The 56,881-nt window shown below is 69.7% G+C and carries 48 protein-coding genes and 1 riboswitch (2 of these 49 only partly in view); of the genes, 26 read left to right on the forward strand and 22 right to left on the reverse strand.

All coding sequences use genetic code 11. The features are described from left to right. From ptsP to HUW10_RS12595, 6 genes are all read right to left on the reverse strand, one after another. A protein-coding gene (gene ptsP, locus HUW10_RS12570) for a phosphoenolpyruvate--protein phosphotransferase (RefSeq protein ID WP_217425398.1) crosses the window boundary here: on the reverse strand, window positions 1-33 show its start. 1,947 nt of this gene lie to the left of the window's left edge; 33 of the gene's 1,980 nt are visible here — the first part of the coding sequence; the start codon lies at window positions 31-33; its stop codon lies beyond the left edge, outside the window. Further along, complete coding sequence (locus tag HUW10_RS12575) at window positions 30-1,391, reverse strand: acetoin dehydrogenase dihydrolipoyllysine-residue acetyltransferase subunit (RefSeq protein WP_174503821.1); 1,362 nt, start codon at window positions 1,389-1,391, stop codon at window positions 30-32. Before HUW10_RS12575 ends, ptsP begins: the two co-directional genes overlap by 4 nt. Before the next feature lie 2 nt (window positions 1,392-1,393). Continuing rightward, a complete protein-coding gene (locus HUW10_RS12580; protein ID WP_174503822.1) occupies window positions 1,394-2,425 on the reverse strand; it encodes an alpha-ketoacid dehydrogenase subunit beta in 1,032 nt (343 codons plus the stop codon). Beyond that, the gene (locus HUW10_RS12585; RefSeq protein WP_174503823.1) at window positions 2,422-3,432 is read right to left on the reverse strand and encodes a thiamine pyrophosphate-dependent dehydrogenase E1 component subunit alpha; all 1,011 of its coding nucleotides are present in this window, start codon (window positions 3,430-3,432) and stop codon (window positions 2,422-2,424) included. Before HUW10_RS12585 ends, HUW10_RS12580 begins: the two co-directional genes overlap by 4 nt. A gap of 220 nt (window positions 3,433-3,652) precedes the next feature. Beyond that, window positions 3,653-4,633 carry a sugar-binding transcriptional regulator gene (locus tag HUW10_RS12590; RefSeq protein ID WP_174503824.1) on the reverse strand — a complete coding sequence of 327 codons (981 nt, stop codon included), beginning with the start codon at window positions 4,631-4,633 and terminating at the stop codon, window positions 3,653-3,655. Between the two features lie 103 nt (window positions 4,634-4,736). Then, window positions 4,737-6,062, reverse strand: coding sequence for an NAD(P)H-dependent oxidoreductase (locus HUW10_RS12595; RefSeq protein WP_174503825.1), 1,326 nt, complete (start codon window positions 6,060-6,062; stop codon window positions 4,737-4,739). Between HUW10_RS12595 and HUW10_RS12600 the strand changes: the two genes are divergently transcribed. The 8 genes from HUW10_RS12600 (at window position 6,033) to HUW10_RS12635 (ending at window position 12,212) form a co-directional block, all read left to right on the forward strand. Then, window positions 6,033-6,350, forward strand: coding sequence for a hypothetical protein (locus HUW10_RS12600; RefSeq protein WP_174503826.1), 318 nt, complete (start codon window positions 6,033-6,035; stop codon window positions 6,348-6,350). The genes HUW10_RS12595 and HUW10_RS12600 overlap by 30 nt on opposite strands. A gap of 140 nt (window positions 6,351-6,490) precedes the next feature. Next, window positions 6,491-6,952, forward strand: a complete 462-nt coding sequence (locus HUW10_RS12605; RefSeq protein ID WP_174503827.1) for a transcriptional regulator GutM — start codon at window positions 6,491-6,493, stop codon at window positions 6,950-6,952. Between the two features lie 56 nt (window positions 6,953-7,008). Next, window positions 7,009-7,548 (forward strand): PTS glucitol/sorbitol transporter subunit IIC, encoded by a 540-nt coding sequence (locus tag HUW10_RS12610; protein WP_174503828.1) that lies wholly within the window; start codon window positions 7,009-7,011, stop codon window positions 7,546-7,548. Between the two features lie 21 nt (window positions 7,549-7,569). Next, entirely contained in the window at window positions 7,570-8,586 is a 1,017-nt protein-coding gene (locus HUW10_RS12615) for a PTS glucitol/sorbitol transporter subunit IIB (protein ID WP_174503829.1), read from the forward strand. Between the two features lie 9 nt (window positions 8,587-8,595). Beyond that, window positions 8,596-8,979, forward strand: a complete 384-nt coding sequence (locus HUW10_RS12620) for a PTS glucitol/sorbitol transporter subunit IIA (protein ID WP_174503830.1) — start codon at window positions 8,596-8,598, stop codon at window positions 8,977-8,979. Between the two features lie 169 nt (window positions 8,980-9,148). Next, on the forward strand, window positions 9,149-10,303 hold the full coding sequence (locus HUW10_RS12625) for a DUF563 domain-containing protein (protein WP_174503831.1): 1,155 nt from the start codon (window positions 9,149-9,151) through the stop codon (window positions 10,301-10,303). Beyond that, window positions 10,300-11,109, forward strand: coding sequence for a hypothetical protein (locus tag HUW10_RS12630; RefSeq protein WP_174503832.1), 810 nt, complete (start codon window positions 10,300-10,302; stop codon window positions 11,107-11,109). The genes HUW10_RS12625 and HUW10_RS12630 overlap by 4 nt, the downstream gene beginning before the upstream one ends. Before the next feature lie 230 nt (window positions 11,110-11,339). Further along, window positions 11,340-12,212 carry a methyltransferase domain-containing protein gene (locus HUW10_RS12635; protein ID WP_236656375.1) on the forward strand — a complete coding sequence of 291 codons (873 nt, stop codon included), beginning with the start codon at window positions 11,340-11,342 and terminating at the stop codon, window positions 12,210-12,212. 32 nt (window positions 12,213-12,244) lie between these two features. Here the strand turns inward: HUW10_RS12635 and HUW10_RS12640 are convergent, their stop codons facing one another. From HUW10_RS12640 to metE, 3 genes are all read right to left on the reverse strand, one after another. After that, window positions 12,245-14,629, reverse strand: coding sequence for a xanthine dehydrogenase family protein molybdopterin-binding subunit (locus tag HUW10_RS12640; protein ID WP_174503833.1), 2,385 nt, complete (start codon window positions 14,627-14,629; stop codon window positions 12,245-12,247). A gap of 106 nt (window positions 14,630-14,735) precedes the next feature. Further along, window positions 14,736-16,466 carry an L-arabinonate dehydratase gene (gene araD / locus HUW10_RS12645; protein ID WP_174503834.1) on the reverse strand — a complete coding sequence of 577 codons (1,731 nt, stop codon included), beginning with the start codon at window positions 16,464-16,466 and terminating at the stop codon, window positions 14,736-14,738. Window positions 16,467-16,659: 193 nt separating this feature from the next. Beyond that, on the reverse strand, window positions 16,660-18,969 hold the full coding sequence (gene metE / locus HUW10_RS12650) for a 5-methyltetrahydropteroyltriglutamate--homocysteine S-methyltransferase (RefSeq protein ID WP_174503835.1): 2,310 nt from the start codon (window positions 18,967-18,969) through the stop codon (window positions 16,660-16,662). 112 nt (window positions 18,970-19,081) lie between these two features. Further along, a riboswitch (cobalamin riboswitch) is annotated at window positions 19,082-19,316 on the reverse strand. Window positions 19,317-19,427: 111 nt separating this feature from the next. Here metE and HUW10_RS12655 point away from each other — a divergent pair. Both HUW10_RS12655 and HUW10_RS12660 read left to right on the forward strand, forming a co-directional pair. Next, entirely contained in the window at window positions 19,428-19,874 is a 447-nt protein-coding gene (locus HUW10_RS12655) for an OsmC family protein (protein ID WP_174503836.1), read from the forward strand. 204 nt (window positions 19,875-20,078) lie between these two features. After that, on the forward strand, window positions 20,079-20,900 hold the full coding sequence (locus HUW10_RS12660; protein ID WP_174503837.1) for an IclR family transcriptional regulator C-terminal domain-containing protein: 822 nt from the start codon (window positions 20,079-20,081) through the stop codon (window positions 20,898-20,900). Between the two features lie 40 nt (window positions 20,901-20,940). Here the strand turns inward: HUW10_RS12660 and HUW10_RS12665 are convergent, their stop codons facing one another. From HUW10_RS12665 to HUW10_RS12680, 4 genes are all read right to left on the reverse strand, one after another. Next, window positions 20,941-21,543, reverse strand: coding sequence for a hypothetical protein (locus HUW10_RS12665; protein ID WP_174503838.1), 603 nt, complete (start codon window positions 21,541-21,543; stop codon window positions 20,941-20,943). A 313-nt stretch (window positions 21,544-21,856) separates the two neighbouring features. Then, the gene (thrS, locus tag HUW10_RS12670) at window positions 21,857-23,788 is read right to left on the reverse strand and encodes a threonine--tRNA ligase (protein WP_174503839.1); all 1,932 of its coding nucleotides are present in this window, start codon (window positions 23,786-23,788) and stop codon (window positions 21,857-21,859) included. 11 nt (window positions 23,789-23,799) lie between these two features. Next, window positions 23,800-24,732 (reverse strand): glycosyltransferase family 9 protein, encoded by a 933-nt coding sequence (locus HUW10_RS12675; protein WP_174503840.1) that lies wholly within the window; start codon window positions 24,730-24,732, stop codon window positions 23,800-23,802. After that, complete coding sequence (locus HUW10_RS12680; protein ID WP_174503841.1) at window positions 24,729-25,868, reverse strand: glycosyltransferase family 4 protein; 1,140 nt, start codon at window positions 25,866-25,868, stop codon at window positions 24,729-24,731. Before HUW10_RS12680 ends, HUW10_RS12675 begins: the two co-directional genes overlap by 4 nt. A 70-nt stretch (window positions 25,869-25,938) precedes the next feature. Between HUW10_RS12680 and HUW10_RS12685 the strand changes: the two genes are divergently transcribed. From HUW10_RS12685 to speE, 3 genes are all read left to right on the forward strand, one after another. After that, window positions 25,939-26,679 carry a carboxylesterase gene (locus tag HUW10_RS12685; RefSeq protein ID WP_236656518.1) on the forward strand — a complete coding sequence of 247 codons (741 nt, stop codon included), beginning with the start codon at window positions 25,939-25,941 and terminating at the stop codon, window positions 26,677-26,679. A 287-nt stretch (window positions 26,680-26,966) separates the two neighbouring features. Further along, a complete protein-coding gene (speD, locus tag HUW10_RS12690; protein WP_174503842.1) occupies window positions 26,967-27,431 on the forward strand; it encodes an adenosylmethionine decarboxylase in 465 nt (154 codons plus the stop codon). Window positions 27,432-27,500: 69 nt separating this feature from the next. Next, complete coding sequence (speE, locus tag HUW10_RS12695) at window positions 27,501-28,364, forward strand: polyamine aminopropyltransferase (protein WP_174503843.1); 864 nt, start codon at window positions 27,501-27,503, stop codon at window positions 28,362-28,364. Between the two features lie 121 nt (window positions 28,365-28,485). Here the strand turns inward: speE and HUW10_RS12700 are convergent, their stop codons facing one another. From HUW10_RS12700 to HUW10_RS12710, 3 genes are all read right to left on the reverse strand, one after another. Further along, the gene (locus HUW10_RS12700; protein ID WP_174503844.1) at window positions 28,486-29,442 is read right to left on the reverse strand and encodes an acetyl-CoA carboxylase carboxyltransferase subunit alpha; all 957 of its coding nucleotides are present in this window, start codon (window positions 29,440-29,442) and stop codon (window positions 28,486-28,488) included. A gap of 62 nt (window positions 29,443-29,504) precedes the next feature. Beyond that, the gene (locus HUW10_RS12705; protein WP_174503845.1) at window positions 29,505-30,677 is read right to left on the reverse strand and encodes an isovaleryl-CoA dehydrogenase; all 1,173 of its coding nucleotides are present in this window, start codon (window positions 30,675-30,677) and stop codon (window positions 29,505-29,507) included. Beyond that, a complete protein-coding gene (locus tag HUW10_RS12710; protein ID WP_174503846.1) occupies window positions 30,664-31,068 on the reverse strand; it encodes a hypothetical protein in 405 nt (134 codons plus the stop codon). Before HUW10_RS12710 ends, HUW10_RS12705 begins: the two co-directional genes overlap by 14 nt. A 67-nt stretch (window positions 31,069-31,135) precedes the next feature. Between HUW10_RS12710 and HUW10_RS12715 the strand changes: the two genes are divergently transcribed. The 3 genes from HUW10_RS12715 to ppdK are packed head-to-tail and all read left to right on the forward strand — an operon-like array spanning window position 31,136 to window position 36,864. Then, the gene (locus HUW10_RS12715; RefSeq protein WP_174503847.1) at window positions 31,136-32,023 is read left to right on the forward strand and encodes a glycine--tRNA ligase subunit alpha; all 888 of its coding nucleotides are present in this window, start codon (window positions 31,136-31,138) and stop codon (window positions 32,021-32,023) included. After that, window positions 32,016-34,187 carry a glycine--tRNA ligase subunit beta gene (glyS, locus tag HUW10_RS12720; RefSeq protein ID WP_174503848.1) on the forward strand — a complete coding sequence of 724 codons (2,172 nt, stop codon included), beginning with the start codon at window positions 32,016-32,018 and terminating at the stop codon, window positions 34,185-34,187. The genes HUW10_RS12715 and glyS overlap by 8 nt, the downstream gene beginning before the upstream one ends. Before the next feature lie 7 nt (window positions 34,188-34,194). After that, window positions 34,195-36,864, forward strand: coding sequence for a pyruvate, phosphate dikinase (gene ppdK / locus HUW10_RS12725; protein ID WP_174503849.1), 2,670 nt, complete (start codon window positions 34,195-34,197; stop codon window positions 36,862-36,864). Window positions 36,865-37,459: 595 nt separating this feature from the next. Here ppdK and HUW10_RS12730 read toward each other — a convergent pair. The 4 genes from HUW10_RS12730 to HUW10_RS12745 all read right to left on the reverse strand — a co-directional run bounded on the left by HUW10_RS12730 (window position 37,460) and on the right by HUW10_RS12745 (window position 43,767). Next, window positions 37,460-40,450: a glycosyltransferase gene (locus HUW10_RS12730; RefSeq protein WP_174503850.1), complete on the reverse strand. Its 2,991-nt coding sequence runs from the start codon at window positions 40,448-40,450 to the stop codon at window positions 37,460-37,462. A 165-nt stretch (window positions 40,451-40,615) separates the two neighbouring features. Further along, on the reverse strand, window positions 40,616-41,848 hold the full coding sequence (locus HUW10_RS12735) for a hypothetical protein (RefSeq protein WP_174503851.1): 1,233 nt from the start codon (window positions 41,846-41,848) through the stop codon (window positions 40,616-40,618). A gap of 2 nt (window positions 41,849-41,850) precedes the next feature. Continuing rightward, a complete protein-coding gene (locus HUW10_RS12740; protein WP_174503852.1) occupies window positions 41,851-42,573 on the reverse strand; it encodes a dienelactone hydrolase family protein in 723 nt (240 codons plus the stop codon). A gap of 63 nt (window positions 42,574-42,636) precedes the next feature. After that, window positions 42,637-43,767, reverse strand: coding sequence for a type III PLP-dependent enzyme (locus tag HUW10_RS12745; RefSeq protein ID WP_174503853.1), 1,131 nt, complete (start codon window positions 43,765-43,767; stop codon window positions 42,637-42,639). 301 nt (window positions 43,768-44,068) lie between these two features. Here HUW10_RS12745 and HUW10_RS12750 point away from each other — a divergent pair, with 301 nt between their 5' ends. From HUW10_RS12750 to HUW10_RS12775, 6 genes are all read left to right on the forward strand, one after another. Continuing rightward, window positions 44,069-44,788: a response regulator gene (locus tag HUW10_RS12750; protein ID WP_174503854.1), complete on the forward strand. Its 720-nt coding sequence runs from the start codon at window positions 44,069-44,071 to the stop codon at window positions 44,786-44,788. Then, window positions 44,785-46,149, forward strand: coding sequence for an ATP-binding protein (locus tag HUW10_RS12755; RefSeq protein ID WP_174503855.1), 1,365 nt, complete (start codon window positions 44,785-44,787; stop codon window positions 46,147-46,149). The genes HUW10_RS12750 and HUW10_RS12755 overlap by 4 nt, the downstream gene beginning before the upstream one ends. A 378-nt stretch (window positions 46,150-46,527) precedes the next feature. Further along, a complete protein-coding gene (locus HUW10_RS12760; protein WP_174503856.1) occupies window positions 46,528-47,847 on the forward strand; it encodes an MFS transporter in 1,320 nt (439 codons plus the stop codon). Between the two features lie 67 nt (window positions 47,848-47,914). After that, the gene (locus HUW10_RS12765) at window positions 47,915-48,742 is read left to right on the forward strand and encodes a xanthine dehydrogenase family protein subunit M (RefSeq protein ID WP_174503857.1); all 828 of its coding nucleotides are present in this window, start codon (window positions 47,915-47,917) and stop codon (window positions 48,740-48,742) included. Next, window positions 48,739-49,212 carry a (2Fe-2S)-binding protein gene (locus HUW10_RS12770; RefSeq protein WP_174503858.1) on the forward strand — a complete coding sequence of 158 codons (474 nt, stop codon included), beginning with the start codon at window positions 48,739-48,741 and terminating at the stop codon, window positions 49,210-49,212. Before HUW10_RS12765 ends, HUW10_RS12770 begins: the two co-directional genes overlap by 4 nt. Continuing rightward, window positions 49,209-51,563 (forward strand): xanthine dehydrogenase family protein molybdopterin-binding subunit, encoded by a 2,355-nt coding sequence (locus HUW10_RS12775; protein WP_174503859.1) that lies wholly within the window; start codon window positions 49,209-49,211, stop codon window positions 51,561-51,563. The genes HUW10_RS12770 and HUW10_RS12775 overlap by 4 nt, the downstream gene beginning before the upstream one ends. A 245-nt stretch (window positions 51,564-51,808) precedes the next feature. On the opposite strand, the gene HUW10_RS12780 is transcribed toward HUW10_RS12775, so the two are convergent. Together HUW10_RS12780 and queC are read right to left on the reverse strand one after the other, a co-directional pair. Continuing rightward, window positions 51,809-53,221, reverse strand: coding sequence for a nitronate monooxygenase family protein (locus HUW10_RS12780; protein ID WP_174503860.1), 1,413 nt, complete (start codon window positions 53,219-53,221; stop codon window positions 51,809-51,811). A gap of 267 nt (window positions 53,222-53,488) precedes the next feature. Then, window positions 53,489-54,232: a 7-cyano-7-deazaguanine synthase QueC gene (gene queC / locus HUW10_RS12785; RefSeq protein ID WP_174503861.1), complete on the reverse strand. Its 744-nt coding sequence runs from the start codon at window positions 54,230-54,232 to the stop codon at window positions 53,489-53,491. Window positions 54,233-54,499: 267 nt separating this feature from the next. Between queC and HUW10_RS12790 the strand changes: the two genes are divergently transcribed. The 4 genes from HUW10_RS12790 to HUW10_RS12805 form a co-directional block, all read left to right on the forward strand. Further along, window positions 54,500-55,267 carry a molybdopterin-synthase adenylyltransferase MoeB gene (locus tag HUW10_RS12790; protein ID WP_174503862.1) on the forward strand — a complete coding sequence of 256 codons (768 nt, stop codon included), beginning with the start codon at window positions 54,500-54,502 and terminating at the stop codon, window positions 55,265-55,267. Further along, window positions 55,254-55,802, forward strand: coding sequence for an SH3 domain-containing protein (locus HUW10_RS12795; protein ID WP_236656376.1), 549 nt, complete (start codon window positions 55,254-55,256; stop codon window positions 55,800-55,802). Before HUW10_RS12790 ends, HUW10_RS12795 begins: the two co-directional genes overlap by 14 nt. A 119-nt stretch (window positions 55,803-55,921) precedes the next feature. After that, window positions 55,922-56,572 carry a GcrA family cell cycle regulator gene (locus tag HUW10_RS12800; RefSeq protein WP_174503863.1) on the forward strand — a complete coding sequence of 217 codons (651 nt, stop codon included), beginning with the start codon at window positions 55,922-55,924 and terminating at the stop codon, window positions 56,570-56,572. 175 nt (window positions 56,573-56,747) lie between these two features. Beyond that, on the forward strand, window positions 56,748-56,881 hold the 5' portion of the coding sequence (locus HUW10_RS12805) for a class I SAM-dependent methyltransferase (RefSeq protein WP_174503864.1). 568 nt of this gene lie beyond the right edge of the window; the window shows 134 of its 702 coding nt (coding positions 1-134); it begins with the start codon at window positions 56,748-56,750; its stop codon lies beyond the right edge, outside the window.

Raw genomic sequence — 56,881 nt, forward strand, 5'->3', positions numbered from 1 at the left:
GCGGCGTTCGAGGGTCAGATGATCGTCGCTCAACATGCAACCTCCGCGCGGTCCGGGTGGCTCGGCAGCCGCCCCTGCGCGCCGCGCAGGGTCTCGGCCAGGATGTCGGCAACCGCGCCGGTCGCCTCAATCTGCGGCATGTGGCCGCAGTCATCAAGCAGGTGCAGGGCGAAGCGCCCCGGCGCCGCGAGCGCGTGCCGCCAGGGAATGATCCGGTCCTGCCGCCCCCAGACGATCCGCGCCGGGGTGGCGATGGCGCCGCCCTGCCAGCGCAGCCGGGCCGATTGCGTGCCGTCGGGAAAGCACGCCGCAGCGAGGCGCCGGCGGAAGTCGCAGCGCTCTGGCGCTTCGCCGCCCTCCAGCGTCGCGCGCAACAGCGCGGCATCGGCGCGGGCGGGGTCTGCGAACAGACGCTCCATCCAGGGACGCAGGCTGTCCGGCGCGCGGGCGCGCAGGATCCCGTCAAGTGCTGCGGTGTCGATCTCGGCGCCGAGCCCGGCCGGGGCCAGCAGCACCAGCGAGGCCGCGTCGATCCGCCCATCGAGGGCGATCCGCGCCGCCAGCGCGCCGCCGAGCGAATGGCCGACCAGATGCGCGGCGCCGATGCCCTCCGCTCGCAGCCCGGCGATCGCGGCCTCGGCCAGCGCCTCGAAGGATGCCTCCCCGCTGTCGGGTGCCGCGCCGTGGCCGGGCAGGTCGAGGGCCAGCAGCGGCGGACAGGCCGCGCCGGCGCGCTGGGCGAGGGCCGCGATCAGCCCGTTCCAGGCCAGCGCCTCGGAGGCGAAACCGTGCAGGAACACCACCGGCGTAACATCCCGTCCGCCATCCCGCCCGCCGGCCCGCCGCACCGGCAGCAGGCCCGCGCGCGCCGTTGCGGCCGGCCGCGCCGCCCGGGACGCTGCATCCCGCGTGTGGCGGGCGACATCGAGCCGGGTGATCCGTCCGCGCGGCCCGGAGCCGGCGATGGCGGCGAGGTCCATCCCCTCGCTGCGGGCGAGCCGCCGCGCCAGCGGCGTTGCCCGCAGCAGTGCCGCGTCATCTGCCGCAACGGGTGCGGATATCGGCGCTGGCAGGGGCGCGGCCGGCGGCACCGGTGCCGGCGCGGAATCCGGTCCCGCGCTTGCGGCAGGTGCCGCCGCGGGTGCCGCCTCGCCGGGGGCGAGCAGATAGGCGACCACGCTGCCCACCGCGATCTCCCCTCCCTCCGGCCCGGCGACGATGTGCAGGATTCCCCCGGCGGTTGCCTCGATTTCCATCGCCGCCTTGCTGGTCTCGATCTCGAACAGCGGCGCGCCGGGCGTCACCGCCTCGCCCTCCTGCACGAGCCAGCGGGCGATCCGCCCGGCCTGCATGTCCATGTCGACACGCGGCAGGATGATCTCGACGGCCATGGCTATTCTCCGCGCTCGATCAGCCGGGCGGCGGCTGCCTCGATGTCCTCGACCTGCGGCACCGCGGCGCGTTCGAGGCCGGGCGCGTAGGGGATCGGGCAATCGGCGCCGCCAAGCCGGCGGATCGGCGCGTCCAGCCGGTCGAACGCCGCGCTCTCGGCGATGGCAGCACTGATCTCGGCGCCGATCCCCAGCATCTTCACCGATTCATGGACGCAGAGCAGCCGCGTCGTCCGGGTCACGCTGTCGATCAGCGTCGCGGTGTCGAGCGGGCGGAGCGAGCGCAGGTCGATCACCTCGGCCTCATGCCCCCGCCCGGCGAGGCGTTCCGCCGCCTCCAGCGCGCGATGCACCATCAGCCCGGTGGCGACGATGGTCAGATCCCGCCCGGGACGGCGGATCACCGCCTTGCCGATCGGCACGCGATAGGCCTCGGAAGGGACCGGGCCGGCCATCTTGTAGAGCAGCTTGTGCTCGAAGATCACCACCGGATCGGGATCGTCGATCGCGGCGAGCAGCAGCCCCTTGGCGTCGTGCGGGGTGGCGGGCTGCACCACTTTCAGCCCCGGCACATGCGCGAACCAGGCTTCGAGGCTCTGGCTGTGCTGTGCGGCGGCGCCGGTTCCCGCGCCCGCCGGCATGCGGATGACCAGCGGAACCGAGGCATTGCCGCCGAGCATGTAGCGCAGCTTGGCGGCCTGGTTGACGATCTGCTCCATCGCCAGCGTGGCGAAATCCGAGAACTGGAATTCCAGCACCGGCCGGCTGCCGGCCAGGGCCGCGCCCACGGCGATGCCGGCGGCGCCAAGCTCGGCGATCGGCGTGTCGATCACCCGGTCCTCGCCAAAGAGATGCACAAGATCCCGCGTCACCTGGAACGCGCCGCCATACACGCCGATATCCTCGCCGAGCAGGAAGACGCGCGGATCGGCCTCCAGCGCGCTGCGCAGCGCCTCGTAGATCGCATCGGCATAGCTGATCTCGCGCCGCGCCGCCGCCTCCGGTGCGGCATCGAGGCTGACGATGGCGTTCATGCCGCGATCCCCCCGGCATAGACATCGCGCGTCACCTCGCGCGGGTCCGGCGCGGGACTGCCCTCGGCAAAGGCGATCGCGGCGGCGATCTCCGCCTCGACGCCCTCGCGCAACGCGGCGATGCCGGCCGCATCCAGCACACCGGCATCGAGCATCGCCCGCTCAAGCCGCTGGATCGGGTCGAGCCCGCGCCAGTGCTCGATCTCCTCCTTGGTGCGGTAGCGGTTGCGGTCGCTGCGCGAATGGCCGCGCAACCGATAGGTTTCCGACTCGATCAGGCTGGGCCCGTGGCCGTCCCGCGCGCGGGCGATCGCCGCTCCCGCCGCGCGGTGAACCGCGAACAGGTCGTTGCCGTCGACCCGTACGCCCGGCATCCCATAGGCCCGCGCCCGCTCGGCCACCTGCGGCACCGCCATCGAGCGTTTGGTCGAGACCGACATGCCATATTTGTTGTTTTCGCAAACAAATATCACGGGCAGCTTCCAGAGGCCGGCCATGTTCAGGGCCTCGTGGAAGGCGCCCTCGTTCACCGCGCCATCGCCGAAGAAGCACATCACTACAGCACCGCGACGCTGCTGGCGGATGGCGAGGGCCGCACCCGTCGCGATCGGCAGGCCGCCGCCGACGATGCCGTTGGCGCCGAGATTGCCGCCCTCGATATCGGCAATATGCATGGAGCCGCCGCGGCCGCGGCAATAGCCGGTCTCGCGGCCGAAGAATTCGGCAAACATCCTTGCGACGTCAGCGCCCTTGGCGATGCAGTGGCCGTGGCCGCGATGCGTCGAGGTGATGTAGTCGCGGGCGTCGAGATCGAGGCAGGCGCCGACCGCGCTGGCTTCCTGGCCGATCGAGAGATGCATCGTGCCGTGGATTGCGCCGCGCATATAGGCTTCCTCCGCCGCCTCCTCGAAGCGGCGGATCAGCAACATCCGCCGCAGCGCCTCGCGCTGGCGCGCCGCGTCGGGTGGCGCGGCTTGGGTCAGGGTGTCGGCGATCGGCTGATCCATGGGGGCTCCGTTTTCCTCTGCGCCTCGACGTTGTCGGCATTGGCTTGAAACAAATATCCAAGCAATATGATATTTGTCAATAAAAACCGTCTGTCACATTTATCTGATCGGGGAACGCGCGCGCCGCCCCGCGCGCCATCCCGCATGGCGGGTGCGGGGCGGGCGCGGGGTGGTCCTGCGGGAACGATGTCGTGCGGTGTGGCGGCGCGAAGCGCCGATGTCAGGCGGGGGCGCGGTCGTTCGCGGCGGCCGGGCTCATGAGCATGCCCTCGGCGGCGGTCTCGTCGGTGATCAGCACCGCCGGGTGCAGCAGCCGGACGGCGGCGAGCAGGGCCGGCACCTTCTGCCAGCCGCCGGAGACCAGGATGAGTTTCGGCGTCCGCGCGAGGCTCGCGGCATCGGCGGCCATGATCCGCCGGTTCAGCTCGTGGTCGAGCAATTGCCCGTTGGCGTCGATGAACTGGCAGAGCATGTCGGCCACGGCGCCGGCGCGGGTCACCTCGGTCAGCATGTCGCGATCGACCATGCCATAGCGGATCAGCGTCGAATTCGGCGCGACATCGCCGACGCTGACCAGCGCCATGTCCAGCATCCGCGTCCGCTCGAACACTTCCGCGATCCCGGGATGCCGGCGCAACGTCGCCGCCGTCTCGGCGTCCTGCAACACCGCCGGCGCGCTAAGCAGAAAGCTCTCCGCGCCGATCAGGTCGGCGAACCGCCAGGCGAATTCAGAAGGATTGACCCCGCTCGCCCGCGTCAGCCCGCCGAGCAGCGAGACCACCGTCACCCCGCGCAGGCCGCGCACGCTGATGCTGCTGAGGCTCGATTGCAGCGTCTGCCCCCAGCCGAGGCCGATCGTGGTGCCGTCGCGCAGCGCGTCGGACACATAGGCCCCGGCGCGGCTGCCCAGCAGCCCGGTCAGCTCCGCCTCCTCGCCCGGCGCAGGAATGACGATGCACTCGCCGATCCCGAACCGCGCCTCGATCTGCCGCTCGAGCGCGATGCACTTGGAAAGGTTGGTGGTGACGCGCACCTGCACCGTCCCGTCCTGCCGCGCCGTGGCGATGATCTTGAGCACCCGCTGGCGGGTCAGCCCGACGCGGGCGGCGACCGCATCCTGCGTCAGCCCCTCCATGAAATACAGCCAGGCGACGCGGGTCTTGAGGTCGAGCGGTTCCTGCTCAGCGCGGTGAACGGACAAATGCGCCTCCCTGCGCCGTTGAAACTCCGGAATAACAGTTTAGGGAGTCAACAAATGTCTGCAAGCCCGGCCGCCCTCGCTCCCGCTGCCGCTACTGCTCCGGTCAGGCTGGCGCGCCGGCGTGCGCCGCCACCGCGCCATGCTGCGCCGCGTCCTGCGCCGCGCGCAGCCGGACGATCGCCATGCCCTGGTCAGGACGGCAATTGGCATAGGTCAGCATCTCGCCCTTGCGCACCGGGCGGATGATCTCGGCGCGTTCCGCAAGCCCGATCGGCAGCGCGTCCGCCGCCCGCGCATCCGCCGCCGTCATCGCCCAGCCGCGATAATCGGCCTCGCCGATCTTGCCGAGCGTGGTGCCCGGCGCAAGGTCGCGCTTGGCCAGCGTCGCCACTTCGGCAACCGGCCGGGCGAGCGGCGTCATGTGCGATTCCCGGCGCAGCACCGCCGCCGCCGCGGTCAGCGGCACTTCGAGGCTGGTCAGGTGATAGGGGCGATAGAAGGTGAAATACGGACCCTCGCCCATCTTGAGATCGCGCAGCCGCTCATGGACGCGCGGATGCGGCGCGCGGATGACGACGAACACCCCCGGCGCCACTCCCTTCCCGATCGAATAGTCGACGACGCCCTCCCGGCTCAGCAGCCCGCCCTCGGCGCGCGGGCGGAAGGCGCGGTCAAGTTCGGCCAGCCCGGCGCGCGGCCCGTGCATCCCCGGCACGTCCGGCAGCAGGCCGGTGGCGTTGGCCACCGCCACCATCTCGATCATCGTCTTCGAGCCATCGACGAACTCGACCAGCATGCGCGGGTTCATGTGCCGCAGCACCGCCTCCTCCGCGTAGTCCTCCGGCACGGCGTCGAAATTCAGCGGGTTGTTCTTGCCCTTGCCGGCAGCGACGATCGGATAGCCGAGGCTGCGGGCGAAGCGGATGATCTCCATCAGCGCCGTCGGCTCGTCGCCGGCGCCGAGCGAATAGACCACGCCGCGCTGGGCCGCGTGCGCGGCGAGGCTGGCGCCCACCGTGATGTCCGCCTCGACATTCATCATCACGACATGCTTGCCGTGATCCATCGCCCGCATCGACAGTTCTGCGCCGTAGCCCGGATTACCGGTGGCATCGATGATGACATCGACCTGCCCGGCGGTGCAGGCGATATCCGCCTGCTCGGTCAGTGCGATCATGCCGGCATCGATGGCGGCCTCGGCGGCGGCGACGCTGTCGACCGTGCGGACGCGCTCGGCCGGCACGCCGGCGATCTCGAGTGCCGCCCGCGCGCCATCGATGCGCAGTTCGGCCAGCACGGCAAGTTCGAGTCCGGGCATCAGCCGGACCTGGGTGACAATGTCGGTGCCCATCTCGCCGCAGCCGATGAGCCCGATGCGGACCGGCCGGCCGGAATCGGCATGGGCGGCAAGCTCCTGGACAAGTGTCATTGTGATCCTCCTTTTGCGCCGGCGCATGCATCGGCATTGCCGGGACGGCGATCCGCTTCACGCGGATCATGGCCCCGCACCCAAACTTTTATCCAACGCCGCGGACAGAAATCAATACATCTATCATCCAAAGTGGAAAAAAGTTTCGGTGCTCATGATGTTGCGCTGCAAAACGGCACTCCCGATGCCAGAAAATCCGCCATTTATGCGCAAATTAGCCAATTTTTGCGCGTTCCTCGTCGCATGGAGCGCAAATTCATGAATGAGTTAATAAACTTCTTGACTTAAAAATAAACAAATGTTCGTATCGCCTGTCGGGTGCCGTCGCCACCGGCCGGCTCCGCACCAACCAACACGCCGAACGACCCCCGCCCGCCGGGCGGGCGGAACGGCGGCGATACAGGGAGAAGAGTCGTGAGGATGCTGTCATGACGAATCCGTTCCACGGCCTGGGTGTGCCGTCCTGGACCGGTCTGATCGCGGTGTTCGCGGTCGTCTGGCTGCTGCAGATCGCCGGCACGGCGTGGCAGATGAAACACTACCAGAAGGTGATGGGCGAGATCATCGGTCGCTGGGCCGATGGTGCGATCGGCGTCGGCAATGCCCGGTCGCGGCTCGGCAAGGGGCTGATCCTGATCGTCGTGGTCGGGCCCGACGACGTGGTGCGCGAGGTGCGGATGATGGAAGGGCGCTCGATCTTTGCCCGCTTCCGTCCGCTGGAGCGCGCCGCCGGCCGGCGCCTTGCCGATCTCGCGGCGGATGCGCCGGCCGGCCGCGCCGGCAACGGCTTCCGCCTCGCCGCAAGCCGCGCCGCCGAGCAGGTCGCCCGCGCCCGTGCCCGCGCCGCGCTCCCCGCCGAACCCGGCCTCGCCCTGCCTGCCGCCGCGTAAGGCACCGGCGGGCCGGCACGGCTCGCCCGGACATTCAGCAACAAACGAGGAAGTCCATGCATGTCCTGACCCCCATCACCGCCGCAGCGAGCTGGTTCATCGGCCTGTTCCAGGCTGGCGGGAAGGTTTTCGTCGCCTATGTCACCGGCATCATCCCGACGCTGGTGGTGCTGCTCACCGCCTTCTACGCGCTGACAGCACTGGTCGGCGAGGACCGGATCCACAATTTCGCCCGCTTCGCCGGCCGCTACGCCGTCACCCGCTACACGTTGCTGCCGCTGCTCTCGCTGCTCTTCCTGACCAACCCGATGGCCTACACGTTCGGCGTGTTCCTCGAGGAGAAGCACAAGCCCGCCTTCTACGACTCGGCGGTGTCCTACTGCCACCCGATCACAGCACTGTTCCCCAACGCGAATGCCGGCGAGCTGTTCGTCTATTACGGCGCGCTCGCGGGCATCCAGAAGCTGCATCTGCCGGTCGGCGAACTCGCGGTGCGGTATTTCCTGGTCGGGCTGCTGGTGATCCTGATCCGCGGCGTCGTGACCGAACGCATCACCCTCTTCCTGGCGCGCCGCCAGGGCATCGAACTCGGCTGAGCCGGACGGGAGGACAAGCACATGTCGAACAGATCCGAATACGCTTCCGTCCGCGTCGAGGCCGGGCCCGGCGGCTGGGGCGGCCCGCTGGTGATCACCGCCAGTCCCGAGCGCAACAAGATCGTCGCCATCACCGGCGGCGGCATTCCCGAGGTCGCGCGCGAGCTCGCCCGGCTGACCGGCGGCGAGGCGGTCGACGGGTTCCGCATGGCGCCGCCTGAATCCGAGATCGCCGCGGTCGTCATCGATTGCGGCGGCACCGCGCGCTGCGGGGTCTATCCGCGCAAGCGCCTGCCCACGATAAACCTCACCCCGGTCGGCCAGTCCGGCCCGCTCGCGCAGTTCATCACCGAGGACATCTATGTCTCCGGCGTCACCCCGCGCTCGCTGCATCCGCTCGATGGCGCATCCCCCGCCGCCGCCCCGGCGCCGGCGCGCCAGCAGGCGGCGCAGATGAGCCCGTTCGAGATGAGCGCCGCCCGCGCCGCCCAGACCGGCGATACCGGCGGCTTCACCGGCTTCATCGCCCGGATCGGCCGCTTCATGGGCATGGTGGTCGGCATCCTGTTCGCCTCCGGCCGCAAGTCGATCGACCAGGTGGTGCGCAACATCCTGCCCTTCATCGCCTTCGTCACCATGCTGGTCGGCATCATCAACGCGACCGGGCTCGGCAAGGTGATCGCGCATCTGCTCACCCCGCTCGCCGGCAGCCTGCCCGGCCTGCTCGCGCTCTCGGTGATCTGCGGATTGCCGTTCCTCTCGCCGGTGCTCGGCCCGGGGGCGGTGATCGCGCAGGTGATCGGCGTGCTCGTCGGCACCCAGATCGCCGCCGGCAATATCGGCCCGCAATTCGCCCTGCCGGCGCTCTTCGCCTACGACACGCAGGTCGGCTGCGATTTCGTCCCCGTCGGCCTGTCGCTCGGCGAGGCCGATCCGAAGACGGTGCAGGTGGGTGTCCCGGCGGTGCTGCTCAGTCGGCAGATCACCGGCCCGATCGCGGTGCTGATCGCCTGGGTCGCCAGCTTCGGCATGTATTGAGGATCGACGATGACCGTACTCTACCGCAGCCGGATCGGCGATATCGGCCCCGAAGTGCCCGATCTTCTCGAAGGCGGGGTGCTGATCTTCTTCCGCGCCGGGGTGCCGGCGGAACTCGCCGAGGTGTCGGTGCTGCACACGCCCGAAATCGAGTTGCCGACGCCGCCGGGCATCGGTGCCACGGTGCGGATCGGCGCGCAGCGCCTCGCGATCACCGCGATCGGCGACAAGGCGTGGGAAAAGACGATCGAGCTTGGCCACCTCACCCTCAGCCTCAACGGCGCGGCCACGGCCGAGCGGCCCGGCGAGATCTGCGTTGCCGGCGCGAGCCCGGCTGATCTCGCCGCCGCACTTGCCAGCGGCGCCACGCTCGAGGTCATCGCCGCCGGCTGAACGCGGCCGGCAAGCCTCCCGGTTCCGCAGGACCGGGGCAGTCTTCCGGGCGGCCGCAAGGTCGCCCACTTTTTTTGTTGTCCGCAACCTTGGCGGGAGGCTTGTCCTGCGCGGCGAGCCAGATCATTCTCGCCTGCAAATGAATCACGACGACACGACATCTCACATCTTGTTTGGCAGGCTCTCCTTCGCCGATCTGCCGGTGGTTGCGCCCTTCGCCCGGTTCCGTGCGGCGGTGCGCGAGCCGGATGGGCCCGAGGTCGTGTTCCGCCATGCGCCGGACCACGAGATCGCCCTGCCGCCGGATGGGCTGGTTCGCGGGCGGACGGTGTTCGGCGCCGAAACGCCGGCCCCTGTGGACGCGCCGTCCAGGGCGCCGCCCCAGATCCGGCTCCGGGGCCTGTCCAGCATCGTGCTGAACGACGCCATTCTCGCGCCGCGCTCGATGGCGGTGGCGAGCCCGTCGCGCGGCCTGCTCGACACCGCGCTCGACAGCCCGGCCGTGAAGCAGGGGCGGCTTTCGGCGGTGGACCCTGATTTCACCGAGGCCGAACCCGATACCTGGCGGCTGTTGCGGCCGGTCCCGGGCATTGCCTCGACCATCGTGCCGGTCGGCGGCGCCAGGTCGTCCAGTTATGGCTGCTTCCTGTTCGAGGGGCTCTGCGGCGCGCTGCTGCATCATGAAACGCTTGGCCCTGGCATCGGTCTCGCCGGCCCGCCGCTGGCGACCTGGCAGAAGGAGATCCTCGACCTGCTCGGCCTGGGCGATGCCTATCTCGCGCTGCGCCGGCCGACGCGGTTCCGCAAGATCGTGACCACCGACCTGAATGCCTGGACTTCGCGCGCGCCCAACCCGCTGGCGCGCACGATCTTCGACCGGATCCGCGCCGTGCTGCCGGCGGTGGACGGGCCGCGCCGGGTGATGCTGCGTCGCGGTGCCGGCAACCGGCGGGTGATGCGCGAGCGCGAGCGTGTCGAGGCGGTGGCCGGGCAGTTCGGCTTCAGCATCGTCGATCCCGCGATGCTCTCGGCCGGGGCGCAGGCGCAGCTCTTCGCCGGCGCCACGGCCGTGATCGGCGAAACCGGCGCGGGCCTCGCCAATCTCGGCTTCTGCGAGCCCGAGACCCGGGTGCTGGAAATCCAGTCCGATCGCCTGCCCGATGGACGCGCCCGCGCCGCCTGCCACCTGCTCGACCTGCACTGGCATGTCTTCTTCGGCGTGGCGGATGGCGAGCCGGGTATGGCCCCGGGCGGGGGGTTCGGCTACGCGGTCGATCCCAACGCCTTCGCCGCGACGCTCGACCGGGTGTTCGGCGCGCCATGACCAGCACCGCGACACGCTCGCTGCCCCTCGCGCATGCGCCGCAGGGGGCGTTGACGACCAGTGAATTCAGGGATGCGACGATCTTCCCCCAGCCGTTCGGCGTGTTCGACGGCAACGGACGGGCGGTGATCGGGCCGGTGGCCGCGCAGCCGTCGCTCGGCGCCTCGACGGCGCGGGTGGTCGCGCTGGAAGCCGGGGCGGCGGTGCCGCTCGGCCGGTTTCTCGGGCCGGCCCTGGCCTGCGCGCTGATCGGCCGGCGCGTATCGGGCGGGCTGGATCTCGCCGGCCCGACCCCGACGGCGGCGCAGCGCTGCGCGCTCGACATGCTCGGCCTCGCCGAGGCGCATCTGCCGTTCGACCATCCGTTCACCTTCGCCGGGGTGATCGCGACGCTCGGCCCTGCGCGCGACGCCGGCGCCTCGCGGCTGATGCGGATCGCGATCGACGCGCTGCGCTTCGCCGTCGAGCCCTATCCCCATGCCGAGCGGATCGCGCTGGTGCGGCCCGGGCCGTTCGCCGATCTGCTGGCGGCGCACGGCTTCGCCCGGCTCGATCCGTTCACCATGCGGATCGACGAGACGCCGCTCGGCCTTGCCGATCTCGTCGCCATCCTCGCGGCGGCGCGGGTGATCGCGATCGACCAGGCGGCCGAGGCGCCGCTGCTTGGCCTCTGCGATCCGGGCGGGCTCGTTCTCGGCTTCGGCACCGCGGCGCCGGCGGCGCAGCGCTGGGCGGCGATGACCGTGCTGCGCTACCGCACCGCCCGCGCCGACGAGGCCGGGCTCGCCGCCGCCCTCGCCGGCTGACAAGGGTAGAGAAATATCCGTCGCGCGACCGGATTTTATGCCAACGTTAACCTGTGCCGCGCATGATCCGGGATGCGGCACGGCCCGGTCCGGCGCTGGAGCACTTTCCGATGCTTTCGGATCGGATGGAGTGCTCTATCAGATTGATAACCAGAGCATCTTTATCCGATCAGATGTCTCCATCTGGTCGGATGATGCTCTAGCCTCGACATTTCGGCCCGGGAGGGATCGTGACGACAGATCATGCGGCGATGACGGCCTGGGCGGAGCGGTTCGCCCGGGCGACGGCGACGGTGCTGCCCCAGGCGGGCGACCTCGCCTGGCTGCTCCGCCAGAGCGTGCATACGCATTTCCAGCGCCTCACGCTGCTGCCGGTGTTCGGCCTTGCGGGCGTACCGCTGCGGGTGCTGGATGTCGGCGCGGGCACCGGGGCGATGTGTCTCGACCTCGCCTGGGCCACCGGCGGTGCCGCGCGCATCACCGCGATCGACCACGATGCCCATGGCCTCGCGCTGCTCGGCGACATGGCGGGCCAGCTCGGTTGCGACATCGAGACCCGGCAGGGCGACGCCTATGCGCTGCCCGCCGAACCGCAGAGCCAGGACCTGACCCTGTGCCGCTTCCTGTTCCAGCATCTCGAACGCCCGGCCGAGGCGCTGCGCGAGATGATCCGCGTCACCGCCCCGGGCGGCCGGGTCGTGGTGATGGATGTCGATGACGGCGCGTGGATCTCCTGGCCGGACGAGGTGCCGGAGCTGCGGCGCCTCAACGATGCGGTCCGCGCGTTGCAGGCCTCGGTCGGCGCCGGCCGGCTCGTCGGCCGGCAGCTCTACGGCCTGTTCCGCGCCGCCGGCCTCGCCGAGGTGCAGGTGCTCGCGGTGCCGCGCGTCCGGCTCGGCACCTCCCATGGCCGCAGCGCCGAGATCGAGGCGCATCAGAAGGAATTCTACCTCACCCAGCGCGACCGCCTGATCGCCGCCGGGCTGATCGACGACGCTGGGTTCGATGCGGCGATGCGCGCCCTCGATGCGGGGTTCGCGCAAGACGAGTTCGGCTTCGCCTGCGAATTCGTCGCCCTCGGGCGGGTCGCGGCGGCGGGCTGAGCCGCCCGCCTCCCGCGTCCCGAGTCCCGCGATCAGCCCGCCGCCCGGATCGCCTCCCACACGCGGCGCGGGGTGGCCGGCATGTCGATATGCGCGATGCCGAAGCCGGACAGCGCATCGACCACCGCGTTCATCACCGCCGGCAGGCTGCCGGCACAGCCGGCCTCGCCGCAGCCCTTGACGCCGAGCGGATTGGTCCGCGCCGGCGCCGGGTGGCTGGCAAAGCCGATCCCCGGCACCGCATCCGCCCGCGGCAGCGCATAATCCATGAACGAGCCGGTCAGCAGCTGGCCGGTCTCGTCATAGGCGACCATCTCGTGCAGCGCCTGGCCGATCCCCTGCGCCACACCGCCATGCACCTGGCCGGCGACCAGCATCGGGTTCACCAGCACGCCGAAATCGTTGACCGTGTGATAGGCGACGACCTCGATCACCCCGGTTTCGGGGTCGAGCTCGACCTCGGCGATATGGCAGCCATTGGGGAAGGCCGAGGGCACGCCGCGCGTGACATGGCCGACATCGAGCGTGGCGGGCACGTCCCCGGGCACGTCCCCGGGCACGTCCTCGGGCAGGTCGCTTGCGGTGCGCAGCCGTTCGGCGAGGTCCATGATGCCGATGCCGAGATCGGTGCCGGCGACGCTGAAGCGGCCGTTGGCGAATTCGATGTCGGCCGCGCCGGCCTCGAGCAGATGGGCGGCGGCGCGGCGTCCCTTCTCGATCACGAGGTCGCCGGCCTCGATGATGGCGGCGCCGCTCTGCATGATCGAGCGCGAGCCGCCGGTGCCGCCGCCGGCGAGGAGCTGGCGCGAATCCCCCTGCACCAGGCGGATGCGGTCGAAGGGAATGCCGAGCTTGTCGTGCAGCACCTGGGCGAAGGGGGTGGCGTGGCCCTGGCCGTAATCGAGCGTGCCGGTGACGATCGTCACCCCGCCATCGGCATCGAAGCGGATGCCGCCCATCTCGGGACTCGCATCCGCCGTCACTTCCAGATAGTGCCCGATCCCGCGCCCGCGGAGCCGCCCGCGCGCTGCGCTCTCCGCCCGCCGCGCGGCGAACCCGTCCCAGTCCGCGGCGGCCAGCGCGCGGTCGAGGGTCGCGGGGAAATCGCCGCTGTCATAGGTCAGGCCCGAGGGCGCGCGATGCGGGATCGCCTCCGGGCGGATCAGGTTGCGCCGGCGCAGCGCCAGCGGATCGAGCCCCATCTCGCGCGCGGCGGTCTCGACCAGCCGCTCCATGTAGTAATTGCCCTCCGGCCGCCCCGCGCCGCGATAGGCGCCGACCGGGGTGGTGTTGGTGAAGACGCTGCGGCTGGACACCTCGATCAGCGGGGTGCGGTAGACGCCGACGAAATTCTTCACCGCGTTCACGGTGGCGGGCAGCAGCACCACGTTGGAGAGATAGGCGCCGAGATTGGCAAACCCGGTCAGCCGGGTCGCGAGGAAATTCCCCTCGGCGTCGAGGGCGAGTTCGGCCAGCATCTCGTGGTCGCGGCCGTGGCTGTCGGAGAGGAAGCTGCCGGAGCGGTCGTCGGTCCATTTCACCGGCCGGCCGAATTGCTTCGCGGCGAGCAGGGCGCAGACATATTCGGGATAGCACGAGGCCTTCATGCCGAACGAGCCGCCGACATGGAAGGTGAGAACCCGGACCTGCTCCTGCGGCACGCCGAGCACGGTGCAGAGCAGCCCTCGCATGTTGACCGCCCCCTGGCAGCCGAGACGCAGCGCGTAGCCCTCCGCCGGATCGAATTCGGCGATCGCGGCGCGCGGCTCCATCGGGCTGACGATCACGCGGCTGCTGCGCAGGCTCAGACGGGTGACATGCGCGGCCCGGGCGAAGGCGGCGGCGACGGCCTCGGCATCGCCGAAATGATAGTCGAGCACGAGATTGCCCGGCGCCTCGTCGTGCAGTTGCGGCGCGCCGGGGGCGGCGGCGTCGCGCGCGTCGGTCACCGCCGGCAGCGTGTCGATCTCCGCCAGCACCGCCTCGGCGGCGTCGCGCGCCTGCTGGAGCGTTTCGGCGACGACGAAGGCGATCGGGTCGCCGACATACCTCACCCGGTCGGTCGCCAGTGCGAACTGACGCGGGCGGGGCGTGTCCGATCCGTCGCGGTTGCGGCTCGTGGCCGCCGGCATCGGGCCGAAGCCGGCGGCCACGATGTCGGCGCCGGTGATGATGGCGGCAACCCCCGGCATCGCCGCGGCGGCGGCGGTGTCGATCCCGCGCAGGATGCCGTGCGCGACCCCGCTGCGCACGGCAACACCGTAGAGCTGGCCCTGGCGGTCGAGATCGTCGGTATAGCGTCCCTCGCCGCGCAGCAGCACCGGGTCTTCGCTGCGCGACACCGGCTGGCCGATCGCGAAGCGCCCGGTGGCCGGCGCGCGGTCCAGCCCTTCCGGCTGGCGGAGGATGCGGGTCATGCGGAATTCCCTTCGAAGAACGTCAACGATGTTGCCCCGTATGTTCGCCCAGGGCGGCGCCGGCGCAAGGGGCGGTTCGGTGAAACCAGCCGTGCCCGACCAATCGTCAGTGGATCTCCGGCTCGGCGATCGTCCCCGGCCGGGCCAGCACGTCGAAATCGCAGCCGGTATCGGCCTGGCCGATATGGGCGGCGAAGATCGCGCCATAGCCGCGCGGAAAGCGGGGCGGCGGCGGTGTCCACGCCGCGCGGCGCCGGGCGAGTTCGTCATCGGAGAGCCTGACATCGATCCGCCGTGCGGCGACGTCGATGGCGATGACATCGCCGGTGCGGATCAGCGCGAGCGGCCCGCCGATGAAGGATTCCGGGGCGACGTGCAGCACGCAGGCGCCGTAGCTGGTGCCGCTCATCCGCGCGTCGGAAATCCGCAGCATGTCGCGCACGCCCTGGCGGAGCAGCTTCACCGGGATCGGCAGCATCCCCCATTCCGGCATGCCCGGCCCGCCCTGCGGCCCGGCATTGCGCAGCACCAGGACATGATCGGCGGTGACGTCGAGATCGGGATCGGCGACGGCTTTCGCCATCGCGTCGTAATCGTCGAACACCAGCGCCGGGCCTTCATGCTTCAGCAGGTGGGGCTCGGCGGCGGAGGGTTTCATCACGCAGCCGCCGGGGGCGAGATTGCCGCGCAGCACCGCGAGCCCCTCGGCGCGGGAGACCGGATTGTCCAGCGGACGGATCACGTCGTCGTTCCACACGGTCGCTCCGGCGATGTTATCGCCGAGTGTCGCACCGCTCACCGTGCGGGTTGCGAGGTCGAGCCGGTCGGCGATGCGGGTGAGGAAGGCCGGCAGGCCGCCGGCATAATAGAAATCCTCCATCAGGTATTGGCCGGAGGGGCGGATATTGGCGAGCACCGGCACGCTGTCGGAGAGCGCGTCGAACCGGTCGAGATCGAGGTCGATCCCGGCGCGGCGGGCCATCGCGATCAGGTGGATGATCGCGTTGGTCGAGCCCGCGAGGGCGGCGCTGGCGACGATTGCGTTCTCGAAACTCGCCTGGCTGAGCAGGTCGGCGGGGGTGATGTCGTCCCAGACCATCTCGACGATCCGCCGCCCGGTTGCCGCCGCCATGCGGGCATGGCGCGAATCCGGCGCCGGGATCGAGGTCGCGCCCGGCAGGGTGAGGCCGAGCACCTCGGCGAGCGAGGTCATCGTCATCGCGGTGCCCATCGTCATGCACACGCCATCCGAGCGGGCGATGCCGGATTCCATGTCTTCCCATTGCGCTTCGGAAATGTTGCCGGCGCGCTTCTCGTCCCAGTATTTCCAGACATCCGAGCCCGAGCCGAGGATGCGCCCGCCCCAGTCGCCGCGCAGCATCGGCCCGGCGGGCATGAAGATCGCCGGCAGGCCGGCGCTGATCGCGCCCATGATGGTGGCCGGCGTGGTCTTGTCGCAGCCGCCCATCAGCACCGCGCCGTCCACCGGCAGCGAGCGCAGGCTTTCCTCGACCTCCATCGCGAGCAGGTTGCGATAGAGCATCGTCGTCGGCTTCACGAAATTCTCCGGCAGCGCCATCACCGGAATCTCGACCGGAAAGCCGCCCGCCTGGAGCACGCCGCGGCGGATCGCCTCGACGCGTTCGGGGAAATGCCCGTGGCAATGGGCAAGCCCGCTCCAGGTGTTGACGATGGCGATGACCGGCTTGCCGGCATAATCCTCGGGCGTGTGGCCGAGCTGCTTGATCCGCGAGCGATGGCCGAAGCTGCGCAGGTCGGACGCGCCGAACCAGCGGTGGCTGCGCAGCTCCTCGGGCTTTTTGCGCGTCTTGGTCATCGTCGGTCTCCTCGCCTGCCGGCGCCGCGCGGCGCGGGGCCTTTGCACGGTTCTGGAATCGGGGGGCCCGGGATGCAATCCCGCCTTGGCGAGGATATGCAATCCCGCCTTGGCGAAGATATGTAATCCCGCCTTGGTGGGGATATGCAAGCCCGCCCTGCCGGCAGGGGCGCGCCGGCAGGGCGGCGGCGGATCAGGCCGCCTTGGTCTCGCGCCGCAGCCGGCGGGCGGCGCCGACCAGGTTTTCCAGCGCCGGCACCACCTCGCGCCAGCTGCGGGTCTTCAGTCCGCAATCCGGGTTCACCCAGAGCTGTTCATCCGCGAGCTTGCCCCGGGCGAGGCGGAGCAGGGCGAGGATTTCCTCCTCGGGCGGAACGCGCGGACTGTGGATGTCCCACACGCCGGGGCCGATCTCGGCCGGGTAGGCGTGGGCGCCGTCGCGGGCGAAGGCCGCCAGCAGGTCCATCCGGCTGCGCGCCGTCTCGATCGAGATCGCATCCGCGTCCATGGCGGCGATGGCCGGCATGATGTCGTGGAACTCGGCGTAGCACATGTGGGTGTGGATCGCCGTGTCGTCGCGCACCGCGGCGGTGGCGAGGCGGAAGCAGGATACCGCCCAGCCCAGATAGGCGCCGCGCTCCGCCTCGCGCAGCGGCAGCCCCTCGCGCAGGGCCGGCTCGTCCACCTGGATGATGGCGAGGCCGGCGGCGTCGAGATCGGCCACCTCGTCACGCAGGGCCAGCGCGATCTGGCGGCAGACCGTCTCGCGCGGCAGGTCGTCGCGGACGAAGGACCATTGCAGCATCGTCACCGGCCCGGTCAGCATTCCCTTCACCGGCCGGGTGGTGAGCGACTGGGCATGGCGCGCCCAGCGCACCGTCATCGGCCGGGGCCGCGCGACATCGCCCCAGATGATCGGCGGTGCGACGCAGCGGCTGCCATAGGATTGCACCCAGCCATGGCGGGTGAAGGCGAAGCCGTCGAGCTGCTCGCCGAAATACTTGACCATGTCGTTGCGCTCGAATTCGCCATGCACCAGCACGTCGAGCCCGATCCGTTCCTGCAGGCGGATCGCATCCTCCGTCCAGGTCGCGATCGCTTCGTCGTATTCGGCGGCGCTGATCTCGCTGCGCGCGAGCGCCGCCCGGGCGCGGCGCACGCCCGAGGTTTGCGGCAGCGAGCCGATCGTGGTGGTGGGGAAGGTGGGCAGGTCGAGGCGCTGGCGCTGCAGTGCCCGCCGTGCGGCGTGGGGCGGTGTGCGGCGTTCCATCGCCGGTGTTGCGGCGAGCAGCCGGACGGCGACGTCCGCCCGGTGGACCCGGGCGCTTTCGGCGCGGCTGCGGCGGGCGGCATCGGCGATCTCCAGCGGCTCGGCGATCGCGTGGTCGCCCTCGTCGAGGCCGCGGGCGATGGTGGCGATCTCGGCGAGTTTCTGGGTGGCGAAGGCAAGCCAGGGCCGGATCGCCGGATCGAGCCGGTCTTCCTGCGCGAGATCGACCGGGACGTGCAGCAGGCTGCAGCTCGGCGCGATCATCAGCCGCTCGGTGCCGCCGAGGGCGCGCGCCGCCTCGCGCGCGGTGGCGAGGGCGGCGCGAAGGTCCGCCCGCCAGACGTTCCGCCCGTCGATCAGGCCGAGCGAGAGATGGCGTGCCGGCCCGGCAGCGGCGAGGGCGGGCACGAGATCGGCCTGGCCGCGGACGAGATCGAGATGCAGGCCGGCGACCGGCAAGGCGAGGGCGGTGGGCAGGTTGTCGCCCATCGGCGCGAAATAGCTCGCCAGCAGCAGGTGCGGCGTGGCGCCGCGGGCGAGGGTTTCATAGGCGTGGGCGAAGGCGGCGCGGGCGCGGCCCGACAGGTCGAGCGCGAGGACAGGTTCGTCCATCTGCACCCAGGCGCAGCCCTCGGCCGCGAGGTCCGCCAGCACCTGCGCGTAGCAGGGCAGCAGGCGGTCCAGCAGGTCGAGCGGGTCGGACCCGTCATCGGTCTTGGCGAGCAGCAGGAACGAGACCGGGCCGAGCAGCACCGGCCGGGTGCGGCGATGGCAGGCCAGCGCCTCGCGGAACAGTTCGAGCGGGCGGTTGGCGGTGACGGTGAAGTGCTGCCCGGCGGACAGACGGGGCACGAGGTAGTGATAATTCGTGTCGAACCACTTGGTCATTTCGAGCGCCGGCAGGCCGGTGGCGGCATCGTGGCCGCCGGTGCCGCGGGCGAGGGCGAAATAGGTCGCGAGCGACACCTCCCCCCCGCGCCAGCCATAACCCGGCGGGATCGCGCCGAACATGCAGGCGGTATCCAGCACATGGTCGTAGAGCGAGGCGTCGTTGCACGGGATGTGGCCGATGCCGAGCCCCTGTTGCAGCGCTTGCGACCCGGCGCGCAGGGCGCGGGCGGCATCGTGCAGGGCGGTTTCGGTGAGCTCGCCGGCCCAATGGGCCTCGAGTGCGGCCTTCAGCTCGCGCCGGCGGCCGATGCGGGGGAAGCCGAGATTGGTGGCGATGCTCATGCGCGGCCTCCCTGGCGTGCGGGGAGGCGAACGAGGCGCGCGCGGCAGGCGCTGCCGCTGATGCGTGCAGTCATGGGTTGGCTCCGGCTTCCGGTGCACCCCGCCCGGCAGCGTTGGTTGATGCGACACCGGCAGGTCTCCTGGCTCGCGGGTCGACGCTGGTGGCCCTGCCTTCCCGAACCGGTTCCGGTTCAGTGGCTCGCCCTTGCGGGCGGACGGACCACCGGCTCGCCGCTGACAGTTGCGGGGGCAGCCATCGACTTGCTTCCGGGACAATCAGGCCCGGCCGAAGCGCACGATGTTCCCTTTTCACCCGCTCGCGCGGGACCGGTGACCTGTTGCATATGCCGGCTCGGCGGGCGGGCGGCAAGGGTGGGGTGTCGCGGATGGCCGGATGGCGGTCTGGCGGCGGCGGCGCGCCGGGTGCAGACTGCGCGCGGCAGAAGGAGACAGGCAAGATGGCCGACACGCACGAGATCGTCCTGCGGCAGATCGAGAATTACCGGTTCGAGACCGAATTCGGCGGCGGCTTGCCGAAGCTCGTCTCCGACGAGCCGCCGCCGCTCGGCGGCGGGGCGGGGCCGGAGCCGGTGCAGCTGCTGCTCGCGGCGGTGGGCTCGTGCATGTCGTCCAGCTTTCATTTCGCGATGACCAAGTTTCGCGAGGCGCCGGGGGCGATCACCACCACCGCGCGGGCGACCGTGGAGCGCGACGAGAACCGGAGGCTGCGGGTGCAGGCGATCCATGTTGCCATCGGGTTCGCCGCCGAGGCCGGGACGATCGGGCATCTCGACCGGATTCTCGGCCAGTTCGAGCAGTTCTGCACCGTCGGCGCCTCGGTCGCGCGGGGGATCCCGATCGAGGTGAGGGTGACCGACGGCAGCGGCACGCGGGTGAAGGGCTGAAGCAAGACCGTAACCAAATCAGGCTTTTGCGATCCGGGCTTCGCACGAGTTGTCCACAGAAATCTGAATAAGCCTGTGGACAAGCGCGGGGGGAATCCGGAAGCTCGCCCTTGGCGTGGGAAAGGTTAACGATTTTCGCCCCGCCCGGACGCCGGGCGGTCTGCCATCTTGCATCCGCAGGGGAGATGTGCGCAGAACGCACGGATGCCAACTGCGCCAGACGAGACCGGACCATCCAGGCTGCCGCGCCCGAGCCTGACCAACCCGCGCGACCATGTCGAGAGTTTCGCCCGGGGGCTGGCGATATTGTGCGCCTTCGGGCCGGACCGGCCGAAGATGACGCTGTCGGACGCCGCCAGGGTGACCGGGTTGCAGCGCTCGGCGGCGCGGCGGTTTCTGCTCACCCTCTGCGACCTCGGCTATGCGGTGCAGACCGACCGGTGGTTCACCCTCACGCCGCGGGTGCTGGAGCTGGGCTATGCCTATCTCGGCAGCCTGCGCTTTCCCGAACTCATCGAACCCTATCTGACCGGGCTGACGCAGCGGCTGGGCGAATCGAGCTCGGCGGCGGTGCTGGACGGGACGGAGATCGTGTATGTCGCGCGGTCGGCCGCGCCGCAGCGGCTGATGTCGCTCTCGCTCGGGGTGGGCAGCCGGCTGCCGGCGCACGCGACCTCGATGGGGCAGGCGCTGCTCGCCACGCTGAGCGAGGAGGAGGTGCGCGCCCGGTATGGGCGCGGGCCGCTGCCGGCGTTCACCCAGGCGACCATCACCGACCCGGCGCTGCTGCTCGAACGGCTGGCGGCAGTGCGGCGGGACGGGTTCGCGCTCAACGACCAGGAACTGGAACTCGGCCTGCGCTCGGTTTCGGTCGCGGTGCCGGGCAAGGGGAGCCGGCAGGCGGTTGCCCTCAATGTCGCCACCAACGCGGCGCGGGTGTCGCATGACGAGGTGATGCGCCGCATCCTGCCCGCGATCCGCGAGGCGGCGGCGCAATGCGCGCGGGCGGTCGCCCTGCTCGGCTGAGCGGGGACGCGGAAACGCCAGAAGAGGATCGGCAACAGGATCACCAGCCCGGCGGGTCGCGCAGCCGCTCGCGTCGGCGCAGCCAGGCGGGCGGGCGGAAGCGGCGCGGGAGTTTTGCGCCTGAGCAGTCCGTGTTGTTCGGGACGGGTTCGGGTTTGGGGCGGGGGGTGCGCCTTGCGCGCGGCGCGAGGCGGAGCATCGCCGGGAGCTTCAGGCCAAGGCTGTGGCAGAGCGGGCGGAGGATGCGGCCGAGGCGGGGTTCCGCGCCGATGCGGCGCTGCAATGCGGGATCGGCGAGCAGGGCGCGGAGCAGGCCGGCGGCGGCGGCGGCCTCGGGGACCGGCGCCAGCAGCCAGGCGGGGCGGCGCGGCAGGATGGGCTTGCAGCCGTTCTTTTTTTGATCCGTCTCGTCACTATGCCCCGTCTTGTCGCCATGCTGCGGGCGCGGGTGGCGACGGGGGCGCGGCGGCGGCGCAGGAGCGGCGCAGAGGCGGGCGAAATGCCGCGCATAGCGTTGCAGCCGGGTCCAGAGCAGGGCGCCGAGCGGGCCGCCATCCGCACCAAAGGCGCCGGCGGCGGCACGGCGCGCCACAGCACCGCACAGCACGTCGATCATGATCCGGAAACGGAGTGCGACATCCATGAACAGAACAGGAACATATTTGCTCCGGGGTGGGCAATGTTTTTCTCCTGTTTTGCTCCCCCCGGCCTTTTTCGCTCCTTTTTTCGTTCCGCTGGTTTTTCGTTCCGCTGGTTTTTCGTCCCTCTGGCGCCGGACCGCTCCGTTTCCGCGCGGCGGCGGGGCCAGAGCATCATCCGATCCTTTCGGATCGGATAAAGATGCTCTGTTTATCAATATTATAGCTCATCATCCGATCCTTTCGGATCGGATAAAGATGCTCTGATCATCAACAAGATAGAGCACGACATCCGATCCGTAAGGATCGGAAAGTGCTCTAGTCGCCGGGGCGGAGGTCGGGCGGGGTGGCCTCTGCCTTGAGGGTGGCGATGGCCTCGTCGAGGGTCATGCTGTCCTGCTTGTCGGAACCGAGGCGGCGGATCGAGACGGTCTGCTGCTCGGCCTCGCGGCGGCCGACGACGAGGATGTTCGGCACCAGGGCGAGCGAGAGGTCGCGCACCTTGGCGTTGATCTTTTCGTTGCGGGTGTCGGTGACGACGGCGAGGCCGGCGGCCTTGAGCCGTGCGGCGACCGTCTCGGCATAGTCGTTGGCGTCGGTGACGATGCTGGCGACGGCCGCCTGGGTGGGGGCGAGCCAGAGCGGGAAGCGGCCGGCGCAGTTCTCGATCAAAATGCCGATGAAGCGCTCGAAACTGCCCACGATCGCGCGGTGCAGCATGACCGGGCGGGCGCGGCCGGATTCGGCGGTGACGTAGGAGGCGTCGAGCCGCTCGGGGAGGACGAAATCGACCTGGAGCGTGCCGCACTGCCAGTCCCGCCCGATCGCGTCGCGCAGGACGAATTCGAGTTTCGGGCCGTAGAAGGCGCCTTCGCCGGGATTGACGGTGAATTCGACGCCGGCGGTTTCGCAGGCCGAGCGCAGGGCGGCCTCGGCCTTGTCCCACACCTCGTCCGAGCCGGAGCGCGGGGTCGGGCGGTCGGCGAATTTCACCGCGAAATCGGGGAAGCCGAAATCGGCGTAGATGCTGCGGAGCATCTCGACGAAGCGGACGGTTTCACCGGCGATCTGGTCTTCGGTGCAGAAGATGTGGGCGTCGTCCTGGGCGAAGGCGCGGACGCGCATGATGCCGTGCAGCGCGCCGGAGGGCTCGTAGCGGTGGCAGGCGCCGAATTCGGCCATGCGCAGCGGCAGCTCGCGGTAGGAGCGCAGGCCATGATTGAAGATTTGTACGTGGCAGGGGCAGTTCATCGGCTTGACGGCGAGAACCTTGTCCTCGTCCTCGACCTCGGCGATGAACATGTGGCTGCGGTAATTGTCCCAGTGGCCGGAGGCTTCCCAGAGCTTGCGGTCGAGCAGCTGCGGGGTGCGGACCTCGATATAGCCGAATTCCTCCTGGCGGCGGCGCATATAGGCTTCCACCGTGCGGTAGAGGCGCCAGCCCTTCTCGTGCCAGAACACGCTGCCGACGGCTTCTTCCTGCATGTGGAAGAGGTCCATCTGCCGGCCGATCTTGCGGTGGTCGCGGCGTTCGGCCTCTTCGAGCTGCTTCAGATGGGCGTCCAGCTCCTTCTGGTCGCGCCAGGCGGTGCCGTAGATGCGGCTGAGCATCGGGTTGCGGTGATCGCCGCGCCAGTAGGCGCCGGCGACCTTGGTCAGCCTGAAGGCGCCGCCGATATCGCCGGTGCCGCGCATGTGCGGGCCGCGGCAGAGATCGAGCCAGTCGCCCTGGCGGTAGATGGTGATGGTCTCGCTGCCCGGCAGGTCGCGGATCAGCTCGGCCTTGAAGCGCTCGCCGCGGGATTCGAAGAAGCTGATCGCCTCGTCGCGCGCCCAGACCTCGCGGGTGAAGGGCGCGTTGGCGGCGATGATCTCGCGCATCTTCGCCTCGATCGCCGGGAGGTCGTCCGGGGTGAAGGGGTCGTTGCGGAAGAAATCGTAATAGAAGCCGCCCTCGATGGCCGGGCCGATGGTGACCTGGGTGCCGGGGAAGAGCGCCTGCACCGCCTCGGCCAGGACATGGGCGGCGTCGTGGCGGATCAGTTCGAGGGAGCAGTCGTCGCGGCGGGTGATGAAGCGGAGGCTGGCATCGGCGTCGAGCGTGCGGGAGAGGTCCATCATCTGGCCATCGACCTCCATCGCCAGCGCCGCCTTGGCGAGGCCGGGCCCGATGGAGGCGGCGATCTCGGTGCCGGTGACGGGGCCCGGATAGTCGCGGACGGAACCGTCGGGCAGGGTGATCGCGGGCATTGCTGGCTCCTTCAGGGCGTGGATGAGGGGTGGTTATGCCCATCCTGTGCCGCGGCGGCAACGTCCGCCATCGCAAGGGCGGCGAGATCGGGGCGGCGGAGGATGGCGGGCCAGCCGCCATCGGGATAGCGCGGGGCGGTCAGCGCGGGATCGGAGGCGCCGCCGAACAGCACGACGGACCGGACGCCGAGGGCGGCGGCGAGGTGCATCGGGCCGGTATCGTTGCCGATGGCGAGGCTGGCGCGGGCGAGCGTGCCGGCGAGTTCGGGGAGGGTGGTGCGGCCGGTGAGGTCGAGCGTGCGCGGGGCGCGGGCGGCGATGGCGGCGGCGAGCGGGGCTTCGGACGCGGTGCCGAGGACGACGCAAGGGAGGTCGAGCCCGGCGGCGAGGGCGCCGAAATGGTCCGCCGGCCAGCGTTTTTCCGGCCGGTGCGGGGCGGCGCCGGGGATCAGCGCGACGAAGCGCTCCGGCAAAGGGAGGGGCGGGGCGGCGCATGTCCACGACAGGTCGGGGATCGGCAGGGGCAGGGGGATGCGCGCGGCGGCGAGCTGGCCTTCGATCCGTTCGCGGGTGTGGATGTGGTCGCGCGCGGGATCGGCGTGGGGGAAGGCGCAGCCGGGGGCGATGCCGGACCAGGGCGGGCGGCCGGCGAGGCGGAAATAGCGGCTGGAGCGGCCGGAGGTTTGCAGATCGTAGACCATCGCGAAGCCGCCGAGCGCGCGGCGCAGGCGGCGCAGGCCGGAGAGGTCGAGCGGGCCCGGTTTCGGGTCGATCATCACGCGGTCGAACCAGGGGGCGGCTTCGAGCCAGGGGGCGAAGGGCTTCATGGTCAGGAGCGCGATTTCGGCATCCGGATGGGCGGCGCGGATGGCGGCGAAGGCGGGGAAGCTGAGCACGATGTCGCCCAGCGCGCCGTGGCGGATGACGAGGAGGCGCGGTTTCACCGCAGCAGCTCGTCATAGACGGCGAGATTGCCGTTCTGCATCGCCGCGATCGAGTAGAATTCGGCGACATAGGCGCGGGCGGCCTCGCCCATCGCGAGGCGGGATTCGGGCGTCAGGTCGAGTGCGGCGTCGAGGGCGGCGGCGAGGTCGTCGGCGTCGCCGGGTTTCGTGCGCCAGCCGGTTTCGCCGTGGCGGATGGTTTCGCGGGCGGCGCCGTGGTCGGTGGCGATGACCATGCGGCGCATCGCCTGGGCCTCGACGATGGTGCGGCCGAAGGCTTCGGGGTCGGTCGAGGCGTTCACCACGATGTCCGCCAGCTTGTAGGCGGCGGGCATGTCGGCGCAGTCGCCGGCGAAGAAGACGCGCAGGGTGAGGTTGAGCCGGCCGATCGTGGCGAGGAGGGAGCGGCGATAGGCCTCGCGCCCCTGGGTGGCGCCGACGAGGAGGAGGATGGCGTCGCGGTGGCGCATGCGGGCGAGCGCCTCGATGGCGACGCGCTGGCCCTTCCAGCCGGTGAGCCGGGCGGGGAGCATGATCACCGGCGCGCCGTCCGGCAGGGCCCAGGCGCGGGCGAGGGTTTCCATCCGCCCGCCATTCACCGCGTCGGGCGCGAATTTCGCGCAATCCACCCCGCCGGGGACGACGCGCAGCCGCTCCGCCCCGACGCCGTGGCGGGCGCGGACGAGATCGGCGATGAATTCGGAGATCGCGATCACCCGGTCACCGGAGGCCATCACCGCGTTATAGGCCCGTTTGAGCCGGCCGCGCTGGCCGTAGGCGCCGTGATAGGTGGTGACGAAGGGCACGCGGCAGCGGCGGGCGGCGAGGCGGGCGGCGATGGCCGGGGCGCGGGAATGGGCGTGGACGAGGGAGATCCGCTCGGCGCGGATCAGCCGGGTGAGGTGGTGCGCGGCGGCGAGGAGTTTGAAGGGGTTGCGGGATTCGAGGTCGATCGCGACGTGCTTTCCGCCGGCGCGCTCGACCGCGCGGACCAGACGGCCCGGCTGGCTGGCGACGAAGGCGCGCGCGCCGGTGCGGGACACGGCCTCGGTTAGTTCGACGACCACCTGTTCGACGCCCCCGGTTTCCAGACGCGGCAGAACCTGTAGAATCGCATAATCGGACGGGTGGCGCATTGTTAACCTTTCTTTCATCGCGCCGATACCATGAGCGGATGGCCAAGGGGAGAGCCCAGTGGAGAGCCTGATGGACGAGCGGATGCTGCGGGTGAAGACGGAAGCGGGCGAACTGGCGGCCGCGCTGCTGGCGGGCGAGGGGCCGGTCGTGGTGTTCCTGCCCGGTTTCGCCTCGGACATGCAGGGGACCAAGGCATTGTTTCTGCGCGATGAATGCGCGGCCCGGGGGCGGGCGATGCTGCGGCTCGACTATTCCGGGCATGGGAATTCGGACGGGCGATTCGAGGCCGGGACGATCGGGCGCTGGGCGGCGGATGCCGAAGCCGTGATCGCCGAGGCGGTGCCGGCGCAAGACCTCGTGCTGGTCGGATCGTCGATGGGCGGGTGGATCGGGCTGCTGCTGGCGCGGCGGCTTGGCGCACGCCTGGCCGGGTTCGTCGGCATTGCCGCGGCACCGGATTTCACCGCCGAGCTGATGGAGCCGGCCTTCGATGACGCGGCGCGGGCGGCGCTGGCGCGGGAGGGGATCTGGCACCTGCCCAATCCCTATGGCGCGGCCACGCCGATCACCGCCGCGTTGCTTGAGGATGGGCGGCGGAACCTCGTGCTGGGCGGGCCGATTCCGCTCGATGCGCCGGTGCGGCTGATCCAGGGGCAGCGCGACGCCGAGGTGCCGTGGCGGACGGCGTTGCGGATCGCCGAGGCGGTCCATGGCACGGATGTGCGGGTCACGCTGGTCAAGGACGGGGAGCACCGGCTGTCGCGCCCGCAGGACCTCGCCCTGATCGCGCGGGAGGTGTTTTCGATCTGACCCGGCAGTCGCCGCGATGTTTTATATATTTGCCGGCATGCGCCGCGATGTTTTATATATTTGCCGGCATGCGCCGCGATGTTTTATATATTTGCCGGCATGCGCCGGCGGGACGTCATAACCGGCGCGCATTGCCCCCCTGCGGGATGGGGTGAAAATTTCATCGAACAAACTGCAAAAACCCCTTGCACCGCCAGAGGTTTTTCCGCATACCGCGCGCTCTTGGCCCCGGGGGGCGCGGCGCGGTGTCGCGTTCTACAGGCTGTCACTGGTTGAGGGGGTTCGCGATGAACGCACTTGCCCGACTGGGGATGGTCTCGGAAATTCCGAGCGAAAACCAGACTGTTGCTCAGGACGCGATCGATGAGGTCGCCGTGCCGAAGGATTATTTCGTCGAGCGTGACGGCGTGAAATTCGCCGGTACGCATCTGCTCGTGGATTTGTGGGGGGCCGAGAAGCTCGATAGTCCCGAACTGATCGACGAGACGCTGCGCCAGGGCGCGCTCGCCGCCGGGGCGACGATCCTGCACAGCCATTTCCACCATTTCACGCCGAATGGCGGCGTGTCCGGCGTGGTGGTGCTGGCGGAAAGCCATATCTCGATCCACACCTGGCCGGAGCGCAACTACGCCGCGATCGACATTTTCATGTGCGGCGTGTGCGATCCCTACAAGGCGATTCCGTTCCTGCGCGCGGCGTTCTCGCCAAGCGACGTGCAGGTGGGCGAGCAGCGCCGCGGCGTCACCGCCTGAGGCCAAACCGTTGACGACGACACACCGCCTTGCCCCCGGCAGGGCGGTGTTTTCGCATGGAGCGAGAGCATGACCGACATGTGGGTGAACGAGACGCTGTATCCGTTCTGGGGCCAGCGCTTCGGGGTGACGCGCGAGCTGGCGCGGACGAAGAGCGACTTCCAGGATATCGCGATCTTCGAGACCGAGTTTCACGGACGGGTGATGATGCTGGACGGCATCGTGCAGATCACCGAGGGCGACGAGTTCGTCTACCAGGAGATGCTGACGCATGTGCCGCTGCTGGCGCATGGCGCGGCGCGCTCGGTGCTGATCATCGGCGCCGGCGATGGCGGCGTGCTGCGGCGGGTGCTGATGCACAAGGGCGTCGAGCGGGCGGTGATGGTCGAGATCGACGGCGAGGTGATCCGGCTGGCGAAGGAGTTCCTGCCGAAGATCGCGGGCGAGGCCTGGAACGATCCGCGCGCGGAGGTGATCGTCGGCGACGGGATCGATTACGTGAAGAAGGCGGCGGATGCCAGTTTCGACGTCATCATCGTCGATTCGACCGACCCGATCGGGGTGGGCGAGGTGCTGTTCACCGATGATTTCTATGCCAATTGCGCGCGCATCCTGACCGCGCGGGGGCTGGTGGTGAACCAGTGCGGCGTGCCGTTCATGCAGGCGGACGAACTGCGCGAGACCTCGGCGCGGCGGCGGAAATTCTTTCCGCACGTGACCGCCTATGTCGCCGCGGTGCCGACCTATGTCGGCGGGTTCATGACGCTGGGCTGGGCCGGCAAGGACGAGGAACTCACCCGTCTGCCGGCGGCGACGATCCGCGCGCGGGCGGAAGCGGCGGGGATTCTCGGGACCACCGAATACTGGTCGCCCGAGATGCACGCGGCGAGCTTCGTGCTGCCGCCTTATATCGCCAAGCATCTGCCGGGCTGATCTGGATACAAGCCGGTCAGGCCGGTAGGGCCTGACGTGGACTCAGGTCGGTCAGGCCGGCAGGGCCTGATCGGGATAAAAGTCGGTCAGGCCGGCAGGGCCTGATCGGGATAAAAGTCGGTCAGGCCGGCAGGGCCTGGCCGATGGCGAGGAATTTGTCGCGCCGTTTCGCCCGCAGCGCCTCGGGCGCGAGGGCGGCGAGGCCGGGCAGGGCTTCGGCGATGGCGGTGCCGAGGGCGGCGATCGCGGCTTCATGATCGCGATGGGCGCCGCCGAGCGGCTCGGCCACGATACGGTCGATGATGCCGAGGCGCTTGAGATCCTGGGCGGTGATTTTCATCGCCTCGGCCGCCTGGGCGGCGTTGGCGCGGTCTTCCCACAGGATGGCGGCGCAGCCTTCGGGCGAGATCACCGAATAGATCGCGTGTTCGAACATCAGCACCACGTCGGCGGCGGCGATGGCGATGGCGCCGCCGGAGCCGCCCTCGCCGATGATGGTCGAGATGAAGGGCACCGGGGCGGCGAGGCAGGCATCGATGCCGCGGGCGATTGCCTCGGCCTGGCCGCGCGCCTCGGCATCGACGCCGGGATAGGCGCCGGAGGTGTCGACGAAGGAGAGGATGGGCAGGCCGAAGCGGCCGGCCATCTCGATCAGGCGGCGCGCCTTGCGGTAGCCTTCCGGCCGGGGCGAGCCGAAATTGTGCTTCAGCCGCGAGTCGAGATCCCAGCCCTTCTCGATGGCGATGACCATGACCGGCTCGCCCTGGAAGCGGCCCGGCCCGGCGACGATGGCGGCATCCTCGCCAAAGCCGCGGTCGCCGGCGAGCGGGGTGAATTCGGTGATCAGCCCGGCGATGACGTCGCGCGCCTTGGGCCGCTCGGGATGGCGGGCGACCTGGGTTTTCTGCCAGGGCGAGAGCTTGCCATAGAGGTTGCGGAGCTGGCGCTCCGCCTTGTCGGACAGTTGCACGACCTCTTCGGCGATGTTGAGCCCGCCCGGATCGGTCATCCGGCGCAGCTCCTCGATCTTGGCCTCAAGCTCGGCGACCGGTTTCTCGAAATCAAGGAAATGGCGCATGGCCGAGTTCGGTGCCGCAGTTTTCCGCCGGCGTCAAATTCTTCCCGAGCGTGGCGTGCGGCTCAGGCGGTTTCCCTGAACAGCTCGCGGCCGATCAGCATGCGGCGGATTTCCGAGGTGCCGGCGCCGATCTCGTAGAGTTTCGCATCGCGCAGCAGCCGGCCGGTGGCATAATCGTTGATGTAGCCGTTGCCGCCGAGGCACTGGATCGCCTCCAGCGCCATCCAGGTCGCCTTCTCGGCGGCGTAGAGGATGGCGCCGGCGGCGTCCTTGCGGGTGGTCCGGCCGCGATCGCACGCCTTCGCCACGGTGTAGACATAGGCGCGGGCGGCGCTCATCGTCACGTACATGTCGGCGAGCTTGCCCTGGATGAGCTGGAACTCGCCGATCTTCTGGCCGAACTGCTCGCGCTCGTGGACATAGGGGATCACGATGTCGAGCGCTGACTGCATGATGCCCAGCGGCCCGGCGGCGAGGACGGCGCGCTCGTAGTCGAGCCCGCTCATCAGCACGTTGACGCCGCGGCCGACGCCGCCGAGCACGTTGGCCTCGGGGACGACGCAATCCTCGAAGACCAGCTCGCCGGTGTTGGAGCCGCGCATGCCGAGCTTGTCGAGCTTCTGGGCGCAGGAGAAGCCGGGCATGGTTTTTTCGATGAGGAAGGCGGTGATGCCGCGCGGGCCGGCTTCGGGGTCGGTTTTCGCGTAGACCACCAGCGTGTCGGCCTCGGGGCCGTTGGTGATCCACATTTTCGTGCCGTTCAGCACGTAGGAATTGCCGCGCTTTTCGGCGCGCAGGCGCATCGAGACCACGTCCGACCCGGCATTGGGCTCGGACATCGCCAGCGCGCCGACCTTGCGGCCGGAGACGAGGTCCGGCAGGTAGCGCTCGCGCTGGGCGTCGGTGCCGTTGAGGCGGATCTGGTTGACGCAGAGATTGGAATGCGCGCCGTAGGACAGGCCGACCGAGGCCGAGGCGCGGGAGATTTCCTCCATCGCGACGCAATGGGCGAGATAGCCCATGCCGGCGCCGCCATATTGCTCCGGCACGGTGATGCCGAGCAGGCCGATGTCGCCCAGTTTCGCCCAGAGATCGGCCGGGAAGTCGTCGTCGCGGTCGATCGCGGCGGCGCGGGGGGCGATTTCGGCGTCGGCGAAGCGGCGGACCGTATCGCGCAGGGCGTCGATCTCCTCGCCGAGGTCGAAATCGAGCATGGTGTGGCTATTCGCGCGCATGGCGTTGTCCTTCTCCGCGGTCGAGGCGTGCCGGCATCGCGGCTTCGAGCCAGCCCCAGAGGCCGAGAGCGGCGCCGATGATGCCTTCGGTGCCATTGTAATTGATGACGGCGACGATGCCGAGGGCGGCGCCGGCGACGCCGAGCGCGCGGCTGGCGAAGGCGAAGCCGAGCAGGCCGAGCAGCAGGGCGGGAAAGCCGAACAGGTCTTCGTATTGCAGCCAGAGCACGGCCTGGCGTGGGGCGCAGACCAGCGGGGCATGGGCGGCGGCGCAGAGGCCGACATAGGCGCGGGGCTCGATCGTCGCCATCCGGAAGCCGATCGCGGCGGCGGCAAGCGCGATCACGACCGCGATTCCGGTCAGCTCGGCTTGTCCAAATCTTGCTCTCATGCCCCTTGCCTCGTAATGGTGCATCGCGAAAACGCCCGCGACAGACCCGGCTGCATATCACGGACCCATGCAAGACCAGAAACACGCCCTGAGCTTCCAGGATATCATTCTCGCGCTGCACCGGTTCTGGGCCCGGCAGGGCTGCGTGATCCTGCAGCCTTACGACATGGAAATGGGCGCGGGAACCTTCCACCCGGCGACCACGCTGCGCTCGCTCGGGCCGAAGCCGTGGGCGGCGGCCTATGTGCAGCCCTCGCGCCGGCCCTCGGACGGGCGGTATGGCGAGAATCCGAACCGGTTGCAGCATTATTACCAGTACCAGGTGATCATGAAGCCCTCGCCGGCGGACGCGCAGGAGCTGCTGCTGGCGAGCTACCGCGAGATCGGGCTCGATCCGCTGCGGCACGATTTCCGCTTCGTCGAGGATGACTGGGAGAGCCCGACGCTGGGCGCCTGGGGGCTCGGCTGGGAAATCTGGTGCGACGGGATGGAGGTGGGGCAGTTCACCTATTTCCAGCAGGTCGGCGGGATCGCGGTGGATGTGCCGAGCTTCGAGATGACCTACGGGCTGGAGCGGCTGGCGATGTATGTGCAGGGGGTGGAGAATGTCTATTCGCTCCGCTTCAACGACGCCGAGGGGCCGCACGCGCTGAGCTATGGCGATGTGTTCCTCCGGGCGGAGAAGGATTATTCGGCGCATAATTTCGAGGTGGCGGATACCGCGATGCTGATGCGGCATTTCGGCGATGCGGAGCGGGAATGCGGGGCGCTGGTGGCGCGGGGGCTGGCGCAGCCGGCCTATGACCAGTGCATCAAGGCGAGCCATCTGTTCAACCTGCTGGACGCGCGCGGGGTGATTTCGGTGACCGAGCGCGCCGCCTATATCGGCCGGGTGCGGACGCTGGCGAAGGCGTGCGCGGAGGTTTGGGTCGCGGGGGAGACAGACCATGGCTGAGTTCTTCCTCGAACTTTTCTCCGAGGAAATTCCGGCGCGGATGCAGCAGGCGGCGGCGGAGCAGCTGGCGAAGCTGGTGGGTGCGCAGCTCGCGCCGCTGTCGCCGCGCGACGTGCGGTCGTTTGGCGCCGCGCGGCGGATCGCGGTGACGGCGACGATCGCGGCCGAGGTGCCGGCGTCGGCGAGCGAATTGCGCGGGCCGAAGCTCGGCGCACCGCCGCAGGCGCTGGAGGGGTTCCTGCGCAAGAATGGCGCCGTGCGGGAAGAGCTGGTCGAGGAGGATGGGTATTTCCTGCTCCGGCGGAACCTGCCGTCGCGGCCGGCCGGCGAGCTGATCGCGGGTGAATTCGCGCAGGCGCTGGCCGGGTTCGGCTGGCCGAAATCGATGCGCTGGGGGCAGAGCGGGGCGTTTACCTGGGTGCGGCCGTTGCGCCGGGTGGTGTGCCTGCTCGATGGCGCGGTGGTGCCGTTCACGCTCGGGCCGGTTGCGAGCGGGGATGAGAGCGAGGGGCACCGGTTTCTGGCGCCGGGCGCGTTCCGGGTACGCTCCGCCGCGCAATGGCAGGAGGAGCTGCGGGCGCGGTTCGTGATCGTCGACGCCGGTGAGCGGCGGGAGCGGATCAGGGCCGGGTTGCGCGCGGCGGCCGGGGAAAAAGGGCTCGGCGTTGCCGAGGATGCGGGGCTGCTGGACGAGGTCGCGGGGCTGGTTGAGTGGCCGGTCTGCCTGATCGGGGCGATCGATCCGGGGCAGATGGCGCTGCCGCCGGAGGTGCGCGAACTGTCGATGAAGGTGAACCAGCGCTATTTCGCGACGCGCGACGCGGCGGGGAACCCGGCGCCGCATTTCGCCTTCGTCGCCAATATCGCGGCGAATGACGGCGGGGCGGCGATCATCGCCGGCAATGAGCGGGTGCTGCGGGCGAGGCTCGCGGATGCGGAGCATTTCTGGGCGCAGGACCGCAAGCAGAGGCTGGACTCGTGGCTGCCGAAGCTCGATGCGGTGACGTTCCACGCGAAGCTCGGCACCCAGCATGCGCGGGCCGGGCGGATCGAGGCGCTGGCGCGGGAGATTGCGCGGGCGCTGGGCGCCGACCAGGCAGCGGCGGATGCGGCGGCGCGGGCCGGGCGGCTGTGCAAGGCGGATCTCGTGAGCGGGATGGTCGGCGAGTTCCCCGAGCTGCAGGGCATCATGGGCGGGTATTACGCCGCCTCCTCCGGCGAGGGCGAGGCGATCGCCGCGGCGATCCGCACGCATTACCAGCCGAAAGGCCCGTCGGACGAGGTGCCTTCGGGCGTGATCGCCGCCGCCGTGGCGCTGGCGGACAAGATCGATACGCTGGCCGGGTTCTTCGTGATTGGCGAGAAGCCGACGGGTTCAGGCGATCCCTATGCCTTGCGCCGTGCTGCTCTCGGCGTGATCCGGATTGTGCTGGTGAACCGTTTTGCTCTGCCTCTGCGGCAGATTCTGGACGTGGCTGTTGAGCGAATTAGCGAAAGCAGTTTCGAGGCGGCAGAAAAGACGACTGACAAGGCAATCGCCTACGCCCAAAGTCAGAACGTGCCAGTTGGCGCAAGATTGAGTGCTCGTGGACGGGGCACAGTCTTAGATCCAGCTTCCGGGAAGCAGATCAATTCACGCGTTCCTGAAATCTTTGACTTTATCATTGATCGCTTGCGCGTGCTTTTGAGAAGCGAGGGCAAGCGGTTCGACGTGCTGAATGCCGTTCTGGATACCGCATGGGATGACGACCTGACCCGGCTGATCGCGCGGACCGAGGCGCTCGGGGCGTTCCTGGCCAGCGAGGACGGGGCGAACCTGCTCGCGGCGTATCGGCGGAGTGCCAACATCCTGCGGATCGAGGATGCGAAGGACGGGCCGCACGAGGGCACCATCGATCCCGGCTTGCTGGCCGAGGCGGCGGAGATCGCGCTGGCGGATGCGCTGGAGGCGGTCGATCGCGAGGCCGTGCGGCGCCTGACCGACGAGGATTTCGCCGCCGCGATGCGCGGTTTTGCGGCGCTGCGCGCGCCGGTCGATGCGTTTTTCGATCATGTGACGGTGAATGCGACCAGTGCTGAATTACGCCGCAATCGTCTGCGACTTCTCGCCCGCCTGCGCGACGTGATGCACCGCGTCGCCGATTTCTCGAAACTGGAAGGGTAACGCCCCGATGAGCAAATTCGTCTACAGCTTCGGCCCCGGCGCCAGCGATGGTTCGGCCGCGATGCGCAACCTGCTCGGCGGCAAGGGGGCGAACCTTGCCGAGATGGCGAGCATCGGCCTGCCGGTGCCGCCGGGGTTCACCATCACCACCGAGGTGTGCACCGCGTTCTATGACAATGACCGCGCCTATCCGGAAGGGTTGCGCGAGCAGGTGGACGCGGCGTTGGCGAAGGTCGAGGCGGAGGTGGGGCGGCGCTTCGGCGACAAGCACAACCCGCTGCTGGTCTCGGTGCGCTCGGGCGCGCGGGTGTCGATGCCGGGGATGATGGATACCGTGCTCAATCTCGGGCTCAACGACGTCACCGTGCAGGGGCTGGCCGAGGGGGCGGGGGATTCGCGCTTCGCCTGGGATTCGTATCGGCGGTTCATCCAGATGTACGGCTCGGTGGTGCTCGGTGTGGCGCATCACCGCTTCGAGGAGATCATCGAGAACGTGAAGCTCGATGAGGGCGCGACCGAGGACACCCAGCTTTCGGCGCAGGACTGGCATCGCGTGGTGGAAGCCTACAAGGAAGTCGTGCAGGCCGAGACCGGCAAGCCCTTCCCGCAGGACCCGCACGACCAGCTCTGGGGTGCCGTGGGGGCGGTGTTCGGCTCGTGGATGAACCAGCGGGCGATCACCTACCGGCGGCTGCACGAGATCCCGGCCGACTGGGGCACGGCGGTGAACGTGCAGGCGATGGTGTTCGGCAACATGGGCGAGGATTGCGCGACCGGGGTGTGCTTCACCCGCGACCCCTCGACCGGGATGAACGAGTTCTACGGCGAATATCTGCCGAACGCGCAGGGCGAGGACGTGGTGGCGGGCATCCGCACGCCGCGCCCGCTGTCGAACGCGTATGCGAAGCCGGGCGAGATCAGCCTCGAACAGTCGATGCCGGCGGCCTATGCCGAGCTGGTGCGGGTGCGCGAGACGCTGGAGCGGCATTACCGCGACATGCAGGACATCGAATTCACCATCCAGCAGCAGAAGCTGTACATGTTGCAGACGCGCAACGGCAAGCGGACGGCGCCGGCGAGCGTGCGGATCGCGGTGGAGATGGCGGAATCCGGGCTGATCGACCGGCGCGAGGCGGTGACGCGGGTGAACCCGCAATCGCTCGACCAGCTGCTGCACCCGACGCTCGATCCGAAGGCGAAGAAGACGCTGCTGGCGCGCGGGCTGCCGGCCTCCCCGGGGGCGGCGTCCGGCATCGTCGTGTTCTCGGCCGACGAGGCGGAGATGCGCGCACAGAAGGGCGAGGCGGTGATCCTGGTGCGGATCGAGACCAGCCCTGAGGATATTCACGGCATGCACGCGGCGCGCGGCATTCTGACCACGCGCGGCGGGATGACCAGCCACGCCGCGGTGGTCGCGCGCGGGATGGGGCGGCCCTGTGTTGCGGGTGCGGGCGGCATTCACGTCGATTACGGTGCGAAGACGCTCTCCGCCGGCGGGGTGACGCTGCGCGCGGGCGACACGATCACGTTGGACGGGGCGACGGGCGAGATTTTCACCGGCTTCGTGCCGATGATCGAGCCGCAGCTGTCGGGCGATTTCGCCAAGCTGATGGGCTGGGCCGACGAGGTGCGCCGGCTGCGGGTGCGGGCGAACGCCGAGACGCCGCTGGACGCCGAGACGGCGCGCAAGTTCGGTGCCGAGGGGATCGGGCTGTCGCGCACCGAGCACATGTTCTTCGATCCCGAGCGGATCGGCGCGGTGCGGCAGATGATCATGGCGCAGGACGAGGCCGGGCGCCGGGCGGCGCTGGCGAAGCTGCTGCCGTATCAGCGGCAGGATTTCGTCGCGCTGTTCCGCATCATGGCGGGGCTGCCGGTGACGATCCGCCTGCTCGACCCGCCGCTGCACGAATTCCTGCCGCATGGCGAGGCGGAGCTGGAGGAGGTTGCGCAGGCGCTCGGCATGAGTGTGGACGCGATGCGCCAGCGCGCCGCCGAGCTTTCGGAGGCGAACCCGATGCTCGGGCATCGCGGCTGCCGCCTCGGCATTTCCTTCCCGGAAATCTACGAGATGCAGGCGCGGGCGATTTTCGAGGCGGCGCTGGAGGTGGCGGCCGAGACCGGCAAGGCTCCGGTGCCGGAGATCATGATCCCGCTGGTGGGGATGAAGCGCGAGCTGGACATCACCCGCGGGCAGGTGGAGCGGATTGCCGCCGCCGTGTTCGACGAGGCGGGGCGGGTGCTGGAGTACAGCATCGGCACGATGATCGAGCTGCCGCGCGCGGCGCTGACGGCGGATACGATCGCGCTGTCGGCCGATTTCTTCTCCTTCGGCACCAACGACCTGACGCAGACGGTGTTCGGCCTGTCGCGCGACGATGCCGGCAAGTTCCTGCCGAAATATGTCGAGAGCGGGATTCTGCCGAAGGACCCGTTCGTCTCGATCGATATCGAGGGTGTCGGCGGGATGATCCGCATCGCCGCCGAGCGCGGGCGGAGCACGAAGGCCGGGCTCAAGCTCGGGATTTGCGGCGAGCACGGCGGCGATCCGGCCTCGATCGCGTTCTGCGAGGAGATCGGGCTCGATTACGTGTCGTGCAGCCCGTACCGGGTGCCGGTGGCGCGGCTGGCGGCGGCGCAGGCGGCGATTGGCGCGGGCGGCGACCGGACGGCGTGAGCCGGCCGGTCTGACGCGCGCTGGCGTTTTGCTCCGGCGACCGGACGGCGTGAGCCGGCCGGTCTGACGCACGCTGGCGTTTTGCTCCGGCGACCGGACGGCGTGAGCCGGCCGGGCTGACGCACGCTGGCGTTTTGCTCCGGCGACCGGACGGCGTGAGCCGGCCGGGCTGACGCACGCTGGCGTTTTGCTCCGGCGACCGGACGGCGTGAGCCGGCCGGGCTGACGCACGCTGGCGTTTTGCTCCGGCGACCGGACGGCGTGAGCTGGATTTTTGCTCCGGCAACCGGATGGCGGAGCAAAAAAACGGTCTGACGTGCGCGGGGGAAAAGTCCGGCGACCGGACGGCGTGAGCCGGAGGGTCTAGAGCACGTTCCGATCCATCAGGATCGGATGTCGTGCTCTATCTTGTTGATAACAAGAGCATCTTTATCCGATCAGATGATTCCATCTGATCGGATGATGCTCTAGAGCACGTTCCGATCCATCAGGATCGGATGTCGTGCTCTATCTTGTTGATAACAAGAGCATCATCCGATCAGATGGCGGCATCTGATCGGATAACGACGCGCTGATTGTCAGCAAGACTCCCGGATCAGGTGGCGATGCTGGCGAGGATGCGCCGCACTTCGGCTTCGAAGGGGCCTCGGCTGTTCTCGGCGGCGAGGCGGCGGAGCCCGGCGTCGCGCATCGCGGTCCATTGCGGTTCGCTGCGGTAGAGCGACGCGATCTGCCTTGCAAAGGCGGCGGCATCATTGCCGGGGACGGCGGCGATCTCCTGACCTTCCGTCCAGCCGAGCTGGCGGCAGAGCAGTTCGGTGGCGACGCAGGGCAGGCCGTAGGAGACGGTTTCGTAGACCTTGTAGGGCGTGCCGGCGGCGAAGCGGGTGGGGGCGATGAACAGGCGGTGTTCGTCGAAGGCGGGCCGGAGATCGGCGACCATGCCGCGCAGTGTCAGCCCGGGGATGTTTTCGAGTTCGGCGAGGTCGAGATCCGGCGCGGTGTAGCCGATGAAGGTGAGGCGCGGCGGGTTGTCCATCACCTTGCGCAGGGCGGGGAGGATCTCGTCGCGATACCAGCGGAGGCTGTCGAGATTCGGGCTGTCCTCGCGGTGGATGCTGCCGATGAAGAGCAGGCCCTCGCGTTCGGCGAAGGGGCGGGGCGTGGGGGCGAGGTCGCGGATGGTGCCGAGCACGGAGACGCTCGGCAGCCCGACGCCGCGCAGCAAGGCGGCTTCGGCCTCGTTCACGGCGGTGAGGTGGCGGCAGACCCTGGCCTCGCCGATTTCGGCGTTGATGGCCGCGGTGAGGTCGAAATCATTGTCGCCGCGCAGGGCGGCGGCCTCGGCCTCGCGCGTGGCGGCGACGGCCTCGGTATCGAGCACGAAGGGGGTTTTTGCCGGGTCGATCCCGGCCTTGGCGAGGATGGGGGCGATGCGGGTGAGGTTGTGGGCGCGGGAGATCCAGAGCGCGTCGTAGAAGCCCGGGCGGTCGGCCAGAAGGGCGGGCAGGGTCAGGATGGTCTGGTCGTGCAGCACCTCGGCGGTTTCGGGCAGGTCGCCGAACTGGCTCATCAGGTCGTGGCGGGCGCCGTTGATCGGCAGGACGGAGACCTGCCAGCCGGCGGCGGCGATGGCGTGCACCACGTCGTTCGCGCGGACGAAGCCGGAGCCGAGATGGCGGACGGGCACGGTGTCCTCGATGAAGAGCAGGCGGCGGCCGGCGCCGTTGCGGGCGCGGGCGCGAACGGCGCTGCCGGGGGTTTTGGCGTCCGCCTGGCGGCGCAGGAAGGCTGCGTGTTTTTCCACGAAGACGCGGCGGCCGCGGCGCATCAGCCTTGCTGCGGCCTCGGTATTGGCGGAGCTGCCGTATTCGAGGTGATGGATCGTCACGTCGGGGTCGTAGACGATGCGGAAGCCGGCCTCGATCATCCGCACGCAGAGATCGACCTCCTCGTAATAGGCGGGCTTGTAGTCCTCGTCGAAGCCGCCGAGGCGCTGGACCAGGTCGGTGCGGCAGAGGAGGAAGACGCCGGAGCAGAAATCGACGTCGCGCACGAAATTGGCTTCCGGGGCGAGCGGCGAGGCATCGCGCAAATAGCCCTGGGTGGAGCCGTCGGCCCAGATGATCGAGCCGGCTTCCTGCAAATGGGCATGGGTGCGGATGACCTTGCCGCCGACCGCGCCGATCGTGGCGGCGGTGGCGAGGCGGCGCAGGGCGGTGGCGATCGCGGCGTAGCCGAGTTCGATGTCGTTGTTGAGATAGAGCACCGCCTGGGCGGTGACGTGGCGGAGGGCGCGGTTGCAGGCGAGCAGGAAGCCGGGATTTTCCGGATCGTGGATGATATGCGCGCCGCGGAGGAAGGTCTCGATCCGCGTGGTGGCGTCGGTCGAGCCATTGTCGACCAGCACCAGCTCGATCTGGCCGGCGAAATTGGCCCGCAGCGAGGCGAGGGCCTGCATCGTCAGGTCGAACTTGTTGTGCACCACCATGATGACCGCGACATCCGGCGTGCCGGTCACGGTGAAGTCGATCCGCTGGCGGGCGAACAGGGCGGCATGGTTGCGGGCGCGCAGCTCGAAGAGCTGGCGGGTGGCGCTCTCCGGCAGGTCGGGCACGCGTTCGGGCGGGCAGTGGCCGAGGCCTTCCTTCAGCCCGATCAGGCGCAGATGGGCGAAGGCGTCGCGCACCGTGCCGGCTTCGAGGTCGGCGCGGACGCGCGCATGGGTGTCGCGGTAATAGACGAGATCGATGTCGGCGCGGGGGCGGCGCAGTTCGAGCGCGCCGTAGCGGAGGAAATGGTGGAAGCCGCTGCGCAGCGCGCCTGCCTGCACCGCGGCGGCGATGTCGTCATAGGTGTCGAGATGGTAGCTCTCGGAGAATTCGGCGACGGGGTCGAGCCCGGCGGCTTCGCCGCTCGTGATGTAGTGGTGCAGCGCGTTGCTTGCGCGGCCTCCGGCGATGTCCTCGCGGGCCTGTTCGTGGGCGGCGAGATACCAGTCGGGGTCGAAATAGGGCGAGGCGGGCAGCTCGGCCGCGCCGGTGCCGAGCGTGTAGAGGTAGTGGACGAAGGGGCCAAGCTCGTCGAGCCGGGCAAGATTGCCGCCGGCTTCCTCGACCTGCTTGCGGTAGAGATTGCCGTCGAACAGGAAATGGCTGAGCCGCAGTTCCCGCTGGCCCCAGCTCAGCCAGTGGTCGTAGCGGCCGCGAATGTTGAACTTGTCGAGATTGTCGAGCGCCATGTCGGGGTAGAGCTCGCCGTAGAGCGTGTCGTCGAACAGCCAGTGCGGGGAGAGGCCGCGATGGCCGAACTGGCAGAAATGGTCGAAGCCGGAGCGGTAGTCGCCCTCGGCCACCAGGACGGCGACGTCCGGGTTGCGCGCCAGATAGAACGCCTCGTCGAACAGCGGGCTCGGGCTGTGGCCCTGGCGCGCGCCGATGGCGAGGTAATGGTCGAGCAGAGCGTCAGGGTTGCTGCCGCAGGGCAGCTCGGGGTGGGCGCGGAGATACCATTCGGCGTCGAACAGCGCCCAGGCGGGTCGTTGGGTGGGGGGCAGGCGCAATAAAATGTCGGCAGATTCTGCCATCTGGAATACTTTCGTAGCTTAAATAAATAAAATGCAACACGCGAATGTTTGAGGATAAAAACAGCAAAAATGATGAAGGCGCAAGCGGTTCGATCATCGATATGACAGAGCATGATATCTGACCCAACGGGATCGGATGATGCTCTGATCGCCAATAGGCGGCGGTCAGGCGGCGAGCGGGTTGTAGTGGCGCGCGGCGAGGGCGGCCCAGGCGGTCGGGGCAAGGGCGGGGACCGGCTCGTAGACGAAGGGATCGGCGCCGGGGCCGGGGCCGGTGGTCAGGCCGGTGGCGAGCGGCGCGGCGGCGGCGGTTGCGCGCAGGACGCCGGATGGGGTGCGCGCTGCTTGCAACGACTCGCGGAAGCGCGCGGCTTGTGATGGCGCGGCGGTGCGCAGGGCGAGCAGGGCGAAGGCGGTGCCTTCGGTCCAGATCCCCTGGCTGGCGGCGCTGAAGCCGAGCCCGGCCGGGCGGTTGCGGGGGTGGCCCAGCGCCCGGAGGCAGGAGGCGAGGCTGGCGGCGCGGTCGGCTGGCGGCACGAGGCCGGCGAGGAGCGGCCAGAGGCAGGCATCGGCGGCGACGAGGCGGTTGATCCGCCCATCGGGCAGCAGGCCGGTGGCGAACAGGCCCGTGGCGGGGTCGCGCATCGCACGGACGAAGCTGGCGGCGTGGGCGGCCTCCGCGCGCCGGCCGAGGCGGGCGAAGGCGACCGCGAGATCGGTGTTCTGCTCCGTGCTGGTCCAGCCCAGGCGTTGCGGGTGCGGCGGGAAGCCGTAGAGCCCGCCGGTGAAGCCGCGCGGGGCGCGGCACTGGGCGACGACCCAGTCCGCCGCGCGCATCGCCGCCTCGTGATACTGCGCCGCGTTGACCCCGGCGCGGGCGAGTGCGGTCCAGAGCAGGATGGCCCAGGCGATCGGGCCGGTTTCGCTGCCGATCTGGTAGGGGTCTTCGGCCCAGTGGCCGCCCGCCGCATCCCACCAGCCGGGCAGGGGGGTGGCGCCGTCGAGCAGGCGCATCGGCCCGGCGCGATAGGCGTTGCGCAGGCGGGGGGCGGCGCGGTCGGGGTCGTGCGCCTGGGCGAGGGCGAGGGCATCGGCGATGCGGGCGGCGCGCGGCGCATCGCCCGCGGCGAGGAGGGCGAGGCCGGCGAGGGTGTTGTCATAGACATAGGCGACGCCGTCATTGGCGGGGAAGAAGGCGGGGAAGCGGCTATTGGCCGCGCTGTCCGGATAGCTCGCCAGCAGGGCAGGGCCGGCGGGAAGCGAGTCGAGTGCCGCAGCGATGGCGGCGCCGGGAGATGGTGGTGCTGCGGCGCGGGCGGTGGTGTGGGCGAGGGCCGGGCTCGTGGCGAGCCCGGCGAGCATGGCGCGACGGCGGATGTGCCGCGCCGCGCCCCGCATGGTCAGGACAGCGCCTCGACCAGCGCCTCGGCGGTGCGGCCATTGGCGATGGTGGCGGCGCGACGGTCGAAATGCACGCCGTTGACGCGGGCGAAGGCGTGGTGGACGGCGGGATAGACATGCGAGGAGACCAGGGCGTTGCCGCTGGTTGCCGCCATCACCGCGTCGCGCGCGTCCTTCGGGGCGAACTCGTCAAGCTCGGCCATGTGCATCACCAGCTTGCGGCTGATATTGCCGAATTCGGGGATCAGCTTGTCGAGCATGACGCCGTAATAGGAGATGTTCACATCGGCGTCCGACCGCGTGGCCATCATCACCGCGAGGCGGCCGCCGAGGCAGAAGCCGACGGTGCCGACCTTGCCGTTGCAGCCCGGCAGGGCGCGGGCGGTGGCGAGGGTGGTTTTCAGATCCTCGATCCCCTTGTCCTGGTCGAACCCGTTCATCAGCTCGAAGGCGCGCTTCCACTCGCCCTCGGACTTGTCGGTGAGGTCGACGCCGGGCTCCTGCCGCCAGAACAGGTCCGGCGCGATGGCGATGAAGCCCATCTCGGCGATTTCCTGGCAGGTCGCGCGGAGTGCGTCGTTCACGCCGAAGATTTCCTGGATCACCACGACGGCGCCGGTCGGCTTGACGGACGGGGTGACGGTGTAGGCCTTGAACGCGCCCGAACCGTCGGCGGCCTTGATGTCGATGCTGCCGATGGTGGTCGTGATCTGGTCAGTCATGAAGCTCTCCCTGAGCGCTGGTTACAATAACGCGCCGCCCGGACATCGGGCAGCGCGGCTGGCTTATAGATAGTGCTCTTCCGGCGGGAGAAAACCGTTGAACCCCTGGCTTGCGTAACTTGTCACGTAGGCGCCGGCCTCGTGGATCAGCACGCGGTCGCCGGCGGCGAGGGCGGCGGGCAGCGGGCAGGGCGTGTTGCGGTACATCACGTCCACGCCATCGCAGCTCGGCCCGGCGAGCACGGAAGGCGCGTCGGCGCCGGCGACGCCGGGGGCGGTGATGCGGTAGCGGATCGCCTCGCCCTCGGTTTCGGCGAGGCCGCCGAAACGGCCGAGATCGAGATAGACCCAGCGGCGGCCTTCATCCTCGTGCCGTGTGCAGGCGAGCACCACTTCGCTCACCGCCACCCCGGCATCGCCGACGATGGCGCGGCCGGGCTCGATCAGCAGGTCCGGCAGGTTGTTGCCGAAGGCCTCGCGCACGGCATCCATGATCGCGGCGCCGAAATCGCCCAGTGGCGGGATGTCGTCGCGGTAGCGGGTCGGGAAGCCGCCGCCGAGATTGAGCAGCCGCAAATCGATCCCGCGGGCCCGCAGGTCGGTGAACACGGCGGCGGCCTGGCCGATCGCGGTGCGCCAGGCGCCCACGCCGGTCTGCTGGCTGCCGACATGGAAGGAGACGCCCCACGGAATGAGGCCGAGCGCCTCGGCGCGCAGCAGCAGCGCGCGCGCATGATCGCCGCTGGTGCCGAATTTGCGCGAGAGCGGCCAGTCCGCCCCGTCCTGGCTGACGGCGAGGCGGCAATAGACTTTTGCGCCGGGCGCGGCCTCGGCGAGCTTGTCCAGCTCCTCGTCGGAATCGAAGGCAAAGAGATCGACGCCGCTTGCATGCGCCTCGGCGATGGCGGTGCGCTTCTTGACCGTGTTGCCGAAGCTGATCGCGCCGGGGGTGGCGCCGGCGGCGAGGCAGGCGCGGATTTCCTCGATGCTGGCGGCATCGAAGCGCGAGCCGAGGCCGACCAGACGATCGAGCACCGGGGCGGCGGGGTTGGCCTTCACCGCGTAGTAGATCGCGGCGTCGGGCAGGGCGGCGCGCAGGGCGGCGAAATTCGCCGCGACGCGGTCGAGATCGACCAGGATCGCCGGCGTGGACACCATGCCGGAATCGAGAAAACGGGCGAGCTTGGGGGTCATTGCCCTCTCCCTTGCAAGTCTCGGGGCCAGGCGCCCGGGGGCGCGCGGCGGGTTGCGAAACGGTCGAACGAACCAGCGACCAGACGGAACCGGCACGAGGGCCGGCAGTTGCCAGAACGCTTGACGTCGTTGCGTAACCCCCGATGGGAGGCAGAGGCACGTGCGTTGCTGCGTGAGGCGCGACATAGGGCCATCGCCTCGCCGCTGCAAGTGAAATTTCGGCCCATGCGGGGTGCCGGAATTGCGTAAGGAAATGCAACACTTGCCCCAAGGCGAAACGAATTCGGCTATTGTAACAGCCATGGAGACAATGCCCCATATTCTGGTGGTCGATGACGACCACGACATCCGCGAGTTGCTGGCGCGGTTTCTCGAACGCCAGCGCTTCCGCGTTACCGCCGTGCGCGATGCGCGCGAGGCGCGGCGGGCCTTTCTCAACGGGCATTACCAGCTCGTCGTGCTCGACCTGATGCTGCCGGGGGAGCCGGGAATCGATTTCGCCCGCTGGCTGCGCGAGGATTCGCAGGTGCCGATCATCATGCTGACGGCGCTCGGCAAGGAGCCGGACCGGATCATCGGGCTCGAACTCGGCGCCGATGATTACGTGACCAAGCCGTTCAACCCGCGCGAGCTGGTGGCGCGGATTCGCGCCGTGCTGCGCCGGGTGGGCGAGGGCGACGCGCACGGGCACGAGACCTCGGCGCGGCATTACCGCTTCGCCGGCTGGACGCTGGAGACCGCGCGGCGCCGGCTGGTCGACCCGCACGGGATCGAGGTGCCGCTGACCGGCGGGGAATACGACCTGCTGCTCGCCCTGCTCGACCGGCCCAACCGGGTGCTGACGCGCGACATGCTGCTCGACCTGCTGCGCGGGCGGCAGGCGGGGCCGTTCGACCGGGCCATCGACGTCGCGATCTCGCGGCTGCGGCGCAAGCTGGAGGATGACGGCCGCCGCGCGCAGATCATCAAGACGGTGCGCGGCGGCGGCTATGTCCTGGCTGCTGCCGTCGAGCGGTCATGAGGCCAGGATGGTGGCGGCCCGGCCGGTTCTGGCCGGCGAGCCTTGCCTGGCGCACCGGGCTCACGCTGCTGGTCGGCTTCTCGGTCATCCAGGCGGTCGGCCTCGGCATTCATGTGCTCAACCAGATCGACGTGAACCGGGTGGTGGCGGAGCGGGCGATCGCCTCGCGGGACGGGGCGATCTATCGGCGGGTGGCGGGCGCGCCGCCGGACCGGCGGGCGGCGATCGTCGCGTCCATCAACGGCGAGGGGGGCGACCGGGTGAGCCTCGACGCCAGCCCGCCCTTCATCGGCAGTTTCACCCTGCCGCTGCCGACGCGGCAGATGATCCAGGGCTCGCTGCTCGCCTTTCCGACGCCGGAATTCCTCCAGCCGCGCCAGGTGGTGATGCGCGGCAGCATGTCGCCCGCCACCCTGATCCTGAGTTTCCAGCTGCCCGACAGCCCGGACTGGCTGACGGTGCGCAGCCCGTTCCGGCCGAGCCCGCCCTGGGAGCAGCCGGGCTTCGCCAGCGCCTTCCTGGTGATGTTCGTGCTGGGCGGGCTGCTGATTTTCTGGGGGGTGGTCCGGCTGACGGCGCCGGTGCGGACACTGGCGGCGGCGGCGGAGCAGCTTGGCCGCGACATCGCCCACGCGCCCGCCCTGCCGGAGCGCGGGCCGGTGGAGATCGCCACCGCGGCGCTGGCCTTCAATACCATGGCCGCGCGCATCCGCCGCTTCGTCGAGGACCGGACCTTCCTGCTCACCGCGATCGGCCATGATTTGCGGACCCCGATCACGCGGCTGCGGCTGCGGGCGGAATTCCTGGAGGATGACGCGCAGCGGGACAAGATCCTCGCCGATCTCGCCGAGCTGGAGGCGATGCTGGCCGCGACCATCGCCTTTGGCCGCGACGTGGCGCAGACTGAGGCGTCGGTCCCGGTCGATCTCGCGATCCTGCTGCGCACGGTGATCGACGAGACCGCCGATATCGCGCCGGGGGCGGCGCGGCGGATGCGGTATCAGGGGCCGGATCATGTCACCATCCGCGGGCGGCCGCTGGCGCTCAAGCGGGCTTTCGCCAACCTGATCGGCAATGCGGTGAAATACGGCCAGGCCGCGCGGGTGACGTTGCAGCGGGCCGAGCGGCACACGATGCGGATCGATATCGAGGATGACGGGCCGGGCGTGCCGCCGGGCGAGCTGGAGCGGGTGTTCGAGCCGTTCCGCCGGCTGGAGACCAGCCGCAACCGCGAGACCGGCGGCTCGGGGCTGGGGCTGGCCATCGCCCGCAACGCGATCCGCGCGCATGGCGGCGACATCACGCTGGCGAACCGGCCGGGCGGCAAGGGGCTGATCGCCAGCGTCTATCTGCCGGAGTGAGGCGAAGCGCCGATCTTTACGAGGCGGCGGCTTCGAGGTTGCGATCGCTTCCAAAAGATTAAGGAGAATACAGACATTTTCCCGATACCGTGATAAAAATGGCATGGATACTGCATTTTTTTCTTGCGGGTTGCTTGTGTGGGGCCATATCGTAAGCGGAAGAAACATTCTCCGGCGCCGGTTCGTGGCGCCTGAAACGCGAGTCGCCGCTCGTCCCGGTTGAGGGTGCGCGGCGGGCCGGTCGTCCCCGCGGGGACCGGCGCCGGAGTGACGCCATGTCGTTCATCCGGCCGCAACCCAAGACCCGTCCGGCCTGCGCCGCGCCGCTCTCACTGGCGGGCCGCCGCCGTTGCGGGCCGACTGAAAGCGAGGCCTCACATGTCGCAACAAGCATCCGCCGCCGCCACACCCTCTCCACAATCCGGGCGGCTCAAGCAGCACCACACGCTCTCGCTCAGCAATCTCGGCGCCGGGACCATCGGCAATGTGCTCGAATGGTACGATTTCGGGCTTTACGGCTATCTCGCGCCGATGATCGGCAGCCTGTTCTTTCCCTCGGCCGACAAGATCGCCTCGCTGCTCGGCGCTTATGGCGGCTTTGCCATCGGGTTCATGATGCGGCCGATCGGCGGCGTGCTGTTCGGCCATCTGGGCGACCGGGTGGGGCGGCAGACCGTGCTGGTGACCTCGGTGGTGATGATGGGGCTGGCGACCACGGCGGTCGGGCTGTTGCCGACCTATCAGCAGATCGGCTTCTGGGCGCCGGTGCTGCTGCTGGTGGTGCGGTTGTTCCAGGGCCTGTCGGTGGGCGGGGAGTTCACCGGCTCGGTGTCGTATCTGGTGGAGACCGCGCCTGCCAACCGGCGGGGCTTTGCCGGCAGTTTCGCCAATTTCGGCTCGACCGGGGGCTATCTGCTCGCCGCCGGCTTCGCCGCGCTGACCACGCTGTTCGCCGGGAACCATGCGGTGCAGGGCTGGGCCTGGCGGCTGCCGTTCCTGGCCGGCGGGGTGCTCGCGGTGCTGGCCTATCTGGTGCGCTCGCGGCTGACCGATACCGGCTACGAGCCGGACAAGGCGGCGAAGGACGACGAGTTGCCGATCCGCCAGGCGTTCCGCCGCAGCCCGAGGATCATGCTGCTGGCGATGCTGTTCACCTGGGGCTATGGCGTGGCGGATTATCTCACCCTCGTGTTCCTGCCGACCTTCGGGGCGAAGTTCGGCGCGATTTCGGACAGCCGGGCCCTGGAGATCGTCACCGTGACGCAGCTGTTCGTGCTGGTGCTGATCCCGCTTGCGGGCTGGCTGACGGATCACTGGATCCTGCGCCGCTCCTGGCTCATCGGCAGTTTCGGCCTGTTGCTGGTGCTGGCCCTGCCGTTCTTCGCGATGGCGGAGCACGCGATGACGCCGTTCGCCATCGCCCAGGTGATTTCGGGCCTGCTGCTCGGCGCGATCATGGGGGTGGCGCCGGCGATGCTCTCCGAGCAGTTCCGCTCGGAATACCGGCTGTCGGGCTATTCGCTGGCGTTCAATGTCGGGCTCGGGATCGGCGGCGGGACCGCGCCGCTGATCGCCACAGCACTGATCGGGCTGACCGGGTTCAAGCTCGCCGCCGGCGCCTATCTGCTGGTGGGGTGCGCGATGTCGCTCGTGGCGCTGTGGATGCTGAAGGATCGCTGCCGCCAGCCCTTGAGGTGAGCGCGGTGTGGCGGCGGGGCGATTGACGCGCCCGCCGCGATGGGACAGGGTTTCGGACGGAAATGTCATGAAATCTGCTCCATTCGATTATGTTCGTGCCGGGTCGGTCGCCGAGGCGATCGGCCTGCTTGCCGCCCGCGAGGGGGCGGTGCTGCTGGCCGGCGGGCAGAGCCTGCTGCCGGCGCTCAATTTCCGGCTGTCGGCGCCCAGCCTGCTGGTCGATATCGGCCGGATCGAGACGCTGCGGCGGATCGAGGTGACGGCGACGATGCTGCGGATCGGCGCCGGCTGCACCCATGCGATGCTGCTCGAAGCCCCCGAGATCGCCGCCCATGCGCCGCTGATCGCAACCGCGCTCGCCCATGTCGCGCATCCGGCGATCCGCACCCGGGGGACCATCGGCGGCAGCCTCGCCAATGCCGATCCGGCGGCGGAACTGCCGGCCTGCATGCTGGTGCTCGATGCGACGATCATCGCCGAGGGGAAAGCCGGCGCGCGGCGGATCGCGGCGGCGGATTTTTTCACCGGATTGTTCGGGACGGCGCTGGAGCCGGGGGAGATTCTCACCGCGGTGGAGATTCCGCTGGTGAAGGGGCGGCTGCATGGCTTCGCCGAGCTGGCGCGGCGGCACGGGGATTACGCGCTGGTCGGGCTCGCCGCCGCGGTCGAGGGGCGCATCGTGCGGCTCGGGTTCTTCGCGGTCGGCCACGCGGCGCTGCGCGCGCCGGCGGCGGAGCGCGCGCTTGCAGACGGGGTTGCGGGGATCGAGGCGGCGTGCGCGGCACTCGCGGAGGATTTGCCGGCGCATGCGGACCCGGAGATTTCGGCGCCGGTGCGGCTGCACCTGGCGCGGGTGCTGCTGCGGCGGGTGATGAAGGAATGTCTGGCTCCATGACGGCGATATCCCTGATCGTGAATGGCGAGCGCATCGAGGCCGAGGTGCCGGCGCGGCTGCATCTCGCCGATTTCCTGCGCGAGCGGCTCGGCCTGACCGGCACGCATCTCGGCTGCGAGCATGGCGTGTGTGGCGCCTGCACGGTGCGGCTGGACGGGGCGATCGTGCGCGGCTGCCTCGTGCTCGCGGTGCAGGCGGCGGGGTGCGTGGTCGAGACCATCGAGGGGGTGTCGGATTCGGGCGAGCTGGCGGATTTGCAGGAGGCGTTCTGGCGGCGCAATGCGCTGCAATGCGGCTATTGCACGCCGGGGATGATGCTGGCGGCGGCGGATTTCCTCGCCCATGCGCCCGATCCGACCGACCGCGCGGCGATCCGCGCGCATCTTTCGGGCAATTACTGCCGCTGCACCGGGTATGAGGCGATCATCGACGCGGTCGAGGCGACGGCGCGGGCGCGGAGGGCGGCATGAACGGCGCCGACCGGCCGATCGGGCGGGCGATGGCGCGGCCGGATGCGCGGCGGCTGACCCAGGGGCGCGGGCTGTTCGCCAGCGACATCGCGCTGCCGCGCATGGTGCATGCGGCGTTCCTGCGATCGCCCTACGCGCATGCGCAGATCAGGGCGATCGACCTCGCGCCGGCGCGGGCGATGCAGGGCGTGGTCGGCGTGTTCGACGCGGCGGCGCTGGAGGGGCGGTGCGCGCCGTGGGTCGGTGTGCTGACCCATCTCAAGGGGTTGAAATCGGCGCCGCAATATCCGCTGGCGCGCGGGCGGGTGCGGTTCCAGGGCGAGCCGGTGGCGATGGTGGTGGCGGCGAGCCGGGCCGAGGCGGAGGATGCGGCGGAGCGGATTGTCGTGGACTACGATCCGTTGCCGCCGGTGGTCGATCCGCTGGACGCCCTGGCACCGGGGGCGGCGGCGATCCATCCCGAACTCGGGGACAATCTCGCCTTCGCGCGGACGATCGAGGCGGGCGGCGGGGCGGCGGCGGTCGACGCGGCGGCGGAGCGCGTGGCGCTGGAGTTCGATTTCGCCCGTCATACCGGGGTGACGCTGGAGCCGCGCGCGCTGGTGGCGGACTGGAACGAGGGCGAGCAGCGGCTGACCGTGCATCTCGGCACCCAGGTGCCGCACATGTTCCAGACCGTGCTGGCGACACTGCTCGGCCTTGCCGAGCGGCAAGTGCGGGTGATCGGGCCGGATGTCGGCGGGTCGTTCGGTATCAAGATCCATGTCTATCCCGACGAGATGGCGGCGGTGGCGGCGAGCCGCATCCTGCGCCGGCCGGTGCGGTTCGTGGCCGACCGGCTGGAGAGTTTCACCGGCGATATCCATGCGCGCGGGCACTGTGTTTCGGCGCGGATCGGGGTTGCGGCGGACGGGCGGATCGAGGGGTTCGCGGTGGATGATCTGACCGGGGTCGGGCCGTATTCGGCCTATCCGCGCACCTCGGCGGTGGAGGCGAACCAGGTGATCAACCTGGTCGGCGGGCCGTATGCGTTCGCGCATTACGCGGCGCGGGCGCGGGTGGTGTTCCAGACCAAGGCGATGATGTCGCAATATCGCGCGGTGGGGCATCCGATCGCGACGGCGGTGACCGAGGCGCTGGTGGACGAGGCGGCGCGGCGGCGGGGAATCGACCCGGTCGAGATGCGGCGGCGCAACCTGATCGCCGACGACGCCTATCCCTGCGTCTCGCCGGCGGGGATGAGGTTCGAGGCGCTGTCGCACCATGCCTGTCTCGACGAGCTGGTCCGGCTGATGGAGTACGACGCGCTGCGGGCGGAGCAGGCAGGGCAGCGGGCGCGCGGGGTGTGGCGGGGCATCGGGATTGCGAGTTTCATCGAGATCACCAATCCGGGGGCGGCGTTCTACGGCGTTGGCGGGGCGCGGATCGCGGCGCAGGACGGGGCGACGGCGCGGCTGGATGCGGCCGGCGACGTGGTGCTGCTCTCCGGCACCACCGAGCAGGGGCAGGGGACGACGACGATGCTCGCCCAGGTGACGGCCGCGGCGATGGGGGTGGACCCGGCGCGGGTGCTGGTGAAGCTCGGCGATACCGATGCCACACCCTATGGCGGCGGCACCTGGGCTTCGCGCGGGGCGGGGGTGGGCGGCGAGGCGGCGTTTCGCGCCGCATCTGCGCTGCGGCAGGGCGTGCTGGCGCTGGCCGCGAGCATCCTGCAGGCCGCACCGGAGGCGCTCGATATCAGGGATGGCGTGATCGTGGACGCGGCGGGCGGGGCCGAGCGGATGAGCCTCGCCGAGCTGGCGCGCATCGCCCATTTCCGCCCCGACACGCTGCCGCTTGGGGTGGAGCCGGCGCTGGTCGCGAGCCGGCATTACGTGCCGCGGGACTATCCGTTCGCCTTTACCAACGGGGTGCAGGCTTCGGTGGTGGAGGTGGACGCCGAGACCGGTTTCGTGCGGCTGCTGAAGCACTACGTGGTCGAGGATTGCGGGACGATCATCAACCCGTTGCTGGTGGACGAGCAGATTCGCGGCGGCGTGGTGCAGGGGCTGGGGGCGGCGCTGTTCGAGGAATGCCGCTACGATTCCGAGGGGCAGATGCTGAACGCGACGATGGCGGATTATCTCGTGCCGATGGCGGCCGAGATGCCGGACATCGTGATCGGCCATGTCTGCACGCCGACGCGGGAGAGCCATATCGGCGCCAAGGGCGTGGGCGAGGCCGGCACTGCCGCCGCCGCCGCCGCGGTGCTGAACGCGGTGAACGACGCGCTCTCGCCGCGCGGCGCGCGGATCACTTCACTGCCGATCACCCCCGCCCGCGTGCTGGCCGCCCTCGGCATCGGCTGAGGGCGGCGAGATCGTGGGGCCGGAAGCGGTCAGCTTCCGGAAAGCAACGGAAGCGGTCAGCTTCCGGAAAGCAACAGAAGCGGTCAGCTTCCGGTAGGCAACGGAAGCGGTCAGCTTCCGGAAAGCAACAGAAGCGGTCAGCTTCCGGAAAGCAACAGAAGCGGTCAGCTTCCGGAAAGCAACGGAAGCGGTCAGCTTCCGGTAGGCAACGGAAGCGGTCAGCTTCCGGTAGGCAAGGGAAGCGGTCAGCGGCCGGTGAGGATCCGTTCGACGAGCTGCTTCACCGAGGGGATGAAGCCGTTGGAGTAGAACGGGTCGGTCGCGAAGCGGTAGCCGTTATGGCCGCTGAACATCAGGTTCTGGTCGACCGAATCGGGGTCGTTATGGGTGTGGGCGATGTCCTGCAGGGTTTTCTGGATGCAGAAGCTGCGCGGGTCGGCCTTCTTGCCGTTGGAGAAATCGGGCTCCTCCTGCGACCAGTTGGAGAAGCGGCACTGCGAGAGGCAGCCCATGCAGTTCACCTGGTCGCGCCGGATGTCCTCGGCGGCTTCGGGGCTTTCGAAGATGAGGGTGGAATCCGGGGTGCGCATCGCCTCGGTGAAGCCCTCGCGCTCCCAGGCGTGGACGTCCTTGAGGTCGGCCGGGGTGAGCCAGACCGGGCGCTTGCGCGGGCCGACGCCGTATTCCTCGGTATGTTCGCCGACCGGCTCGGTGGTGTAGGCGACCTGCCGCTCGTTGCGGGCGCGCAGGCCCTGGATGAAGCCGTTGTTCACCGCGCTGGAATAGAAGCCGGTGGGCGAGAAGCGGTTGAGATAGACATCGCCCTGCTTCAGGGTGAGGAGCTTCTGCTTCCAGAGATCGCTGATCGGGCTTTCCTTCGTCAGCAGCGGGCGGGTGCCGAACTGGAAGGCGACGGGGCCAAGCTCGGGATTGTCGATCCAGTCTTCCCATTCCTCCAGCCACCAGACGCCGCCGGCCATGATGATCGGCGTTTCGTCGAGGCCGAAGGCGCGCATCTGCCGGCGCAGCTCGATGACGCGGGGCAGCGGGCTTTCGGGCCTGGTCGGGTCTTCGGAATTGGACAGGCCGTTATGGCCGCCGGCGAGCCAGGGGTCTTCGTAGACGACGCCGCCGAGGAGTTCCGCCGCCTTGTGATAGGCGCGGCGCCACAGCGCGTTGAAGGCGCGGGCGGAGGAGACGATCGGGTAGTAGTGGATGTTGAATTTCGAGGCGATTTCGGACAGCCGGTAGGGCATGCCGGCGCCGCAGGTGATGCCGTTCACCAGGCCCTTCGCCCCTTCGAGAATGCCGGTGATGACGCGCTCGGCACCGCCCATTTCCCAGAGGATGTTGGCGTGGATGCGCCCCTGGCCGCCGGATTCCTCGTGCGCGCGGCGGGCCTGGGCGATGCCGCCCTCGATCGCGTAGGCGACCAGCTCGTCGTGCCGGGCGCGGCGGGTGGTGCCGCGATAGACTTGCGGGATCGGCCGGCCGGCATCGTCGTAGCTGTCGGCGTTGACGGCGCTGAACGTGCCGACGCCGCCCGAGGCGGCCCAGCTTCCGGCGGAAAGCCCGTTCGAGACCGCCACACCCTTGCCGCCCTCGACCAGCGGGAGAACCTCGACGCCACCCATCCTGATCGCATTGATCGTCTTCATCGTCTCGCTAACCTGTGCGCCACCCGTGCGGCGCTCTCGTGAGTTTCAACACAACCAGCCTTCTGCCGATATCGCGCTGCGGACCGCGGACCTGGCGGACGGGACGCCAGCCTCGCTCCGGCGGGAGATGCCGCCGGCGCGCCGGTGTGGCGTCCTGTCCCGGCCTGCGGTGCGGCGACGCGACCGTCTGCACCACCCGGATACGTATTCATATCATCAAATGGATGCACGAGAAACAGCCGGACGGGCCACCAGCATACGAAACTGTCACAAGCCAGTCACAAAATCCGCCCCGCGCCCGGCGCGCCATCGCTGCCAGCCGGCGGCGCGCAGGTCGCAGGCGGGGCAGGCGCCGCAGCCATGGCCCCATTCGTGCAGGACCGAGCGGTCGCCGCGGTAGCAGCTGTGGCTGAGGGTGCGCAGCGCCTCGACCAGCGCGCCACCGCCGAGGCTGGCCGCGAGATCCCAGGTGGCTTCCTTGTCGCGATACATCAGCGGGGTCTCGATCGTGACCGCGCGGTCGAGGCCGAGGGTGAGGCCGAGCTGCATGGCCTGCATCGTGGTGTTCCGGCAGTCGGGGTAGCCGGAATAGTCGGTCTCGCACATGCCGCCGACCAGGGTGGGGATGCCGCGGCGATAGGCGAGGGCGGCGGCATAGGTGAGGAAGAGCAGGTTGCGGCCGGGGACGAAGGTGTTGGGCAGGCCGGATTCGGTGGTCTCGATCTCGATCTCGGCGGTCATCGCGGTGGTGCCGATCGTGGCGAGGGCGGCGCTGAGGTCGAGCATCGTGTCGGCGCCGAGGGTGGCGCGCCAGGGGCGCAGGGCCGCGATGGCGGCGCGCAGCGGGGCGCGGCACTCCAGCTCGACCGCGTGGCGCTGGCCGTAGAAGAAGCCGATCGTCTCGACCCGGTCGTAGCGGTCGAGCGCCCAGGCGAGGCAGGTGCCGCTGTCCTGGCCGCCGGAGAAGAGGACGAGTGCCGCGCTGGCGGCTTCCTGGGGGGGCGTGGTCATCGGGGGAGGATGCCGGGCGGGGCGGTTGCGATCAAGCGGGATCGGGGCGGTGCTGGCGGTGGTGTTGATATGGAGCGGGCGCGGTCGCCGCGTTGTTGTCGATATAGAGGGGGCGCGCCGAGCGCGGTGGTATTGGTATAGAGCGGGCGCGTTTTCCGCGTTGGTATTGATATGGAGCGGGCGCGCCGAGCGCGTTGTTGTCGGTATGGAGCGGGCGCGCCGAGCGCGCCCTTGCGAACGGCGGCGGGCGATGCGAATCTGTGCAGCATGGATCTGGATTTTACCGAAACCGAAATCGCGCGGTATTCGCGCCACATCCTGCTGCGCGAGGTGGGCGGGACCGGGCAGGCGCGGTTGCGCGCGGCCTCGGTGCTGATCATCGGCGCGGGCGGGCTCGGCTCGCCGGCGGCACTTTATCTCGCGGCAGCCGGGGTGGGGCGGATTTCCATCATCGATGACGACGTGCTGGAACTCTCCAATCTCCAGCGGCAGATCGCCCACGGGGTCGCGTTTCTCGGCGCGCCGAAGGTGGAGAGTGCGGCGGCGACGATGCGCGGGCTCAACCCGGAGGTCAGCGTCACCCCGATACGCGCCCGGCTGGAGGCGGGGAATGTCGGCGAACTGGTCGCCGCGCACGACATCGTGCTCGACGGGACCGACAATTTCGCGACCCGATTCCTCGTCGCCGATGCTTGCGTCGCGGCGCGGCGGACGCTGGTTTCGGCGGCGGTGCTGCGCTTCGAGGGGCAGATTTCCACCTTCAAGCCGCATGCCGGGCCGGAATGCCCCTGTTATCGGTGCCTCTATCCCGAGGCGCCGCCGGCCGGCATGGTGCCGACCTGTTCGGAGGCCGGGGTGCTCGGCCCGGTGACGGGGGTGATGGGGACGTTGCAGGCGACCGAGGCGATGAAGGAGATCCTGGGCATCGGCACCTCGCTGGCGGGGCGGCTGCTGCTGTGGGACGCGCTGGACATGCGGTTCCGGACGATCACGGTGCCGCGCGCGCCGGGATGCGGCGGCTGTGGCGGCGTCTAGGCGCGGGCGGTTCCGCCTGCTGACGGGCGCCGCACTCGCGGCGGCGGCGCTGCTGCTCGGCGCCTGGCAGGCACCGCCGGCCGGGACGGGACCGGGGCCGGCCAAGGGATCGGCGACCGGCTGGCCGGTGCCGCGCTTCGAGAGTTTCCGCTCGAAGGAAATCTACATGCGGGCGGGGCCGGGCTTCCAGTATCCGATCGTCTGGGTCTATCACCGCTTCGACCTGCCGGTGGAGGTGACGGGGGAGTTCAACGTGTGGCGGCACGTGGTCGCCCCCGATGGCGGCGATGGCTGGGTGCACGAGGCGCTGCTGCACGGGGTGCGCAGCTTCATCGTGACCGCGACGCGGGGCACGCTGCGGGCGGCGCCGCGGCGGGACGCGGCGGCGGTGGCCTATCTCGACAAGGGGGTGCTCGGCGTGATCCGCAGCTGCCAGGCGGGCGCGACATGGTGCCGGGTCGAGGCCGGACATCGGACCGGATGGCTCCGGCGGGACGCGTTCTGGGGCAGCTTCGCCGGCGAGGCGGTGAAATAAACAGCATCAGGGAAAGGGTTTTCCACAGAAATCTCGCAAGGGTCGCTCAACTAGATGTTGAGAACGAGGCGCCGCTCGGCTACAGAATGTTGTAGTAAAAGAGAGGGGCAGGACAGGCCATGGAATGGACCGACGAGATCGTTTCCCGTCTCCGCCAGCTTTGGGACGAAGGGCTTTCGACCGCTGAAATCGGCCGGCGGCTGAACATTTCCAAGAATTCGGTGGTCGGCAAGGCGCATCGGCTCGACCTGCCGGCGCGGCCCTCGCCGATCCGGCGCGATCCCTCGGGGGCGGCGTCCGCGCGGCCGGCGCCGGCGCGGGTGACCGGGCCGACCCTGCCTTCGCTCGCAGTGCCGGCCGAGCCGGCCCTGCCCTCGCTCGCAGTGCCGGCCGAGCCGGCCCTGCCCTCGCTCGCGGTGCCGGCCGGGCCGGCCTCGTCCACTGCGCCTGCCCCGGCCTCGGTCTCCTCTCCTGCCGCCATCGCAGCGATGCCGGCGGCCGAGACCGAGATCAGGACGGTTGCTCCTTCGCGGCCGGCGGCCCCCGCGCGGGCGGTGCCGACGCGGCCGACCCTGGTGTCGTCGCGCCCGGTGCAGCCGCAGCCCCGGGCCACCGCGCGCGTGCCGGCCTGCTGCTGGCCGATCGGCGAGCCGGGGACGGCGAGTTTCCGCTTCTGCGGCGATCCGGCACTGGCCAACAAGCCGTATTGCCAGCCGCATGCCGAGATCGCCTATGTTCGTGTGCGGGACCGCCGCGAGGACGTCGCCTGAGGCATTTTGCCGGCCCGGAGGCGATCCGGGCTTGCGCATGAAGCCAGCCTGAAGCAGTGTCGCGGCAAATGCGTCCGGGAGGGGCGGCGATCGGGGTTGGCGCGGCTCTGCCAGGGGTGCGGCGCCTCGCTTCGTGCGGTTCGGGCGGCAGCAGCGACAGGAGCGGTCTGCGGGTATGAGCGAAGCATATAACGATGCGCCGGGCGCCGTGGATGCCGAAGGGCGCGGATCGTCGCTCGACGCGGATGCGGTGCGGGCGGCCTATCGCCGCTGGGCGGGCGTCTATGACCGGGTGTTCGGCGCGGTGTC

It is taken from the genome of Acidiphilium sp. C61 (assembly GCF_905116885.1).
Taxonomy (GTDB): domain Bacteria; phylum Pseudomonadota; class Alphaproteobacteria; order Acetobacterales; family Acetobacteraceae; genus Acidiphilium.

Bases quoted from the DNA above. Each gene is read 5' to 3' on its own strand.
- HUW10_RS12575 (WP_174503821.1), bottom strand. From the start codon at position 1,391: ATGGCCGTCGAGATCATCCTGCCGCGTGTCGACATGGACATGCAGGCC.
- HUW10_RS12580 (WP_174503822.1), bottom strand. From the start codon at position 2,425: ATGAACGCCATCGTCAGCCTCGATGCCGCACCGGAGGCGGCGGCGCGG.
- HUW10_RS12585 (WP_174503823.1), bottom strand. From the start codon at position 3,432: ATGGATCAGCCGATCGCCGACACCCTGACCCAAGCCGCGCCACCCGAC.
- HUW10_RS12600 (WP_174503826.1), top strand. From the start codon at position 6,033: ATGGGCGGCAAGCTCCTGGACAAGTGTCATTGTGATCCTCCTTTTGCG.
- HUW10_RS12595 (WP_174503825.1), bottom strand. From the start codon at position 6,062: ATGACACTTGTCCAGGAGCTTGCCGCCCATGCCGATTCCGGCCGGCCG.
- HUW10_RS12605 (WP_174503827.1), top strand. From the start codon at position 6,491: ATGACGAATCCGTTCCACGGCCTGGGTGTGCCGTCCTGGACCGGTCTG.
- HUW10_RS12610 (WP_174503828.1), top strand. From the start codon at position 7,009: ATGCATGTCCTGACCCCCATCACCGCCGCAGCGAGCTGGTTCATCGGC.
- HUW10_RS12615 (WP_174503829.1), top strand. From the start codon at position 7,570: ATGTCGAACAGATCCGAATACGCTTCCGTCCGCGTCGAGGCCGGGCCC.
- HUW10_RS12620 (WP_174503830.1), top strand. From the start codon at position 8,596: ATGACCGTACTCTACCGCAGCCGGATCGGCGATATCGGCCCCGAAGTG.
- HUW10_RS12630 (WP_174503832.1), top strand. From the start codon at position 10,300: ATGACCAGCACCGCGACACGCTCGCTGCCCCTCGCGCATGCGCCGCAG.
- HUW10_RS12640 (WP_174503833.1), bottom strand. From the start codon at position 14,629: ATGACCCGCATCCTCCGCCAGCCGGAAGGGCTGGACCGCGCGCCGGCC.
- araD (WP_174503834.1), bottom strand. From the start codon at position 16,466: ATGACCAAGACGCGCAAAAAGCCCGAGGAGCTGCGCAGCCACCGCTGG.
- metE (WP_174503835.1), bottom strand. From the start codon at position 18,969: ATGAGCATCGCCACCAATCTCGGCTTCCCCCGCATCGGCCGCCGGCGC.
- HUW10_RS12655 (WP_174503836.1), top strand. From the start codon at position 19,428: ATGGCCGACACGCACGAGATCGTCCTGCGGCAGATCGAGAATTACCGG.
- HUW10_RS12660 (WP_174503837.1), top strand. From the start codon at position 20,079: ATGCCAACTGCGCCAGACGAGACCGGACCATCCAGGCTGCCGCGCCCG.
- HUW10_RS12665 (WP_174503838.1), bottom strand. From the start codon at position 21,543: ATGGATGTCGCACTCCGTTTCCGGATCATGATCGACGTGCTGTGCGGT.
- thrS (WP_174503839.1), bottom strand. From the start codon at position 23,788: ATGCCCGCGATCACCCTGCCCGACGGTTCCGTCCGCGACTATCCGGGC.
- HUW10_RS12680 (WP_174503841.1), bottom strand. From the start codon at position 25,868: ATGCGCCACCCGTCCGATTATGCGATTCTACAGGTTCTGCCGCGTCTG.
- HUW10_RS12685 (WP_236656518.1), top strand. From the start codon at position 25,939: ATGGACGAGCGGATGCTGCGGGTGAAGACGGAAGCGGGCGAACTGGCG.
- speD (WP_174503842.1), top strand. From the start codon at position 26,967: ATGAACGCACTTGCCCGACTGGGGATGGTCTCGGAAATTCCGAGCGAA.
- speE (WP_174503843.1), top strand. From the start codon at position 27,501: ATGACCGACATGTGGGTGAACGAGACGCTGTATCCGTTCTGGGGCCAG.
- HUW10_RS12700 (WP_174503844.1), bottom strand. From the start codon at position 29,442: ATGCGCCATTTCCTTGATTTCGAGAAACCGGTCGCCGAGCTTGAGGCC.
- HUW10_RS12705 (WP_174503845.1), bottom strand. From the start codon at position 30,677: ATGCGCGCGAATAGCCACACCATGCTCGATTTCGACCTCGGCGAGGAG.
- HUW10_RS12710 (WP_174503846.1), bottom strand. From the start codon at position 31,068: ATGAGAGCAAGATTTGGACAAGCCGAGCTGACCGGAATCGCGGTCGTG.
- HUW10_RS12715 (WP_174503847.1), top strand. From the start codon at position 31,136: ATGCAAGACCAGAAACACGCCCTGAGCTTCCAGGATATCATTCTCGCG.
- glyS (WP_174503848.1), top strand. From the start codon at position 32,016: ATGGCTGAGTTCTTCCTCGAACTTTTCTCCGAGGAAATTCCGGCGCGG.
- ppdK (WP_174503849.1), top strand. From the start codon at position 34,195: ATGAGCAAATTCGTCTACAGCTTCGGCCCCGGCGCCAGCGATGGTTCG.
- HUW10_RS12730 (WP_174503850.1), bottom strand. From the start codon at position 40,450: ATGGCAGAATCTGCCGACATTTTATTGCGCCTGCCCCCCACCCAACGA.
- HUW10_RS12735 (WP_174503851.1), bottom strand. From the start codon at position 41,848: ATGCGGGGCGCGGCGCGGCACATCCGCCGTCGCGCCATGCTCGCCGGG.
- HUW10_RS12740 (WP_174503852.1), bottom strand. From the start codon at position 42,573: ATGACTGACCAGATCACGACCACCATCGGCAGCATCGACATCAAGGCC.
- HUW10_RS12745 (WP_174503853.1), bottom strand. From the start codon at position 43,767: ATGACCCCCAAGCTCGCCCGTTTTCTCGATTCCGGCATGGTGTCCACG.
- HUW10_RS12750 (WP_174503854.1), top strand. From the start codon at position 44,069: ATGGAGACAATGCCCCATATTCTGGTGGTCGATGACGACCACGACATC.
- HUW10_RS12755 (WP_174503855.1), top strand. From the start codon at position 44,785: ATGAGGCCAGGATGGTGGCGGCCCGGCCGGTTCTGGCCGGCGAGCCTT.
- HUW10_RS12760 (WP_174503856.1), top strand. From the start codon at position 46,528: ATGTCGCAACAAGCATCCGCCGCCGCCACACCCTCTCCACAATCCGGG.
- HUW10_RS12765 (WP_174503857.1), top strand. From the start codon at position 47,915: ATGAAATCTGCTCCATTCGATTATGTTCGTGCCGGGTCGGTCGCCGAG.
- HUW10_RS12770 (WP_174503858.1), top strand. From the start codon at position 48,739: ATGACGGCGATATCCCTGATCGTGAATGGCGAGCGCATCGAGGCCGAG.
- HUW10_RS12775 (WP_174503859.1), top strand. From the start codon at position 49,209: ATGAACGGCGCCGACCGGCCGATCGGGCGGGCGATGGCGCGGCCGGAT.
- HUW10_RS12780 (WP_174503860.1), bottom strand. From the start codon at position 53,221: ATGAAGACGATCAATGCGATCAGGATGGGTGGCGTCGAGGTTCTCCCG.
- queC (WP_174503861.1), bottom strand. From the start codon at position 54,232: ATGACCACGCCCCCCCAGGAAGCCGCCAGCGCGGCACTCGTCCTCTTC.
- HUW10_RS12790 (WP_174503862.1), top strand. From the start codon at position 54,500: ATGGATCTGGATTTTACCGAAACCGAAATCGCGCGGTATTCGCGCCAC.
- HUW10_RS12800 (WP_174503863.1), top strand. From the start codon at position 55,922: ATGGAATGGACCGACGAGATCGTTTCCCGTCTCCGCCAGCTTTGGGAC.